We start from the raw sequence: 51,757 nt of genomic DNA, 5'->3' as shown, positions 1-51,757 counted from the left end.
GTGTACAGCGGTTTTGCGACAACGGCATGCGTAAAAACAAAGACTTAGGGCCAAGAGCGAATCTGAAAGATCGCGACGCGCTTTAGGGCAGAAAATAGCCTCGCAGGCGTTCAAATCCTGAAGTCTTTATTTGATGCATGTCCTTGCCCCAAAACCGCTGTACGGTTTTGGGCGAGATGCAGCAGCCTCTATAGCCTTTGCATCTGCTAGCGATGCCACGATGCAACAGCAACGGACGAATTAACCCTACTGGCTTACCTTAATATCAGCATGCGCTTGAATACGTCGGCTCCTATGCCATCGTAGCGTCACGATAAGACTTCTGGTTCGTGAAGCAGCTCGCCGGAACCGTGGCCCGCCTTTCCGGGGAGAGGCCGGCTTTCCTTTACAGGGGCCGAGCTCAATCAAATGGAGGGTGTGCCATGAACAACGTCTTGGAATTTCGTCCAAAATGCCCGCATGCCGAAAACCTGTCCGACTGCCGGGAAGCCCTTGAACCTGCCGTGATGAAGATCGTCAGCGACGCCATCGGCAGGGGATACACGGCAGCGGAAGCCGCCATGGTGGTTGCCGACATCGCCGATGACTACATCCTCATGCTCTCGCGGCAACCACGCTATTGATAGGTGTTTCGGGCGCGCGGCTGTACCTTCTTGAGCCATCGCAGGTGCTGGGCTCGGCACGGATCGCTGCGTCTTTGCAGGTTTGGATCTTTCAACAGGCCGGGTGACGGCCGACAAAAATGCCTTCGCCCGCTGCCGAGAGCCGGGAGCAAAGCCCTTCCGTGAGACGCTTGCATCAAGTGGACCGCGCAGCAACTGCAGGGGTAGCAGTGGTACAGGAGACGAGACCTGCCGCGCGATCCGCCGGCAAAACCCCTGATGTTGCCGGAAGTTCCCCGGCAGAAATGTGACGCCACGATCCCGGAAATTCCGCCTGGGGATCATCGACAACCTGCCCGGGCACGTTGCGACCGTCACACCGATAAGCTCCCGCCGGGCGAAAACCGACAGGCACATCACAACGCCAACGAAAAACCCCGCCGGAGCGGGGCTTTCAGCAGGTCCAAGTGGAGCAAGCCGAACATTCGGCCGACGTTTTAAACAAAATCGATCATTTCAAAATCCGGCAAAAGCACCTCTTTCGCGAGCGTTCACGGCGCTGCTCTGTTCCGCTCAATCTTTGAATCATTGTCGTAATGTGGCGTGTAATGGCCACTTGCGACGTGCCCCCTCCCCGCCTAACGCCACCTTGGCTGGCGCGGCGGAGCATTGGCCTGGATTTCATGGAGCGGCGCCCGCGACCCGAGAAGTTTCTTCAGCTTCTTCTCCTCGGCAGAGCCGATGCCAAACTTGCGGCAATGCTCCGCAACATCGTGCTCTCGCGGGCCGGGAATGCGAACTTGGCGGTTGTCCATACTCTTCATGTCTGTTTCCTCCTGAGAGGAAAACCAGCAAGGTGCGGATTTGTTCGTTAGCGAAGTCTAAAATTTAGGGTTTTGTTTTGCGTCGGTTTGCAGCGAGTGAGAAACGCCGGTCTGCTGGCGCCAGGCGCTCGCAACGAGATCAATGGGTTTCTGCCTTCCTAAACGTAGCCCTGAAGAGCGCCTGTCTTCCTCTCCAAGGATTACAGATCGAGCCGATCAATTGATCTTCAACCAATGCCGAAGTGCCGCCACCGCGCCATCGCTCGCATAGGCAATGGTGCCGCCGATCGTCAGTCCGGCAAAGGCAATCAACCCGGATATCCCGTAGCCGATCGTCTTCATCCGTTTCCACTCTTCAAGCGCCGGCCCCACCGCCTCCTGGTTCTTCTCGACGGTCTCCTTGAGGGTTCTGATTTCCTCGCGGATCAGCGCATCCGCGCCGCCGCTGATTGCCACCCGGGTATCGAGATGGGCGATCTGCCTGGCCTGCTCGTCGAGCCGCTTGTGGATCACGGCGCGGCTATCATGGGCGTTGGTCTTTTCGTCGCTGACCTCATTGCGTAGAAGTGCCACGTTTTCCTCGATGCCGGTCAGCCTGCCCTCGACGCGCCCGAGGGCGCGCAGGATATCGTCATTGGATGTCATCTCTTTCGGTGCTCTGTCGTGGGATGGAACGTTTTCAGCCTGGGGATGTTGAGTCTTCGGGTTCGCGAAGAGGCGTATGCATGCAGCAAAACAGCTCTATAGATCTGACGCGAGGCGCCCATGAGAATGCTATTGATGATCATCATCGGGGTAATGGTCGCCTCGATCCTGAGCATCCTGGTGATCAAGCCGTTCGATCAAGGCGGCAAGAGCGAAACGCCGCCGCCGGTCATCCAGCAGCCGGAGCCGAAGTGACGATGTCGAAGGGCTCTTCGTTGGCTCCGCCTATGGATTGAATTTCACCTTCTCGGATTGGGGAATGCCGGTGGCGACGCGGTCGATCACGGCGCCGTAGGGATGAACGCCATCCGGCGTGACGCTCGGGCGGACGATGGAGCCGACCGGCAGCACCGTGGAGCGCGGGATCGAAATGGTGATCGTATTGCCGGAGATGCTGCCGATCGACGTGATCGACAGGCGGGCAAGGCCATCCGGCCCGGCATAGGTGCTGATCTCCTGCTCCGGCCCGAAAATGCTGGCATCCGCCACTTCGATCGTCGTGTAGGTCGCAACCCCGTCCGTGCCCGACTGCACGGTCACCACCGTGCTCGACAGCTCCAGCATACCGGGCCAGACGCCATCCCTTTCACCGGAGACCCAGGCCGCATAGGTATCGATAGCATCGTCGCAGCAGGCGGAGGTCTTCGCCAGGATCGGCGCGCAGCCGCCATTTGCCCGAAGCATCCGTACCGTCCGCCGGCCAGGTGTTGTTGGCGGAAAAGCTCTGATACGAGGCCCTGAGATAGAGGTCGTTGGCGGTGATCGTGCCGGTCGCGGGCGATGTCGCCGATCCGGCGAAATTATAGGTGAAGCTGTTCGGCCCGGTGACCGTGATCACCACATTGCCGTTATACTCCGTCTGCGTAGCGCCGGAGATCGACACCGTCTGGCCGGTCGTAAGCCCATTGATGCCCGAGGCGATCGTTGCCGTGACGACGGTGCCGACCGATGTCAGGGTGACCGTGCGGGTGGATACGGTGCGGCCGAGCGGCGGCAAGGCGACGATTTTAACGCCGGGGTAGCGCGCCCGAAGCCTGGTGATCAAGCTTCTGTAGTTGGTGTTGAAGAACTGCGTGTAGGTGGCGGCCGTATCGTTCTGCCCCATCTGGTTGGCGATGACGGTGAACGGCTTCTTGTTGTTGTTGAAGGCGGTGATTTCGTCGAGAACGGCCCAGCGCCGGGTCGCGATCGCAGCCCCGGTGCCGGTGAGCTCGCGCACCGAACCGTTTCCCGGCATGCCAATCATCAGATGCGGAATGCGGCCGATGCCGCCATCCCTGTCGAGCCAGCGGCGAAACCAGCCGAGATTGCCGCGCGCATCGGCAGCCGGGGAAAACTGCTGGCGCGCTTCACCCAGGCTGTCGACGACAGCAAGTGCGACCGGCCTTCCATCCCAATCGCCCTTGGCGACCATGAAGTCAGGCCCATAATATTGTGGCTGGGTGACGGTCGCGTAGTTGGAGTCGAGTGCGGCCGTGCTGTCGGCAAGCGGGGTGTCCTTGAAGGCGAGCAGCGTGGCGAGATCGCCGGCACCCCAGACGCGCTCGCCGCGGTGCTTCTGGATGCGATAGACCGGCCAGATCTTCTCGCCGACGGTGGTATGATAAAACAGCCAGATTTCGATTTCGCTTTCCGAGGCGACATCGGGAATGGTCAGTTCGTCCGTCCAGGCGCCATTCGTCTGATCCGCGACCGTCACCGTGTTCAAGCCGGCGAAGGTGCATTGGTAGAAGACGCCGGCCGCCCTGATGAACATCGCATCGGCAACGACGGAATTGCCCGGCGTGCCGATCGTGCCGGTAACGACCGTTTCCTGCGGCGCGTTTCCACCTTCCGTCGAGGCAAAGCCCGAGAGGTGAAAGCGGAAGGTCCTGGTCCTGTACTGCGGCGTGTTGACGACGACCTTGGTGCAGACATAATTCGTGCCGGATGCAGCGGTGACGATACTGCCTGATGGCATGCGGTTGCGGGTCGCGAAGAATATGTAGCGGTCAGGGTCTCCGCCGGCTCCGCCTCCACCGCTCAGCATCGGGCTCGTCAGGGCAAGCGAAATGGCGTTCATCATTGGCGTGTTCCATATCTGCTGGTGAGGTCGTCGTAGAATTGAATGGTGCGCCCCTGGCGGGCGTTGGCGCGGTTGAGCGCCTGGCGCTCGCGGGCGAGGATGGCGATGACAGGCTCGCCTTCGACAACAGGCGCATGCGCTTCCTGGCGGCGGAGATCGTCCGGCAACGGCGGCAGAGCGATGCCGGCCGCCGCCTGCCCCTTCGTCACCGCCGCCTTGTTCAGCCGCTCAGTGGCGGAGCAGCCACTGACGATCAGCAGCAGTGACAGCGCAAGCGCGGTTCTTTTCCGAAAGCTGAAGCTCATAGGATTGGATCTCGATTTCGAGTGTGTCTTTGGCGGCCTGCTCGGCGGCCTCGGCGGCCGCAAGGCGCTTGCGGTGCTCTTCGCCGGCCTTATTCAAAGCGCCGGTGCGGACTTCCCTCGCCTTGTCAGGATATTTCGCGCAAAGCTTTCCATATTCGGAGATGTGGAGATATTGCAGCGTTCCCGAGCGCAGCGAGGTGCCGACACGAATGCTCGAATTATTGCCAAGCAGCAGTTCGGTCTGGTTGGCTCTGACGACAGGCACGGCGTTGCGGATACCATCCGGCAGATTGTCATAAGGGTATTTAATCTTGTCCCGGAAGATCGCCTGCACGTCGCCCAGCGTATGGGCGATGGTGCCGGCGCGGATATCCCGGTTGAAGACGCAGGCATCGAGCATGAAGATCTGAATGAAGGTCGTGAGACCCAGCTGGCGGGCTTTCAGCAGCACATTCAGATAATGCATCTGCTCGAAAAAGGTCATCTGCGTCCAGTTCATCTCGAACCTGACGCGTTTGCCTGCCTTGTCGGTGATCCAATAAAGATTATTCAGACGCCAGCGCCAGTCGGAAAACTGGTCAATTGCCGTTTGGAAGTCCGCGCGTCTTGCCATTGATATCTTCCAGCAACTGCGAAACCTCGCCGGTCACGGCGCCACGGTCGGGCTCGACCTTGGAACCGTATTTCTTCGGCTTCAGCTTCGCGGCGACCCATTGACGAGTGGCGATGCGGAGCTGCGAACGCCTTATGGCCTCGCCATTCTCCTGCCAGCCGGTGGTCTCGCCGCTCGCGTTCTTCTTTTCGATCCAGTCGTCTGCGCGGTCATCGGCAATCTCGACCATCTCGTCGACAAAACCATCCGCCTGAATCTCGCGCGCTAGGGCGTATTTGGCCCGAAAACCGGCCTTGTCGTCATCGGCGAGCCAGGAGAGCACGCTCGACATCGCCGGCATCCCCTCATCCCGGCAGATCGACCGGAGGCTTTCCCTGTCGGCGATACGCTCGCAAATCCTGTCGGCAAGCGCCTGGGTGAACTTGATGGGTCTGCCCATGAGGCGCTGCTTCTGGAGGGTTCTAGAACAGCGCGACGATGTTGGATGCCGTAGTCCCGGTCAGCGCCACGATGGCGGCATGAACCGGCAGGATCGTCCCGGCCGGCACGCTCTTGAAGATGACAGGATCCATGTCCCGGCGCGGCGCAATGGCAACGTCACCCGTCGTGCCGATATAGAGAGCGCGGGCACCGACAATGGCGGTATCGTTCGGCGTCACCACTGCGGCCCGCGAGGCCGGAGCAATCGAAGGGTCCATTGCAGTTCTCCTTGGAAGAGGCGAGCGATACCCGGCCCGATCCCGATGTGATCGAAGATGAGCGGTCAGGCGGCAGAGGATGGGGGATCAACGACGATCCGAGGAAGCTGTCCGGACGTCTGAGATGACCGGTTCTCAAGCCTTGGCGAGTGACGCAAACGATTGAAGGGCGACGTCGATTTGGTCGACATCACCTCTGGACTCAAATCTCGCAGCTTGGATTTGCGGTAGTCATAAATGATCCGCCGGGGGGTGATCAAGGGCTTCTAACCGCAGCATGCGATTAATTGAAATCTGCCCAACCCGGTCCAACCGGCGGCAGAACGCCTCACCGCTTTGCGAGCCTTCAGGTCCGGCGTACAATGAGTGGGCTGTTGATCAAACGGTGGAGAAGTTCAGTGAAAACCACGAGACTTTTTCTTTGCCTCATCGCTTTTCTCAGCGTCACGCTCGCTGGAAACCCGGCTGATGCCGACGAGCTGGTTCACTTCGAAAGCGCGCCCGTCAAGCTCAGCCCATTTCGGATAAGCAAGGCGAGAGAACAGGGAGAAATTCTTTCTCAACCGCAAGGTACGCCCCTGCTGGGATATCTATCCCGCCCCCAGGGTGATGGCCCTTTCCCGGCAGTCGTCGTTCTGCATGGATGCGAGGGCATGCGTTTGAGCGTCAAGGAGCTTTGGCCGAAACGGCTGGCCGCATGGGGCTACGTCGTGCTGGTCGTCGATAGCTTCACCTCCCGCAACATCAAGGACACCTGTCAAAACCGTCTCCCCGATCGGGTCTTCGACGCCTATGGCGCTTTGAATTTTTTATCGAAGCAAAGCTTCGTCGATGCCAGGCGCGTTGCCCTGATGGGCTTTTCAACCGGCGGCACGGCGACGCTGGAGGGAACAAAAATCGAAGGCAACGAACAGCTGATGGACAGCAAGTTCAGGGCGGCGGTTGCCTACTATCCCCTCTGCGCGGCAACTCAGGGCGATGCGACGGTGCCGATCTTGATTTTAACTGGCGAACGAGACAATTGGAGCCCGGCTGACCGATGCCGGAAGAGGCTTGCCAAGCTGAGTGACGATAGCCCGCCCATCGAGCTCAATATCTACAAGGGCACTTACCACGATTTTGACGCCCCGGAATTTAAGGTGGGACGGAGGGTGTTGGGCCACATCGAAAAATACAATCCGGACGCCGCACGAAAGTCCATCCGCAGCGTTCGCACATTCCTTCGAAACTACATCTTGAACTAAAACCTCGGCTCGAAGTTCGCAGGAAACGCCCCACTCTCCGTCATTCCAGGCCTTGGCCCTGGAATCCATGCCAGCCGCGGAGGCACACTACCGCGAGAGCATCGCCTTCAGTCGCTTTTGCGAGACAAGAGGTTCGCTGGACATTCGAACCAGACCGAGCGCATGGCGCATGGCCGGTGTGAAGGGCAGCCAATGTTGCAGACGATCCAGCAACTTCTCCGACATCATGTCCTCGAGCGGGCCGGCGCCCAATTGGCCGAGCGCTTTTTCGTGGCCAGGCAATTGGGCTTGATCGATAATGGCGAGCACTCGTTTCAAGACGACCTCGCTCGGATCGTGCAGTAAAATCGTCGTCCAATACCATTCGCCGGGATCTGCGAGATAGGCCTCTACATAGGCATCAGCGGTAAGCGGTGGCTTTCCAACAGCCGTCAAATCCGGCATCCACGTCAGATCCGATGCGAGCGCGCTCCGGGTGAACGCGTCGACCGCTGGGGCGTCGGCGGTGTGTTTTCCCGAGCGCGGTTTGCTACGGTTTTTGCCGGTCACTTTTGCGCCTTCCATGTCCACGGCGTATTCTAGGGTTTTTTGAGGACTGACGTCTCGACCCAGACATTCAACAGGTCTTTACCAACGACGACGACTGTCATCCACGTATTCTCACCCTCGATCAAATAGGCCACGCCGCTTTGCTTGCGGTCTTTCGTGACTGAACCCAACGAGGCTGCCGCGAGCCCAGCTTCGAAGGCTTCGAGCTCAGCGTTCGAACAACGCAGATCCTCCGAACGATCCGTCGCCAGAACGCCAAAATAATCGAGCGTACAGGTAGCAGAAAAGAGCTTTCGGTATTCCTGATAATACGTGGCGAACCGCAATCCGCTCGGCATCGTGTACTGCTCGCTGCCGGTTCGAGGCTCAGAGGTAGTGTTGGCGGGAGAAGAAGGCGCTTCAACGGTCCAATCGCCTCGATCAACGCCGTTGTGCAGGGCAGCCAGGCTTCGACCATTCAACACGCACAGCTTCAACGTATCATTGAGAGGGCACGCAACCGCCCCCTCCCCACTCAACAGGATCGCAATCACCAAAGCTGCAAAGAAACGCACGCGACCGTCCCCAAATCATCGCCATCAAACCCATCGTCACCGTAGTTCGGATGCCGGAGAAAACAAGGCGGTGGCGCCATAGCATGACACCGAAAAGCAGGCGCGGTGTTCGGGCGACGGCAGGCTCTAACCGTGCGCTTCGTCCAATGCGCCACATCGCAGGCTATGCCCGGAGAGGTCAATTTCCCGCAAGACGCTCGATCGGCTCGGCGAGGTCGAGCCAATGCGGGCGATTGTCCCACCAATGAACATGATCCGGAACAGGAAAGGACGGATCGGCGAATGTGCCGCCGGCGATGACGACAGTGCCGGGAAAGTATGTTCCGGATTTCGAAAACCCGCCCCCGCCACAGACCCGGCAAAAGGCTTTCATCACCTCAGGTGTGGTCTCGCCTTGCGGAAACCAGACGGAATATTCCCCGGAGATAATCCGGACATTTTCCTCACGGAACCACACATTGTGTGAAAGCGCACTGCCGGATGCACGCTGACAGCGCGTGCACGTACAGACGTGGTTGTGCACAGGATCGCCATCGACCTCCAGGGCAAGGGCGCCACAGGTACACTGCGCATGAAAGATGGGCATGGGGGCTCATTCCGTATTTTTCTCACGGTTGTCGATTTTACGACGCCGGAATCGACACGGTCTATCGAAATTTACCATGGCCCTCGCATGCGGCAAAGCATGGCCGGATGGAACTCCACCTTCTTTGCTGCGACGATGCATCGGCGTTTTCGAGAGGTCCGGCTGGAAGCGTTGCATGACGGCGATCAAGGGAAGATGCCCGCCATTTTGAGTTTGCTGCAGAATGCCGATATGGCGTTCGCGACGCCCTCGCCGCAAGGAAACTTGAACGGTCGCGTGGCTTCCTCGGTCAGAACTGGCTCGCCTGTTGCGGCGTCGCGGCCGGTGACATGCTTCGTCAGCAGGATGCCGCAGGCCTCGCCGGCAGCCTCGTCGATCGCCATCTGGACATCGCCAAGATAGGTATCGCTGGGGATGTCGATGATGAAGGCCGTGAAAAATCTCACGCCGCGGCTCCCCGCCACGGCCTTGACCAGGCTTGCATGCGCCTCGGAGACCTCAATCTCCTTCTCCGGCGGCCACATCACATCACTTGCAGGCCACGCATCATCTTCCACGGCTTCGCCGATCGGCTGCTCACGCATATCCGCTCTCCACATCTTCGGTTTTCAGATGGCGGCCGCCGCGCCGATGTTCTTATTATGTTCTGATAGCGAAGAGAGTCAAGACGGATGTTTTGATGTGAGCTGCCTTCAGTGAACCGCCAGAGAACTGGTGCAGCCGCTCGGGACGGACGCCGGCCACCGGCCTCCTCGAGCGCTCCAAGGGCTGTGGCACTCACGCCGAGATGTCCGCGTTCCAGCGGCGTTGCATCTCCTCAGGCGTGACCTGCTCGATGGTTTGCGACAACATCCAGCGGTGACCGAAGGGATCAAGCACCTGCGCCACCCGCTCGCCAAAACTCTGGTCGGTCGCCGGACGCAACATCGTCGCCCCGGCCGACAGCGCCTGCGCCAGTGCTGCGTCGGTCGACATCGTGTCCATATGGAAGGTCACCGGCGAGCCTCCGATGGTATCGGGAGACAGGGCGCCGAAGTCCGGATATTCGTCTGCCAACATCATCATCGTCTCTCCGAAACGCAGCTCGGCATGGCCGATCCGCCCGTCCGAAGGATCGGTCATGCGGAAGACTTCCGTGGCGCCGAAAGCCTCCTTGTAGAAGTCGATGGCCCGCGCCGCATCCTTGACGATGAAGTAGGCGCTCACTTTTCGGGCAAAACTCGGCATGGATGATCCTCCTTGACTGGGTTCTTCATTAACGTTACGTATCGTAAAGATATGAGTCAAGAGAGTAATGCAACACCGAAGAAACGAGGGCGGCCGCCAAGCGCTGCCGCGCAGAGGCGTGCCTTGGAGGCCGCCCATGAAATCCTGATGGCCGAAGGTTTTGGCCGCATGACGATCGAAGCCGTGGCGGCGCGGTCCGGTGTCGGCAAGCCGACGATCTACCGTTCCTGGGCCAACGCGCAGGAACTGGCGATGGCCGCTCTTCTGGTCAACCGGCTACCGGAAGCGGAATTTGGAGGGGGCACGGCGCAGGCGGCTCTCGGGGCGCAGATGAGCGGACTGGTGACTGCCTTTGCGAGCACGCGCGGACGGCAGATCACCATGGCACTTGCGGCCGCCGACCCGGAAAGCGAATTCACCAAGGCCTTCCGCAACCAGGTGATCCTGTCGAGCCGCAACGCGGGTCGTGTCATCCTGGAGGAGGCTCTGGCTCGGGGAGAGATCGTTCCGCCGCCTGATATGGAGGCGCTGCTCGACATGATCTACGGACCGGTCTTCTTCCGGCTGCTGGTCGGCCATCGCCCGGTCTCGCCGGAGTTCGGCGATGCGATCGTTAGGACCGCGCTGCGGGCCGTTGCACCGTCGGGCGTGTGAGACATGCTTTAGCCGTGATCGTCACCCAGTTCGCCAAGATGGCGCTGGACCCACTTGATCTCCTCCGATGCCGTGCGCCCGAAATGCCGTTTGAAGTCGCGGCTGAACTGCGCCGGGCTGGCGTAGCCGACCGAAGCCGCGACATCAGCGATCGTTCTCGTCTGGCGCGCGATCATCAATCTCGCTTCGTGAAGCCGCATGGCCTTGACGTATTGCATCGGACTGTTGCCGGTCAGACCCTTGAAATGGACATGGTAGGAGGGAACGCTCATGCCCACCTCCCTTGCCAGATCGGTGACCGCGATCTCCAGGCCATAGTTTTCCCGCAGCCAGGCCAGACTCTGAATGATTTTCCCGGATCTGCCCTTCTGCTGGAGGGCGGCGATCATCGCACCGCCTTGCGGACCGACCAGGACGCGGTAGTGCAGTTCGCGCAGAATGCCGGCGCCAAGCACATCCGTCTCGACGCTGCTGCCAAGTGCCGTCAGCAGGCGCAGCAGGACATCCTCGATATCACCGGACATCCTGCTCGACACGAGACTTCTCGGCTCGTCGCCTGGCAGTTCGGCATGCTTTTCCACCTGCAATGCGATCTCGGCCGCCATCTGCATATCGAACTCGACATAGACCGCAAGCAATGGCCGCTCGGGACTTGCCGTCGACGTCATCCGGAATGGAACGGGCAGCGACACCGCCAGATAGTGCTCCTCGTCATAGAGGAAGACCTCGCCTTCGAGGATGCCCTGCTTGCTGCCCTGCAGGACGAAAACCGCGCCCGGTCTATAGAGCACCGGGATGTCGTGGAGCACGGCTTCCGTGCGCAATATGCGGACGGGAGCGAGCGCGGTCGGATTATATCCGTGACGGGGGGCGAGACGTCCGGCCAAGGCGACCATCTCCCCTCGCCTGGATAGGCGGCGATCACCCTTCATAGGATTTGGCAACATTTTGAGAGAACCCGCAATCGATGCGCCGGCTTCTCCACACTATTTGTCAAATCGCATCCTCAATCAAGGAATATCGCTGATGTCACGAAAGACCTTCTTCATCACCGGATCGAATTCCGGCTTCGGGCTCGCCATTGCATCTGCGGCCCTTCAGGCGGGCCACATGGTGATCGGCACTGTGCGCTCGCAGGCGTCGCGCACGGCGCTCGCCAAAACCCTGCCTGGCCTGCGGCCGGTCGTCTGCGACGTCACCGAGTTCGACCGCATCGATGATGTCGTCGCCGACGCGGAAGACGAGCATGGGCCGGTCGACGTGCTGATCAACAATGCGGGTTACGGCCACGAGGGCGTGCTCGAGGAGTCGCCGATCGAAGAGATGCGGCGGCAGTTCGACGTCAACGTCTTCGGCGCCGTCGCCGTCGCCAAGGCATTTCTGCCGCGGTTTCGCGCGCGACGCCGCGGCTTCATCGTCAACGTCACCTCGATGGGCGGCATGATCACCATGCCCGGCATCGCCTATTACTGCGGCAGCAAATTTGCGCTCCAGGGCATATCGGAAGTGATGCGTTCGGAAATGGCTCCGTTCGGGGTGCATGTGACGACCCTTTGCCCCGGCTCCTTCCGGACGGACTGGGCCGGTCGATCGATGGTCCGCACCGAGCGGTCGATCGCCGATTATGATGCCCTCTTCAATCCGATCCGCGAGGCGCGGCAGGCCGTCAGCGGCAAGCAGCGCGGAGAACCCGCCAAACTGGCCGCGGCGGTTTTAGAGCTCATCGAATCCGACAATCCGCCGCCGCAGCTTCTGCTCGGCAGCGACGCGTTCAAGCACGTGTCAGACAGGATCGTTCGCCTCCAGCAGGAGATCGAGGCGTGGAAGCCTGTCACCCTCTCGACCGACGGCTGACGCGGAACATCAATCAGCCAGCCCTCATTGGATGATTTTCCCACCCTCGACCGCCTCCAGCTTCCGCCTGAGCGCCTGTTCCTGTTCGTATGATTTATGCGGGAAATGCTCAAAGCACCACCAGCGCGTTGGCACGGCCGGGGATGGGCTGTGGCCCCAGCCTCCCCATTCCTTGCAGCGTGTGCCGTCGGCAAGCCGGTGCTCGCAATAATGTTCAACGATCACATTGGCGCCCGGCGCGTTCGAATGGCCTTCGATGCTCATGGGTGCGCCGTCCTTGGTTTCCCGCCTTTGATGCTCTCGTAGATCATTTCCAGCCGCCTTGAGGCGACATAGGCACTGTCCTCGTATCCGGCTGACGGCCAATCCAATCGATTGCTGCCGTCAGCCGCCACGATCCAGAACCATCGATTATCGATCCCTTCTCCTGCCTGTGACCGGAATATCCTTCCGATCTGGGTATCGCCGTCGAAAGCGACGTAGTCATCACCGGGTTTCTCCTTCCAGGCGTGCCGCCATTTGTATTTGATTTCCCGGCCGCTGACATGTTCCCACGATTTCCATGTGATTTGTTCTGGCATGCGTCGTCCTGTCCTCTCGCGAGGTTCTCTTTGACCGCATGGTTGATGGATGGCTCCCGCCCGAGCCGGTGAATTCAGATCAGCGTCGGTTCCGGATCGGGGTCGATCGGATCGATAATGTCAGCCGTGTCATTCTTGGGCGAACCCACATTGCGGCCGATCGGCCACATGGTCATCAGTTCCGCCGGGAATGGCTTCATCAGGTCGTTCGGATCGGGTTCCGGCGATAGCCAGCGTTCATAATCCTCACGATGCAGGATGACCGGCATCCGATCATGGATCTGCGCCATCATCTCATTCGGCTCACAGGTGACAATTGCGAAGCTCCGAGTCTCTATGTCATTGTCGCGCCGCGTCTCCCAGATGCCGGCGAGCGCAAAGGGTGAGCCGTCAGCCATGGCGATCGCATAGGGCTGCTTGTTCTTGCCGGTGCCGAAGATATCCTTCCACTCGAAGAAGCCGTTGATCGGCACCAGGCAGCGGCGCGACCTGTAGGCGGAACGGAACAGACCGTTAGTACTGATGCCCTCGCAGCGGGCATTGATCGGCGGCGGCCGGCCACCCGGCTTCATCCATGCCGGCATCAGACCCCAGCGCGCCGAGGCGAACACCGGCCCCATGACATCAGGCTCGCGGACCATGTCGCGAATGATGATCGGATAATCCAGCGTCGGCGCGCCGTTATAGCGCGGAAATCGGTTCCCGAGCGCATCGATCGCGCCTCGCTCTGCAAAGGCGAAATTGCGCACCAGCTCTTCAAGCGATGTCTTGATATAGACGCGGCCGCACATCCAGAACTCCATTCCGCATATTAGATGTTCTGATTATGTTCTGGGTATTCGAGGCGAGTCAAGGCCGGTCGCTACAACCGATGCGGCCATCACTTTCGCCAGAATCAAGGTGAAGCCTGTCACCGTCTCCACCACCGCTGACGGTAGAAAATCTGCTTTGCGCTTGACAGCCTTCCTACTGGAAGGTAGATAGAGCCCATGAGCAATCTTTTGACGACCTCCGACGAAATTCTGGCCTCCGCGCGAGCGCTGATCATGACCGGAGGCTATAACGGCTTCAGCTATGCCGATATCGCTGCCGTCGTCGGCATCCGCAAGGCCAGCATCCATCACCACTTTCCGAGCAAGACCGATCTGGTGCGCACGCTTGTGGTGCGATATCGCGAAGATGCCGAGGCGGGTATCGCAGGCCTGGAGCAGCAGGTGCGGGATCCCCTGGCGCTCCTCCAAACCTATGCGGGCCACTGGGCCCAGTGCATCGAGGATGCAAGCAGGCCGTTTTGCGTCTGCGCCCTGCTTGCGAGCGAACTGCCGGCGCTGCCGCCGGAGGTCGCGGGCGAGGTCAAGGCCTTCTTCCGCTTTGCTTCGGCATGGCTGACCTCGGTGATGGAACGGGGCGCTCAGGGCGGGAGTTTGAAACTGTCGAGCGCACCGCGCGTCGAGGCTGAAGCCTTCATGGCCTCCGTCCATGGCGCTATGCTGTCGGCCCGGGCTTACGGAACCCCGGAGGTCTTCGCCACCATTCTGGCCCCCACCTTGCAGCGGCTCACTCCGACCGCCGCTCGATAAAGTTCCGGGCGGAATATAGCCCGGAGCGATAACCACGTTCAGCGAAACTACCAACTAGTAGGAAGAACGGCATGATCAATAACATTCTCCCCGCCCTCGTGCTGGGGCTCACCACTATCGCGTCGACGGCCCTTCCAGCGGCGCCGGTCCATGCCGAAGACCAGAAACCCGAGCAGGTCCATGTCAGGGGCAGCATCGTTACCTACAGCGGCTCCGCTCTCAAGGTGAAGACCCGCGAAGGACAGACCGTCGATGTCACCCTCGCCGACGGCTGGAAACTGGCGAGCGTTGCAAATGCTGCGGTCACCGACATCAAGCCGGGCGACTTCGTCGGCATCGCATCGCTGCCCAACGCAGGCGGCGGCGACGGCGCGCTTGAAGTGCTGATCTTCCCGCCAGCGATGAAAGGTGCCGGTGAAGGCAGCTATGGTTGGGACCTCAAGCCCAACAGCAGCATGACCAATGCGACAGTGGCCGACGCCGTCAAGGGCGTCGACGGCCGCACCGTCACCGTCTCCTATCACGGCAAGGAAAAGAAGATCGCGATTCCGGACGGCACGCCCGTCGTGACCATCGCTCCGGCCACCAACGACGATCTCGTTCCCGGCGCCGCCGTCTTCATCCCCGCCGAGAAAGCCGCCTCAGGCCCCCTCGCCCATCAGGTGCTTGTCGGGAAAAATGGCGTGGTCCCGCCCATGTGACCACGTCGTCGCCGGTCGGCCGGGCCGCCCCCGGTTCGACCGGCGATTTACCAGGGAATGCCGCCTGACCGGCAGCCGATGGACCCGAACGACGGAGAACACCGTCTCGACAGCCGCCCGGCAATGCTCGGGCAGTTCCGGCAAGCCCAGGAAACCAGTCTCGATGACGGACGCCGCCGCTCATGACGGTGAGCCGCCCCCATCAGACCAACACCATCACATTCAGGAAAGAGATCATGATGACCGATTATTCAACCACCGTCGCGTCTGGCGACAGGGAACAGTGGCTGACCCGCTATTACTTCACCCGCGCAGCCTTTTCCGCAATCTGGGTCGCAGCCGCCTTGACGGCCGGCCAGCAGTCGCTTGCCGTCGCGGCCGCCTTGCTGATCCTCTACCCGGCCTGGGATGCCGCCGCCAACCTGGTCGACGCATCGCGGAATGGCGGCCTGGCAAACAACCGCAGCCAGGCAATCAACGTCGCCGTCAGCGCGGTGACGACCGCTGCCGTGATCGTCGCCCTGACGATGAGCATGAACTGGGTTCTCGGCGTCTTTGGCCTCTGGGCGATCTTTTCCGGCCTGCTGCAGCTTGGAACCGCTGTCCGGCGCTGGAAGACCAATGGCGGCCAGTGGGCGATGATCCTCAGCGGCGGCCAATCCGCGGTGGCAGGCGCGTTCTTCATCGCCCAGGCGCAAATGCCGGAACCACCCTCCATTGCCAACATCGCCGGATATGCCGGCCTCGGCGCCTTCTATTTCCTGGTTTCGGCCGTCTGGCGGAGCGTCACGCAGATGCGGCGGAAGCGGGCCTGAGCCGACATGCGCCAATCGCGATGTGACACCGTCGATCAGCGGGGAGCAACTGCCCCGTCGGGGAATTTGTGATAGTTGCAGGCGTTCATTGAAAACAACGCCACATCATCACCGATTTCGCGGCGCGAAAGCTCCCATTCGAAGGTGTCATGGCCATCGAAACCGTAAGATAACGCCATCGTGGTCAGTTCCCCGAAAGGCCCTGGGGGATACACGGCACCGTACACCGTCGCCTCCTTTCCCGGGAATTTGCCTTTGATAACTCTCTTGATCTCCAGATCTGCCCTTATCCACCGCGTCGGAGAGTCTTTTGTCCCTATGAAACCGGATTCGCCGATCGACAGCGATTTCACGCGCGCCTCAACCACGATCTCCGCTTTCGCCAGCAATTCATCCTGAGCAGGACATTTCGGCGTTCCGGCGGCTGGCCTTAGACCAATAGCCAATAGAGCAAGAACTGCTGTGAAGCACCGTCGCATATGCGGGTTCAGGATCACTCTCGGCATCCTTATCGGCCTCGTCCTCCGTCTTCCCGGCGGCATCGGGCCTGTGGTTGTCATTGGCGGCGGCGAGCGCCGCAAAGTCCTCTCGCGCCATGCGGCGACCGATGATCCGGGCCAGCGTCAGCGCCGCGCGGTCGATGCGTTGCCATGTCTCCGCCTCCGGCTCGCCGTCCGCACCGTCATTGCCGTTGGCCGGGACGGTCTCGTCCGGCTTCTCGTCGTCATCGCCTTCCATGTCGCCGCCTGTTTCTCGGTTCGAGTCAAACAGACATCAAGCGGCGGCAAGAGTAGAACCGAAAGCCAAATCGCAGGCCGTGCGGTCATGGCGAAGAAACGGCGGCAAATCGGTGGGATCGCTCCGCGCTATGCCGCCTTCGCCAAGGGCTTGGCACGATCGACCCGCGCCCGCTCCTCGGGCGAATTCATGACGCTCCACAGATCGCTGCGACGCTGCGTGTTCAGCCAGAAGTCCGGGCTGTTGCCGAACACGCGCGCCAGAATGAGCGCGGTCGCCGCCGTCACGTTGCGCCGGTCGTTGCAGAGTTCGTTCACATGCTTGCGCTGCACGCCCATCGCCTCGGCAAGCACCGCCTGCGTCAGGCCGAGCGGCTGCATGAACTCTTCCGTCAGGATTTCGCCGACCGTGGCCGGTTTGCGTGTGGTCATCAACATGGCGTCACCTCATCGATAGCTGTGGTCGTCGAGATAAACATCCGACGCTTCGCCGCGACCGCCGTCCCATCGGAAGATCAGCCGCCACTGCTTGTTGACGCGGATCGAATGCAGGCCGTCGAGCGTGCCGCGCAGCTTCTCGAAATGATTGCTGGGTGGCACACGCAAATCCTGATCGGTCATCGCGTCGTCGATCATCTGGAGCTTGCGGAACAACCGGCTTTCGAGATCGGACGGAATGTTGCGGGAGTGGATATCCTCCACGAAAAAGGCCCGCAGCCATTCGTCCTGAAACCCGACGATCATTCCACGCCTCCAATGCTTAGTTGATGTACCACTCTATGGGTCATTCGGCAACCGCTTTTTTCTTCGGAACTGGAGGCGCCCGCAAATGCTTAAAGCCATCTATCGACGATGGCGCGCAAAGCGGATGGGCCACAACATGAAAGATCAATACCAACCGATCTACACATGGCGCGAGACCTGGCCTGGAGAAGGACATCAGGATTTTAGCGGCTTCGACGGCGACCAGTCTTTCGGCCGCGTCGAGCTTGAGAACGCGGCTGACCTGAAACCCGGCCTGTGGAAGTGGAACGCTACCCACCTTCCATGGGTGCGAAAGGAGATCATGCCTCGCAGCGGCTCGGAGCAAACCTCGCGAGAGGCATGCCGCCGGGTCGAGGAGCATTATGAGAAGCTGAAGGCGCTTCACCGGCGGTAGGCCGCATCAATTGATAGGGCCTCAGTCTCGCGTCGCTGGCTCTCTGCCATTGAACCTACCCTCCGTCATCCCAGGCCTTGAGCCTGGGATCCATGCCCGTTGCCAATGGAGGCCGGTGTGGATCCTCGGGTCAAGCCCGAGGAAGACGGAGCGCGGAGTGGCGGCTGGAGCAAGGACAGGACGCATGCGGGCATGATCGGCGACAGTTCATACGGTCGGCGACTTTGTTCTACCGAAACGCGCAGCGGCGGTGTGACCGCACTCACCGCCTTGTGTAAGTTTTCAAAAAGCGGTTAGCTGCCATCGTTGACTATGCCTCGTGCGCTGAGACGTGTCCGCATTTCGGGGGAAATCTCGTGCACTGGTCCAAACCCCTAAGACTGCATCTCGGCGTCCTGGTCGTCGCATCGCTGCTTTGCACGTCGACGCCGATCATCTGGCTGGCGTTCAGGCAAGGAAGCGATGCTGCGGTCAGTGCGGGCGTGCAGCAGATGCGCGAGATGAGCCTGCGGCTGATCGAGGGGTACCGCAATACGCTGCAGGGCGGCACCGAGGCGGTGGCACTGGCATCGACCCTGCCGCTGCTCGCCTCCCCGCCGCCCCAGGATATCACGGCCAAACAGCAATTCTTTCTGGAGGTTCTCAGAAACGTCCCCAACGCGACGAGCGTCTACACCGGCTATCCTGACGGCTCGTATCTGCAGGTCATCAACACGCAAAGGCAGGATGTCCGCCGGATCCTTGCAGCACCCGATGGCACGGCTTTTGCGATCCGCACGATTGCACGCAGACAGGGCCCCGACGTCATATCGACGTTTCGCTTCCTAGACCTCCAGGCAAGGCCGATCGCCGAGCGTGACGTCGACTATGCATCGTTCGATCCGCGGCAACGCCCCTGGTACCAATCCGTCATCCAGCACGGCGAGGAAGTATCCGTCGGACCCTATGTCGCGGGAACGCTGCAGCTTCCAACGCTGACGATCGCAGCACCGATGAGAGACGACGATCAGGTTGTCGTCGGCATCAACATCCACCTGATGACTGTCAGCCGGCTGCTGGATGCGCAGGAAATTTCGCCGCGGGCGCGCGCTTATATCATCGATGATGCCGATGATCTGATCGCCCATTCCGACCCGGCAATCATGAACAGGCTTCTCGGCATATGGTCGAAAAATGCCGATGGCGCCGTTGCCGTCGACACGACGACAGACAGTTACGACACGAGCCTCGAAACGGTGGCGAGGCTCAGGCGGGATCCGGCCTTTGCAAGCGGCGGCGTGGTGCGGATCGATCTCGATGGCGAACGCCAGATCCTGCAGATCGCCCCCGTCGGTGTGTCCGGTCTGTTCAAGGGAAGCGTCGCCGCAATCGTCGTGCCCCTGGAAGATCTGGTGGCTGAGGCCAATCGGCTGCTCATGCACAATCTCCTGATTGCCGCCGCCTTCGTGATCGCGGGCGTCGCTGCCTCGGTGATGCTCTCGCGCATGGTCAGCCGCTCCCTCTATCGCCTCGCCGACGAGGCGCGCAGGATCGGCGATCTCGACGTCGGCGAGAAAGGCGTCTCCCACTCGTGGATATCGGAGATCAACACGCTGGCGAGCGCGCTGGCGGCCAGCCGCCATGCCATCAGCCAGTTTGCCCTCTACGTTCCGCGCGAAGTCGTCAGACGGATCGTCAATCCCGAAGGGCGAGCGGCCGCCAAGGCGCAGCGGCAGGATGTGACCGTGCTCTTCACCGACATCCGCGACTTCACCACCATATCCGAGCAGCATTCGCCCGAGGACGTCGTCGATACGCTGTCGGCCTATTTCGAACTGTTGAACACCATTGCCGAGCGCAATGGCGGGACTGTCGTGCAATATCTCGGCGATTCCATTTTCGTCATGTGGAACGCCCCTGTTCCAGATGCCAGACATGCCGAAAACGGCTGTCGATGTGCGCTTGCCATGAAAGCGGCGGTCGACGACTTGAACGAAGCCAACCGTCAGAATGGCCGCCCCGCGCTCATCACCCGATTTGGATTGCACACCGGCCCGGCGGTGGTCGGCAGTTTTGGCGCGATTTCGCGGCAGCAGTACACGGCCATGGGCGATACGATCAATGTCGCCTCACGGCTGGAAGGATTGAACAAGGAATTCAACACCTCGATCCTGGTGAGCGCCGCCATCCACGAGGCTGTCGGCACCCACTTCGCCCTTCGCCCGCTGGGCCTGGTGCAGCTCAAGGGGCGGGCCGAGAAGGTCGATTTATGGGAACTTGTCGGGGAAAGCCTGAGGACGCAGGAATGAACGAGGCGTTCGGGTTGCTACCAACGGCAGCTTTGCGCCCGCCGCCAGCGGCCTTGTGGCGTCGTAAACTTTCTCTATTTCTTTCGTCATTAATCATGACCTCCAAGGGTATCGCCAATGGGATGGGAAGCACTCGGGCAATGGGGTGAAGACGCGGTTCGCATCGAACGGCTCACCGGTGGCGTTGCCAACGACGTGTGGAGCGTTCGCGTCCACGGGCAGATCGCGGTCGCTCGTCTCGGCTGCAGGAGCGACGCTGATCTTGCATGGGAAGCCGAGCTGCTCCAACACCTCGACCGCGAAGGCATGACCGTTCCGGTGCCGATTCCGACGACTGACGGCCGACTATTCGCCAACGGTGTGGTGGTGATGAAATACATGGAGGGCGGACCGCCCGAGACGGGGTCCGACTGGCGTCGCGTCGCCGACACGCTCCGCGAGCTGCATCGGCTGACGCAGGGCTGGCCACAGCGCCCGGGCTGGCGATCGTCGAGCGACCTCCTGCATACTGAGACCGGAACGAGGATCAACCTTGCCGCGATGCCGCCTGAGGGCGTTATTCGATGTCGAGCAGCGTGGGCGCGGCTCATCGGGCGTCAGACATGCGTTGTCCACGGCAATCCCAACAGCCCTGGCAACGTCCGCATCACCGCGGATCGGGTCGCGTTGATCGACTGGGATGAGTCACATGTCGATGTCCCCGACCTTGACCTGGTGCTCCCCGACAACGCTGCCGGCCTCGACGACGGCGCCCATGACATCGCCGCGCAAGCCTCGGCCGCATGGGAAGCCGCCGTCTGCTGGCAGGACGAATACGCAATCAAGCGGCTTGCCGAGGTTCGGGCGGTCTGAGCAGTTTCGCCGGATCGACTGGCCGCATCCACCAGTCAAGAGGCATGGCCGATTGAGTCGAGCTATCACACGCTCGCGCTGAGCGTGATGAGAAGTTCATCCAACTGCGCGAACTGCTCCGGCAACACGTCTTCCATGCCGACGAAAGACTGGTCGAGCGCTTCCTTCGAGGGATAGAGTTCCCGCAGTACCAGCAGCGTCCTGCCGTCCTCTTCCTCGAAGGTCACCGTGGTGACGGCGCCCTCCTCCCCGCCTTCGTCATTGGTCCAGACGAGGCGCGATGGCGGCGACACGTCGAGATACTTGCCGAAGAAGGCCATGGCGTCCGAAGCGTCGTGTCCGAACGTGATGCGATAGCTGCCCCCGGTGCGAACATCCATCTCGCAGGAAAGAATGGGCACGCCCATCGACTTCGGCGCCCACCACAGCTTGAACAATTCGGGCTTGGTCCACGCGTCGAATACGAGGCGAACCGGGCCGTTGAAGGTGCGCGTCACCACGAGTTCAAGCTCGGATCTCCGTTCGACCGCCGTGCGGCCGTTACTCGCTCTGTCCCCCATCGACTTTCTCCTTCCGTTTCAGGGCCTCAATGACGTCATCAAGCGCGTCGAAGCGTGCGTTCCAGATCTGGCTGCGCGCTTCGATCCAGGCCGCCTCTTCCTCGAGCCCGCGTGAGCCCAGCCTGCAGGTCCGCACACGCCCGACCTTCTCCGTCGTCACCAGCCCCGCCTGCTCCAACACGCCGATGTGCTTCTTCATGCCCGTGAGGGTCATGTGGAACGTCCCAGCAAGCTCCGTGATCGAAGCATCAGCACTGCCGAGCTGCTCCAGAACGCCGCGTCGCGTGGCGTCTGAGAGCGCGGCAAAAGAGGCGTCAAGGCGATCTGTCGAATACTGAACCATATAGTTCAGTGTTTAGCACGCAGATCGGCGTCATGCAAGCGGCCGAGATCGGCCCCAGGCGATCGGCGCAGATATCTCGGCGTGGAAGTCGACGCCCCACCCTCCCTCATTCCTGTGCCTGTCACAAGAATCCAGTGCGCCCAAGTCCTTGGGCGCGATAGACTTTCTTGTTTGGGAGAGTCATTCACGGCACGGACGCGCCGTGGCTGGATTCCTGTGACAAGCACAGGAATGAAGGAGGAGAAATAGGCGCCAGCCAGTTCTCGCAGTGCGGCGGCCACCGGCCAAGCCTTCAGACCTGATCTGACGACCCGGTTTGATGAACCCCTGCATCGATGATCGCCTGGACAACAAGCGCGATGCGTCTGTCACGCATGCCGGGCCTGATGCGGCCTGCACGTTCGAGCTCGGCAAGTCCATGAAGGGCTGCCCAGAAGGTCTCGGTCACGATCTCCGCATCGGCACAGAAGGGAGACACGGCAGCAGCGATGGCAGCGAAACCGGCCCGAAGTTCCGGTCTCGTTTCAGCCTCGGCGAACTGCAACTGGGTCGGCAGGATAAACATCGCCTCGTAGAGTGCCGGGCGGCTGAAGGCGAAGGCAAAATAGGCCATGGCGACATCCATGAGGGGCTCTCGTCGTCCCTTCGCCTCGCCCGCCGCATCCTGGAGAACGGTTGCAAGCTCCTTGAAGCCCTCGACTGCGACCGCTGCAACGATGGCGTCCCTGTTGGCGAAATGCGAATAGAGGACTGGCTGGCTGTATTCGATTTCCGTGGCCAGGCGGCGGATCGTCACCGCATCCCATCCTTCGCTCTCGGCGACGGCACGGGCCGCCGCGACAATGCGATCTTCGCGCTCGGCCCTTTCCCGAGTTTTTCGCTCTACGGTACCCATTTCCAAAATCTCCACGGCCGGCAGATCAGTAGCGAGGATTATATCCACGCTTGACAAACTAGCAATGCTAGCGCATTTATCTAGCAACGCTATTTTATATAGCATAGACAGAAGGAGTGCATAATGCAGTGGCTGTTAAATGGCACAGGGTTGCTGCTTGCCCTCGCGATTATCGCGATCGGCACCAGCTATATTGCCAGCCCGACGACGACGATGCGCGGCTTCGGCCTGCCGCTGCCTGAAGATGGCCCAAACGTCGCCTGGTGGCTTCGCCTCAAAGGGGTGCGCGATATCGTCGCCGGATTGCTCGTGCTGGCGTTCATGGTGTGGGGCGTTGAGCGCGAGGTCGGCATCGTGCTTTTGATCGAAGCGATGATCCCCGCAGGCGACATGCTGCTCATTCTCGCAGCGAAAGGCTCCACCAAAAGCGCCTTCGGCATTCACGGCCTGACGGCAATGATCATGGTCCTGGTTGCAGTCCCCATGATGATCGGGGCCGACTAAGATGGTTCACGTTCTTTCAATCTGGTTCCTGGTCGCCGCCTTCTCCGGCGCAGGCCTCGTCAACGCCATCGGCACGTCCGGGACGCGAAGCGATTTCGCCCGGTTGGGCTATCCGCGCTGGTGGGGTATTGTGACCGGTGCACTGGAAATTTTGAGCGCCGTCCTGATTGCGCTTCCCGTCAGCCGCATTGTCGGAGTGGCGCTCGGCGCAGTCATCATCGCGGCTGCGGTTTTCACTTTTCTCCGCCACCGCGACCATGCACACTTGGCGCCGCTCAGCGTGTTTGTCACCTTGATTGCTGTTGCCGCGATCTCATCTTGAGCACGACCGCTTTCACCGACAGGCGTGTGCAACCCGCCCCCTACCCTCCGTCATCCCAGGCCCTGAGCCTGGGATCCATGCCCGCTGCTGATCGAGGAGGCCAGAGTGGATCCTCGGGTCAAGCCCGAGGAGGACGGAGCGCGGGGTGGCGTCTGCAGCAGGAACAGCGACGTATCCCGACATGATCGGGAGCCATCTACACCGATTTTTGTCCCGTGATTTCGCCCATGCAAAACCGTTGACATTACGCTGCGTAGAATATATCCATACGGTTATATAGCTAGATGGTGATATATGGACGACAAGCTCGATGCGATTTTCTCCGCACTCGCCGATCCAACAAGGCGAGCAATTCTTGGGCGGCTTGCGAACGGCAAGGCGACGGTGGCTGAACTCGCCGATCCCTTCGAGTTGTCTCAGCCTGCCATATCCAAGCATCTCAAGGTCCTGGAACAGGCCGGATTGATCCGCTCCGGCCGTGAAGCGAATTCGCGTCCCCGCGTCCTCGAGCCGGCCGCGTTGAAGACGGTTGCTGATTGGGTCGCCGATTACAGACGCTTCTGGGATCAAAGCTTTGATCGTCTCGATGACTATCTGTCCAAGGTACAAGGATACGACAATGACTAATCCAGAGACCGATACCGACAATACCCGCGACCTGGTTCTTGTCCGAAGGTTTGATGCTCCATGCGATCTGGTTTTCAGGGCATGGACCGACCCGAAAGCGTTGGTGCAATGGTGCGGTCCTCACGGTTTCAAGGCGGTGGGCGACCGACTTGAAGCCTGGCCAGGCGGCAGACACCGCGCCTGTCTGATCGCGCCAGATGGAGAAGAGCATTGGGTCGGCGGAAAATATCTGGAGGTCGAGCCGCCGCACAGGCTTGTCTTCACACATGCCTGGGAGCTCGCAAGCGGCGAAAACAGCCCGGAAACGGTCGTCACCATCACGTTCAGGGACAGCGACGGAGGCACGGAAATGACGTTTCGGCAGAGTGGATTTGATAGCGCATCGTCACTAAAGGGTCACGAAGACGGCTGGTCGCAAAGTCTCGAGCGGTTGAGCTTCTTTCTCGGGACTAGACCCGAAGGGCCGGATCATGCCTAAGGCGGCGATGAAGCTCTATTACTGCGAGACGCTCAATCCCCGGAAGGCCTGCGCCGCCGCTCGTTTTCTCAAAGCCGACGTCGAGTTCGTCAGGGTTGACCTGGCAAGCGGAGAACAGCGCACCGCAGAATTCCTGGCGCTTAACCCGAACGGGAAAGTCCCGGTGCTGCAGGATGATGCCGGAACTTTATGGGAGGCGAACGCCATCATGTGCAGGCTGTCTGACAGCATCGAATCGGATTTTTGGCCGCATGACCACCGGCAGATCGACGTGCTGCGCTGGTTGAGTTGGGATGCCAGTCACTTCACCCAGCACGGGGCAACGCTGTGGTTTGAAGCCTTGATCAAGCCGTTGTTCGGCGGGGAGCCTGACGTCGCCGTGATCGAAGATGCGAAGACCAGTTTTCGGCTCCATGCTCGCGTGCTCGACGATCACTTGGCCAAGAACAGCGTCGCGGTCGGGGAAACACTGACTGTGGCAGATTTCGCATTGGCCGCTGCACTTCCTTTTGCAACCGCCGCCGGGATTCCACTCGCCGAGTTTCGGCATATCCAAGCGTGGTACGGGCGGCTTGAAGAACTGGATGCGTGGCGAAACCCTTTCCCGGCCTAAGAGGGCACGGCCGAAGGACCCTTTGCCAGGGTGAAAGGCGTTGGCAAAGGCACGTGAATTTATCGAGATCGGCTACTGATCTATTGGCTACCTTACTGGAGATGAAGCATGTTCACCCACGTGATGATTGGAAGCAACGACTTGGAGCGGGCCAGAAACTTCTACGACGCCACGTTCGCTGCCTTGGGAGGCAAGCCCGGCGAGATGGATGCAAGAGGTAGACTGATCTATGCCCACGAGGGAGGTAGGCTGATGATCACGAAACCAATTGATGGCAAGCCGGCGACCGTAGCCAACGGCGGGACTATCGGTATCGCCGCCGCGAGCCCCGACCATGCTCTAGCGTGGCATGCCGCCGGTACTGCGCATGGTGGCACAGCGATCGAGAGCCCGCCAAGGGAACGTCCGAACGGGTCATTCGTCGCCTATCTTCGCGATCCTGACGGAAATAAACTGACCGTACGATCGCAGCCGACGAAATGAGATAGCCTTCAGCAGCGCCTACTGGACAGCGTGGTCGAGAGCGACCCATGTGCCATCAGGAGGCCAGAGTGGATCCTCGGATCAAGCCCGAGGAGGACGGAGCGCGGGGTGGCGTCCGCAGCCGGAACAGCGACGTATGCCGACATGATAGGGTGCCATCAACACCAGTTTGGCCCGCAATTTCGCCCATGAAGGCATCGCCGAGGCCCCAAACACCCGTTTCAATTTCCAGCCATCGCTTCTGCCACCGCGGCGTCGGAGACTTCCTTTGCCACCTCTGATATCAATGATCTGAGCCACCGATGGGCGGGGTCGTTTCGGTAGCGGACATGCCATGCCAGCTCGACCGGGAAGCGGCCGAGATCGACCGGTGCGGGCAGGACTTTGAGACGTGGGTCGCGGGCAAGGCGATGGCAGATCAGCCGGGGCAGTGTGGCGCAGTAGTCGGTGACGGCCACCATTTCCGGGACGGCCAGGAAATGGGTGACGGAGACCGAAACGTCGCGCCTGAGACCGGCCTGCTGCAGCATCTGGAACAGGCCGACGCGCATCCGGCCGGGCGGAAGCACGTTGACATGCCGCATCCGCTGATACTGTTCCTCGGAGATGCTTTCGGCGATCTCGGGATGATCTTTGCGCACGACACAGGCCAGCCCATCATCCATGAGATGCTGCACGACCATGTTATCAGGCGGCTCGACGATCCTGCCGAGCACCATTTCCGTCGCCCCTGACATCGCGCCGGTCTCGGCCAGATCATTGCCGAAGGGCGTCAGGCGCAGCCTGATCCCGGGCGCGCATTCGCGCAGCCGCGCCACGATCACCGGCATCAGCACAAACTCGACGTAACTATTGGGGGCGATGGTGAACTGCCGTGTCGCCCGCGCCGGATCGAACGCCTGCTGACCGAGAATGACGTCATCGAGGCTCGCCAATGCCCCGCGGATCACCGGAGCAAGTGCCTCTGCCATCTCAGTCGGCTTCATGCCATAGCGCTCGCGGATGAACAGCGGATCGCGCAACGTCTCGCGAAGGCGGTTCAAGGCGTTGGAGACGGCCGGTTGCGTCATGCCCAGTTGTTCGGCTGCGCGCGTGACATTGCGCTCTTCCATGAGCGCCACGAAGACAGGCAGGAGGTTGAGGTCATACTTCATCCAGATATATTGCCGAACGCATAACTGAAATCAAAGAAATAAATTTCAGGAATGAGAGCGGCCGAGGCATGATCCCCTCATCGACAGCAACCGATCACATCTGTCTCGAAAGGATCTCCAGATGAAAATCCTCATGGTTCTCACCTCGCACGACCAACTGGGCAATACCGGCCGGAAGACCGGCTTCTGGCTCGAAGAATTTGCCGCTCCCTATTATGCCTTCCTCGAAGCCGGCGCCGATATCACCGTCGCATCGCCGAAGGGCGGACAGCCGCCTCTCGACCCGAAGAGCGACGAACCCGGCTTCCAGACCGACCAGACCCTTCGCTTCCATGGCGACCCGGATGCCCAGGCCGTGCTCGCCTCGACCGTAAAGCTCGCTTCGGTCTCCCATGACGATTGCGACGCGGTGTTTTATCCGGGCGGCCATGGCCCGCTTTGGGATCTGGCGGAAGACAGGAATTCGATCGCCCTCATCCAATCGCTCTATCAGGCCGGCAAGCCCGTCGCCTTTGTCTGCCACGCCCCGGGTGTGCTGCGCCACGTCAAGGCTGCCGACGGCACGCCGCTGGTTCAGGGCAGACACGTCACCGGCTTCAAGAACTCCGAAGAAGACGGCGTCGGCCTCACCCAGGTGGTGCCGTTCCTGGTCGAGGACATGTTGAAGGAGAACGGCGGCATCTATTCCAGCGGCGACGACTGGTCGTCCTATGCTGTGAAGGACGGCCTGCTCATCACCGGGCAGAACCCCGGCTCATCGGTGGAGACCGCCGGCATTCTGCTCGCCGCCGTGACGGCGGCAAAGGCCGCCTGACACAGAGCGGCTGGTCGCGGATAAACCCAGGACCAGCCGCCCTGTTGCTTGTGTTGCGGCGATGATCAGAGCTTTCCCTCTGCCAGCAGTTCGCGGGTCCGCTTCAGCGTCGACAGCAGTGCGGCCTTGTAGCCCGTTTCGCCATCGAATTGCGCCTGCTCGGCCTGCTCTTCCGGGCCGTTCGGCTGTTTGCCGCGCAGGCCGAGATAGCAGTAGAAGCGCAGCTGCAGCTGACCTTCTTCATCCTCGAAAAGCTCGTTGATGATCGCTCCCTCGCGTGGCCCCGTTGCCTGAAAGAAGGTGACCTTGCTTTGCCGGTCGAGGGTGATGATCTCGCGCAGATCCTGCCCGGCAATCGTCGCCTCGCGCACGAAATGGGTCGGGCTTTCCTCGACGACATCGCAACGGGTGCAGAGACCGGCGGGAAGAAAGAGCCGGGCGTCGCGTGCCTTGCGTTCGAGACCTTGCCAGGCCTCGGCGCGCGTCAAAGGGGTTTCGCCTTCCGGGTTCACCGGAACTGTGGCGGTCGAATAGATCATGGTGATCGTCCTTTTGAGATCGCTGTTGCTGCCTCAGGCGGAGGCAGTGGTTTCCGCGGCGAAGGCGCGATAGGAGCGCAGCGGGCGTCCGAGCAACTTTGTCAGGCGCTCGACGTCGCCCGCCTCAGGCAGCATCCCGTCGGTCAGGAAGCGTTCGCCCATCAGGCGCATGTCGTAGGCCATCCAGGCGGGCATGAACTGCTTGAGATTCTGCTCGAAGCCCTCGGTATTGTCGCCGCCATAATGGATCGGACGGGCAAGTACGTCGGACCAGATAGCGGCGATATCGGCTCCGGTGAGTGTCTGCGGACCGACGAGGTTGATCCGGTCGAGCGCCAGCGGCGCTGCAGCCTGTTCGCGGCGCAGCAGTTCAAGGGCGGCGATCTCGGCGATATCACGCACGTCGATCATGGCGAGACCCTTTGGCCCGATCGGCATCGGGTAGGCGCCGTAGCCGGTGATGACGTCTTTGACCGTCAGATCGTTCTGGATGAAGTAGGCCGGGCGCAGGATCGTCGCCTTGAAACCCATCTCTTCGATCATCCGCTCGACGCCGAACTTGCCGGCGAAATGCGGCACGTTGACGTAGACGTCGGCGTGGATCACCGACAGATAGACGATCCGCTCGATGCCGGCCGACCGGGCGACGTTCAGCGCGATCAAAGCCTGGGTGAATTCGTCCGGCACCACGGCGTTGAGCAGGAACAGGGTCGACACGCCTGATATGGCGTTGCGCAGCGAGTCGACGTCCAGGAAGTCGCCCTGCACGACGCTGACGCCAGCCGGGAATTCGGCTTTCGATGGGTCGCGGACAAGAGCGCGGACATCGGCGCCGCGCTTGACGAGGTGTTCGACGACTTGGCGGCCAACATTGCCTGTGGCGCCGGTGACGAGAATGGTCATGGTCTTTCTCCGTGTTGGGTTGCTTGACACCTCGAATATGTGTGGTTCACTGGTAGTCCGATAGACAGAAATTTTAGACGCACAGTCTCGCTGGTGGAACACTCATGGATCTTCTTGCGCTTGCCGATTTCAATCTCGTTGCCCGCCATGGTGGCTTCGGCAAAGCGGCAAGGGCCACCGGCCGGCCGAAGGCAACCCTGTCGCGGCGTGTCGCCGAGCTGGAAAGCGGACTTGATCTACGGCTGTTTGAACGGGGTGCGCGGAACCTGAAGCTCACCGAAGAAGGACGGGCGCTGTTCGAGCGGACGGGGGCACTGCTTGCCGAGCTGGACGAGACGGCGTCAGCGATTGCCTCAGGCGGTCAAAAACCCAAGGGCAGATTGCGGATCAGCGCACCTTTGCATTTTTCCCAGACCGCTATGGGCAGGATCGCCGCCGGCTTTACCCTCCAATATCCGGAGGTCAGGCTCGAGGTAACGAGTGAGGATCGGTCTGTCGATATGATCGAGGAAGGCTATGATCTGGTCATCCGGGTCAATCCGGATCCCGACGAAAGCCTGGTCGGACGGGTGTTTCTGCGCGACCGGCTGGTGGTGGTGGCAAGCCCCGATCTTCCCCGCCCGACCGGCGGACGTGCCGCTCCCGGCGTTGCGCGCGGCGCCGGCGAAGCCCAAACATGGCAGGTGAAGACACCAGGCGGCCGGTCGGCGATCAGGATCGAGACTGTGCTGAGCTTGGCGACGCTGATCATGGTCCGCGATGCGGTGCGCGCCGGCGTCGGTGCAGGACGTCTTCCCATTTCGCTGGTGAGCCATGACCTAGCGGACGGCACATTGGTCAATTGGGGGGATATGGACGCCCCCGAGATCGCCCTCTGGACGCTCTACCCCTCACGGCGGCTGCTCAGCGCGCGCGTATCGGCGTTCCTGGACTTTCTCAAACAGGCCTTCCCCAATGGGACGGCTGACGAACTGGCCGCCTATATTGGCAGGTGATGACTGAACCCGCTTTCGGGCGTAGAGAGTCTGGCCCATAACCGACGAGATCGACATCCGAAGGAGAGCAGTGTGTTTCGTTATCTCTTTGGCGCAATATTAGCGTCCGTGCCGCTCGCTGCCGCCAATGCACAACCGCCAAATTTTTGCAGAACCAGTTTCAAGCCTAACGAACCGTTCGAGTCGCGTTTCGTAGGAATTGACTACGCGCTGACCATGCATGTGCTTGCGGAGAGATATTGCGAGGCGGAGCCGAAGCCGATGGGCCCGCGATTTTTACAATACGTCGAGAAACAAGGTTGTGGTCCTGGAACAGAGATCTATTCCGATGTCGAGGCGGCGATTGCAAAGCTTGAGGGGGCGAGCCTGAAGCTTCTCGCTCAGAATGGAGACCCCGGTCTGGCGATCTCCGAACCGCAGGTGCAGGAGTGGGCGTTGGCCACGACGAAAGAGCTTGGAGGATGCGACGCATTGAAAGCTGCGCATGATGCCGAGCTTCAGCAGTAGGTGGCAAATAAGAGAACTTATTCCTGCAAAGATCCCAATTCATGTCAAAGGCCAGCGGCGTTGGTATCTATGGCAACGGTGCGCCATGAGCGGGCGTTGCAGCTGCCGTAAAAGCCACTAGTCTCTGTGCAGAGGGATGGGCAAAGGGAGTGCCGGTTTTGGATGAAGAAGTTTCAGATCGCATCGTTGAACAACGGTGGCGAAATCGGATCATCGACGCCATCGAAGTTCTCGCTCAGGGAAACGAAGGTCTCATTGAAGTGAATTACAATGAGTTCTTCGAAGGTTTTTACGACTATTGGCGTGACGGGCAATTGGTTGTGAGGCCAAATAGCGCGATCACGACCGATGAAGAGCGGACCGTCGATGCGCTGGGGCGAATGCTGGAGGATATCAGCATGGAAACCCGGCACTTCCAAAGCGAGGCAGAATACATTCAGTCGGGGTGCGCTGAACGGATCAAGCCGGTGGCGCAGGAGGCTCTGAAGTTGTTTCTGTCGCGCGGTCGATTTCGTGAGGATTGCGAAGAACTATCTCCAACTCTGGACACATACCAAACGTAGACCGAAACGTCCGGCGTGGCGCAAATCGGCCAGCGCATAAGGAACAGGCGCATTGGTCAGCACCGCAGTAGAGTTGGGCAGCAGCGGATCAACGAGCGCTCCTAGCTATGATCTCAATCACGCTTTCTCTGTACCCGTCCGTCCGGTAGATTCCCTGCACCCGGCAGCCACGCATGACTTCATAGCCTTCGCCATTATCCGGATCCGATCGCTTGAGAGCAACAATCACGTCGTTCAGCCCCGTCCACTGGTCCGCAAGCCCGCTTCGTGTCCAACTGAATGACAATGGGCCTTGTTGAACGCTCCCCTTCAGGGCCTCCAGTACTTCGAGGGTCACCCTCGCCTCACCAGGCTTTAAAACTTCGTAGTCCCGGAAAGTCCCCCGGACAATGACGTCAGCGTCGAACAAATCCGACAAAAATCCTCGAGGTGCTGCGCATGCGTGGGCGCTCGCCGCAGCGGTGAGAACGAATATCAGCGCGTAGATTGTCCGAAGCAATAAATTCATCCCAAACCATTCGGGCTAGCTGGTCAGTGACACTAGCATGATAAAGCTGAGCGAAATTCAGTCGCGCGCACCTTTTCTCAAACAGGCCTTCCCCGATGGTACGGCTGACGAATTAGCCGCCTATATCGGCAGGTGATGACCGCGCTTTGCCGGCCTCATGGATGAGCCCTGCGTTGCATGATTCATGGAGCGCGCAGCGGCTCATATGAGATGATGGAAGGCGGTCGCGTGCTTTCGCGGGAACCCGCCGTCGACGAAAAGCTTTCCTGCATAATTCCTCGAATCAAAGTCGATTTTAGGATAAAATTAACCAGCGCATTTAAAGGGCCGAAACGTCCTTGCGCGCCGCATGCGTCGCGCAGCGCTTACGAAGGAAAGATGAGCCAATGAAAAGGTTAGCAATCGTTATCCTGTCGCTGGTGACGGCGCTGACGAGCGTCCCGCCGGCCATGGCGTTTCCCACCGTTGCCGTGCCCAAGATCGAAGCCGCGGAGGCGCAGCCGGTCCAGTACAGAAACTATCGCGGCGGCTACCGCGGTGGATACCGAGGCGGCTATCGAGGCTACCGCGGGGGTGGCTACCGCAACGACAATTGGGCTTGGGGTCTCGGCGGGCTCGCGACCGGCGCAATCATCGGCGGAATGCTGGCGCAGCCGTATTATGGCCGAAGCTATTACGGTCGGGGCTACTACGATCAGGGCTACTACGACCGGGGCTACTACGGATCGCCCTATTACGGTCCGCCGCGCTACTACGGCTCGACCATTTACCGTCCGCGCTACTACGCGCCGCGCTCGTACCGCCAAGTCTATAGTGGCGGCAACGGACATACGAGCTGGTGCTACTCGCGCTACCGGTCTTACAGGGCTTACGACAACACGTTCCAGCCCTATTACGGTCCGCGACGGGCGTGCGTCTCGCCCTACTAAAGCATGCCGCGCAAAAGTGTGCAGCGGTTTTGCGATAACGACATTGCGTAAAAACAAAGACCTAAAGCGCGACAAGCGAATCTGAAAGTTCGCGATGCGCTTCGCCGCCGGTGGAGGCGAGAGTGTGGATCCTCGGGTCAAGCCCGAGGAGGACGGAGCGTGGGGTGAGTTTGGAGCAAGGACAGCGACGCATCCGGACATGATCGGCGACCAGGCAACCGTGGAAAACATAACAACGACCCGGGCTACGAGCGCATGCCACATTGAACAGCCTCCATGTCTCAATGCAGAAGATTTGACATCAGCGGAGACGACCAGCGTAGCGGGAGTTTCGTCGATCTTTGGAACAATGAGCCATCTCCGCGGGCAGGATTACGGCCTGTCGTCGAGAGTTTAATTGGGCGCTTTGTGCTGATCACGGAGACAATAATCTCCGCGTCCAGCCCCATTGTTCGCAAGCCGGCGTCTCAGCCGGCAGCGAACTTCTGGACGGCTGTAACGTCGAAATAGTCCCGCCACTCGACAATCTTGTCACCGTCGATCTCGAAAATGCCCATGATCATCACGCGTCCGATTTCGCTGCCGTCGGCACGCTCGAACCGGTCGAGCCTTTCGGTGAGAACGCGAGATCCGTCGGCGGCAATCGCGAGCATGTCGATATGGACCGTCGAGATGCCCATCGACGTTTCCAGCCCGTCGATCATGGCGATAGCCTCTTCGGCGCCCGTCGTAACTGAAACACCTTCGTTGACCCAGCGCGTGTTGGGTGTGAACCAGCGACGGACGGCTGGCCTTCCGCCGTCTTCAACGAACGTGGCGCAAAAAGCCGATACAGTTTCGATTGGGTTGGGCATGGCAGTTCCTCATAGGTGATTTAGAAGCCTCATGGCCTCGGTGTTGAGCCTGAAGATAGGCTTTGAACCGCGACGTCACGATGCCAGATCTTCCGCTATCATTGCCTGATTTTCCGGAAAGTTTGATAATTCTGGGCAATCGAATTAAGATGCCATGATGAGCGAACTCGACAAAATCCGCGCCATGGCGATGCGCCACGCTGGCCGTCAGAGTCCTCAACTGCCGAGACTGTTCGCTTACACCCTCGACCATACAACCGAGATCGACCCGCTGATCTACGATCCTGCGGCGTCCCTGGTGATCCAGGGAACTCAGCGCATGTTTATCGGCGACAAGATGTTTGAGTACGGTCCTGGCCAAAGCATGATTGTCGCGGCTGAGATCGCTGCATTGGGTCAGATCTGTGAGGCGTCAGAGGATCAACCGTTTCTCGCAGTCGGTCTATTTTTGGACCCCGCCCTGCTGTCGGATCTCGTACTTGAAATGGCAGCGATACCAGAGTTGCCGATTGAATCGGGATACGGCGTTAGCACCGCGAGCGCGTCGCTTCTGGGCGCTTGGGGAAGACTACTGGAACTACTCGATCGCCCAACCGAAATCCCGGTCATGGCTCAGTCTCTGGAGCACGAGCTCATGTTTCGGCTGCTGATGGGACCGCACGGCGGCCTGCTCCGTCAGATTGTCGGATCTGACTCGCGCCTGATGCACATCCGAAAGGCCATGGCTTGGATCCGCGACCACTACACCGAGCGCCTCAATTTCAAGGCGGTCGCTGCGCTCGCGGGCATGAGCGTATCCGTGTTTTACGACCGCTTTAAAGCCGTTGCCGCCGTCAGCCCGCTTCAGTATCAGAAATATATCCGGCTCCACGAGGCCCGCCGTCGCATGATCGCGAACCAGGTGAGTGCAGCCGAGGTGGGGTTTGCGGTCGGCTATGAAAGCGCCTCGCAGTTCAGCCGTGAGTACAAGCGTCTCTTCGGAGCGCCGCCGGGTCAAGACACCGAGAGAGCGAAAGCGGGCTTGGGGGGAATCAATCGGCCAAGATCGCTTGTTGCTCGGCCAGATGTTGCTTGAAGCGGCGACCGTAGTTCCGCCCCACGGCCGCGACGACGCTCTCTCGTAATGCCAAAGCCTCACGCCATATGGATACGCGTGGGAGCCCCTGAAATATCATCTGCGTCACGGTCGGGTTGATGAGGTCGAAATACCGGAACAGAGGCGCGAACACCGCATCGACCATGCTGAACGTCGATCCAGAGAAGTAGGGCCCCCGGTCACGCACATCTTCGAGCCTCTCTAGCCGGTTTCGGAACGCTGCCCGCTTGGCGTCTGCGGTCGCACGATCCTTGGCGTTAAGGAATTGCCAGGCTTCGGCGAGGGTCGCCGTGCCATATTCGATCCACGCGCGCTGTTGAGCGCGCGACAGCGCGTCCTCAGAGTAGAGCCTTGCGCCGCCCTGCGTCTCTTCGAGATATTCGCAGATCACCATGCTTTCGAACAGAGTTGCGTCCCTGTCATCCGCCCGCTCCACCTTCAGCAAGGGCACCTTGCCTGTCGGAGAAAGCGCCAGGAACCAGTCCGGTTTGTCAGCGAGATCGACGTCGATCCTGTCGAACGACACGCCCTTCTCCAAAAGGACGATCGCCGCACGCTGAACGAACGGGCATAGCGGATGGCTGATGAGCGTGAGCTTGCTGGTTGTCATGATGGCCTCTCGATAACCGACAATCTGGGGAGCACTTGCCTGGTCTAAAGCAATTGTCCTCCCGAGATGTCGAACGTGGTGCCATTGGCCCAAGCCATGTCGTTGGACAGGATCGCGGCGACGGCGCCGCCCACATCGTCCGGCAGGCCGACGCGGCCCAGCGCGATGCCCTGCGCCACGTATGCGTTCACGCCCTCATTGTCGCGCACTGCGCCGCCACCAAAATCGGTTGCGATGGCGCCCGGCGCGATGGCGTTGACGCGAATCCTGCGTTCACCCAACTCCACAGCCAGATAACGTGAAAGCACCTCGACCGCCGCCTTCATGGCTGCGTAGAGGCTGTACCCCGGCAAGGTGAAGCGCACGAAGCCGGACGAGACGTTCAGTATGCGCCCGCCGTCCGCGATCAGCGGCAGAAGCTTCTGGGTCAGGAAAATCGGCCCCTGGAGATGGGTAGAAACCAGGGAAGCAAACTGCTCCTCGGTCGCATCGACAAAATTCGAGAACAGGCCGTTGCCGGCGTTATTGACGAGATAGTCGAAACGATCTCGGTGGAAGTCCGACCTGAGCGTCTCGGTGACGGCGCCAACGAATGCCGGGAAGCTCGCCGTGTCGGTTACATCAAGCGCCAGCATCGACGCCTTGCCGCCCAGCGCTTCTATTTCCTGACGCAAGGCGTTGGCCTCGGTCATGCCATTACGGTAGGTGCCGATGATATGGACCCCCCGCTTGGCCAGGTGAAGCGCCATGTTGCGGCCAAGGCCGCGGCTTGCGCCGGTGATAAGTGCGATAGGGTGGGTCATGGCTGCCTTTCTCGGATGTCGCGCCCTCAGGCGCTTTTGTTGGATCCAAGATAGGCAAACGCCGGGTTGGGAACACGCCCGATCGGCTCAACCTCTTGCCTGATTGTCTCAAAACCTTTGCTTTTTCGCGGGGCCGTGGCACACTGGAGAAATGACAGACGATCTCGCGCCGCATCTGGACATTGTGTTGCGTCATGCCGCGACGGGCTCGACGGACACACTGATCCCCCGCCTCGACATGTTCGTAGGACAAGACACCATGGGCAAGGTGCCTTGCCTTTATCGCTCGATGATCTGCTTCATTCTGCAAGGGTCTAAGCGCGTTGCAATCGGCGACACCCTTCTGAGTTACGACAGCGCGCAGTATTTCATCAGTGCTCTCGACCTACCGCTGACTGGGCAAATTCTGGATGCCGGCAAGGGTCGCCCCTATGTCGCGGTCTCACTCGTCCTGGAGCCGGGGCTGTTGGCAGAGCTGGCAGCGACCATGCCCTCCGTACGAGAGAGCGATCAGAAAGGCATGGGCGTCGCGGTCAATCCAATGATCGCTCCGCTTCGCGATACATTGCTCCGGTTGCTGTCGTTGCTCGATAACCCGGCGGATATTCCCATTCTCAGCCCGATGATCGAGCGCGAGCTACTCTACCGGTTGCTGCAGGGCCCACAGAGGCGATTGCTGCGTCAGATCGCACGGCCTGAAGGTGCCTTGGCCCGCGTCCGGCGCGCCATCGCGTGGATCAGGGACCACCCCGACGCGCAGCTTCGCATCGAGGCCCTTTGCGATGCCAGCGGGATGAGCCGCGCAAGCTTGCATCGCCATTTCCTGGCGATCACTGGCTTCAGTCCTCTTCAGTATCAAAAGCAGCTGAGATTGCAGGAAGCCCGCCAACTGTTGCTAGCGGGCGGCCATAGCGCGTCGGATGCGGCGTTCGCGGTCGGATACGAGAGCGCCTCGCAATTCAGCCGCGAGTATCTTCGGCAATTTGGCGCGCCGCCGGCGCGGCATGTCCAGGAGATGCGTCAAGCGATTGAACACCCGACGGTGGCGTAGACGTCTGCGGCGGGCCAATCTCCAAGACGCCGAGCTGCCAGCCCGCATTGCGGCTTGGCGCAGGCACACCATCGCCACAGCTAGAGCATGTCGCGCAAAAGTGTGCAGCGGTTTTGCGCGACATGCGCAAAACCAAAGACCTGAAGCGCGGGCCAAGCGAATCTGAAAGATCGCGACGCGCTTTAGCGGAAACCGCCGCTGGCGGCCAATCGTTCGCCGCTCAGCCAGCGCGCATCGTCGGAAGCGAGGAAGACGGCGACACCGGCGATATCGTCCGGCTGGCCGATGCGGCCGAGCGGCGTCTGGGCGACGATGGTCTGTTCAAAATCCGAGCCGATAACGCCGGCCGTGTGCGTGCCCTCGGTTTCGACCATCCCTGGCAGGATGGCGTTGACGCGGATCTTGCGCGGGCCGAGTTCCTTGGCAAGCACGCTGTTGATGCCCTCGACGGCTCCCTTCGTGCCGGTATAGACGGCGGAGTCTGGCGGCGCCAGGCTGGTGACCACCGAGGAGATGTTGATGATGCTGCCGCCCTCGCCGAGATGCTTGACCGCTGCCTGGGTGGTCAGGAGAACACCGAGAACATTCACGTCGAAGATGCGGCGATATTGCTCCTCGGTCACCTCACCGATCGGCGCGAATTCATACACGCCTGAGTTGTTGACCAGCACGTCGAGCTTGCCGAACTCCTTGACCGCAGCATCGACCAGCCCCTGTGCCTCACCGGCCTTCGAAACATCGCCCTGCACCGCGATGGCTTTGCCACCGGCCGCGCTGATCGCCTCAACCACGGCGTCCGCTCCCGCCTTGCTCGAAGCGTAGTTGACCACCACTTTTGCACCTTCAGCTGCGAACGCCTTGGCAATCGCAGCGCCAATGCCTTTGGAGGCGCCCGTTACGACAGCGACCTTTCCTGTGAGCTTAGCCATTTCTCGTTCCTTCAGATCTGGATAGCCGCCGGGATTGGCAGGCTTGTTCCATAGTTCAGAAATTCGGAACTGTTGATCTCGATGTCAAGGGACGCTATATAAAATTCATGAGACCGCTCTTTCACCCAGCCCTGGAGGACATCAAGCCCGAGGCGATCCTCTATGCGCTGTCCGATCCGGAGCGCGTTGCCATTTATGCAAAGCTTGCCGGCGCCGGCGGTGGCGGGACGTGCTCTGCGCTTGCCGATCTCGGCGACCGTGTCATTCCAAAGTCGTCGCTGTCCAACCATTTCAAGGTGCTGCGCGAGTCCGGGCTGATCATGAGCGAGCGCCAGGGTGTGGAGATGCGCAATCAAACGCGCTGCACCGAGTTGGACGAACGTTTCCCAGGCCTGATCAGGGCCATCCTGACGGCTTACGGCCAGCTTCCCGGGCAGCCGAAGGCGGACTGATAGCCACTAGAGCATAATCCCCAATTGTGAATGACGGCGCAGGTCGAAGCTGATTCAAGATCCACTTTGGAGAGGTGGATGATGGCACGAGTCTTGACCGATGATCTTCGATTGCGGGTGTTGAAACATGGGCTTCAGTGGTAGCGATGGCGAAGCTGGACTCAACAAGACTTCAATTTTAGCGGGGAATGCATTGCGATATACGATCATTATTCTGAGCGTTGTAACGGCTCTAGCGTCGTGTGCTACTTCACCCTATGACACCCCAGAGATACGCCGCGTCGGGTCAGCCGGGAGTGCATTGGGCAAGTGCTTGGAGCGGACCACAAAATCGTATCTTGTTTCAAACAAAGATCCGCAAAAAGTCGCTTCAATGCTTGATAACTCATGCATGGCGGAACGAAAGGCAATGTCGGATGCTAAGCTCGCGGCTGGTCTGCCGGTGGATTATTTCGACTACGGAAAAGGTCGACACGAAGTTTCATTATGGTGGGTGCACTTTTTACAGTAGACCCAGAATAAGCGCTCCCCACCGGCCTCGAAGGCGAAGCGCGCGTGCCGACACCGGTTGAATGCAAGGAGCACCGCTGCGGCGGTTGCGCTTGTTCGGTTTACGGGCTCAGACTTTCCGCAAAGAGGCCCAGGCTGGTGCCTCGGCCGGTGACGACAGCAGGCTTACCCGGCAACAGGCTCATCCTGACATCGTCTCGGACACGGCAATTGTGTCGAAGAGAAAGGGTAGGCCTTCGAGCTCAACTGGTGTTGGGCATTTGGAGTCGCCCCATCGATCGGGGTGTGCCACGGTAAAAGGGAGCTCGACCTGATGGCCCGCGACCATGGCGAGCGTCATCGGCAAGGCAACAGCGAAAAGGTTCTTTCCCAATAAGTAAGCAAAGATGGGGGCTGAAAACATGGCAATAGCCGCCTTCCCATCGCCGACCGGAGTAACGTCCATGGCTTTCCAGGCGACCCATGACAGAAACGCCGCCGGGAGCAGACCGGCCGCAATCGAAAGATTATTCGTTTTGGATGTCCATTCGATGGACGGCAGGAAGTTAAAGCCAGCCATCCTCACGAAAACGGCAAGCATTCCCGGCAACAGCCACACCAGCAGCAAAATGATGACTAGTTTCCTGTTGAGACGCTTCACCCTAGTTCTTGATCACATTGATGTTGACGGTGACGTCCTTGATGGTCCCCTCCCCGTAGGACACCCTCACCTTGTACATGTCACCTCCAGAATAGCCGCTGTTGGAAGTATAGTATTCCGACACGCCGAGAGATTTCTTGGAATTGCATTTAATGCGGATGCCATCCTTGTAATTTGAATAAATATTCTCTTTGACGAATTCAACCGAGCCATGCGCCGGGGCTTCTACCAATTTTATATTGGCGATTGTTGCAGCCGTGCAATCTTCATTCAAATTGTAGGACTGGCCCATCTTTGTCCGCTCTCCACTCAGAGCCCGACTGTGATCCGCTGAAATAGCAACACCGTTTTGCGTAGTGATACATCCCGACAGAGCTAAAATGATGGAAAGCACAGAAATCGAAATAGAGTTTTCTTTCAAAAATCGCGAGGCCAGCATTTTGTTTTTCATCTCTTGGTTTTATTAATAGCGCCATTCAGCTTATCCAATCAGCAGCCTATTGCAATCGCACGTGCCTGCGGCCGCCACCGCCTTCTTGGTCTTTTTCACCGCGGAAGCAGCCTGCCAGCAAAGCCCGATGGTACAGCGCCCATGCTCGACTTCAATCCGCTCTATTCGACCCCGCAGGTTGCGGCCATCGAACAGTTCATCGATCAGCATTATCCGCTTGCCGGGCCGGTTTCCTGCCGGTTGCTTCAACGCGGCCTGAATGATGTGTATCTTGCCGTCGCAAGCAACGGCGAGCGGTATGTATTCCGGCTTTCTCATCGCCGCGCCCGTGGCCCGGCCGACGTCAGGACCGAAACAGCGTTCTTGGCGCACCTTGCGCAATCGGACGTCCCCGTCGCTGCAGCCATCCCGACACGCGAGGGCAGCTTGTTCGTTGAGGGACAGGCGCCGGAGGGCGTGCGCCAGGCCGTGCTCTTCCGGGCGATCGAGGGCCGCAAGCCGGATACGACGGATGCCGGCGATGCGCGGGCCAACGGCAAGACCCTTGCTTTGATGCACGACGCTGCCGAGACATTCCAGCCGGACGGAGCGCTCTATCGGCTCGACCTCGAACACCTGCTGCATCGGCCCCTCGCCCGCATATGCGATAGCGGCGTCGTGGAAGACGCCGACGTCCGCGGCGATCTTGAAGCCATCGTTGCGCGGACCGCAAAGGCGATCGAGGCCGTCGGCGATTTGACGTGGACTTATTGCCATGGTGACTGTCACGGCTTCAATGCGCGGATCAACGACGCCGGCGAAGCCGTCTTTTTCGACTTCGATGACGGCGGTCCGGGATACCTGGCCTACGACCTGTCGGTATTCTTGTGGGCGCAAACATCCTTCGGCCGGAGCTCAACCGAAATGTGGGACGCCTTCGTCGATGGCTATCGGGCCATCCGGCCGATCACGCCTGCCGACTTCGAAGCCGCCCATCGGTTTGTGATCGTCCGCCACATCTGGCTGATGGGAGAATATGCAAGCCGGGCCCAGGAATGGGGAAGCGAGACGGTCGGCTGGATTGCCCGGGAAGCGAATTTCCTCAGGCGGTGGGAGACCGAGCGATGTGTCGAGCGTCTGTTTTGAACTCCGCGCCGGCCAGCATCGCGGAGGAAGAAGCACACGGATAAATCTCAGAGCTGCCACTCATCCGAAGTCAAAGAGTGGCAATAGGGGACGCCGCTGTGCAGACTTCTTGAAATGGGTTTCAGCGGCCATCTGCTTCTTGCGAAGTGAGAGAGACTCTAACAATTCTGGCAACACTCTTTTGGGATGTTTCTGTTTGAATCTGACGAAACCATAAATTGTAGCTATGGGTGTGGATTTGAAAGCAATTCATTCGAGGCTCTCGCGATGAGCGGCAAATCGTTTGGGCAACGCCAAGCTAGTCCGGTGCTCGGCTGGTGGTCTGTTCGCGAAGCAGAGGAACGTCTCGTTCGCAGCGATGGAGCATTCGTCCGCTTTCTCGGTTTCGTCAGTCGGGATGATGAACGCGGCAGAGAGAGTTCTAACGACAGGCGCTGGATGCGGTTCGAAGCGTCAGGTGCCAATCGTTCAATAGAACTGTTCGTGCAGCAGCGTGATGTTTTTAACCCTTCCGGTTCCCGCCTCTTAATCTGGCGTCTTGATTACGCCTTTTCCTTGCAGCAATTCGGCATTGGCGCATTGGACTATGAAGAATGGATCGAGATTGATCGATTGATTTGCGATGCCTTGGTGTGCTGGCCAAAATGGGAGGCCACGGGTCTCCGGCCCGCCTTGATCGCAGTCAACGGTGGTTGGCACAAAGGACAATGGCGCAAGGAATGCTACCGAACTTTTAGCATGGCCTATCTCGATGCTTTGGGCCGCAACGCTGTTCTACGACCGCCGGTCTTTTCGGAAGAGCCGACCCGCCAGTGGTGTTTTCTCCCGCCAGCTCGGCAGGCGACGGTTGATGAGGAGATAACGACGCGCGAAAGGTTCGCTGCGGCAAAGCCAGAAGAGGTTGAAAATCTGGTTTTCGGTCTCCTGCCGCATCGCCCGCATCTACAGTCCGGTGATCGCGTTTTGGTTCCTCTGTCGCAGATCCGCGGACGGACAGTTTGGCTTTACATGGATGACGACATCATCACCGACCGAATTTCTGTCTATGCTCAAGAAGACGGTTGGACGTTCCGGATCGACAACGAAGTGCTTGTCGGAACTATCGATCGAAGAAGTGGAACAGCATTGAAATTCGAACGTCCTTGGGAAGGCGTAAAAGGCAGTCTGAAGAGGGAATTCGGAAACTTTCCACTGGTCTTTCTGGACCGATTCCGCGACCTCTGCGACAACGCCGTCTGGCAATGGAAGGAAGCTCGATTTTACCTTTGTGATCGCAGTTCCATAAAGGACCCCGCCAAAGAAATCTGCATTCAACCTCCGAAGCGGGTTCGGGCTGACAAGATGGTTTCCGCTGCCGGGACTGCTGTCAGAGTCGATCTCGTTACCGCAGAAGAAGCGCAGAAAGGGAGGAGCTACTTTCGTGATGAGATATCGTATATTTTCAACGACGATCCGCCTTTTCTAAACCGGTCGATTTGGGAGCAATTCGAATATCAGACCGAGGCGTCTTCTCTGACGGATCGAACCACCGGCCAGAAAATTGAGTTGCGCGAGATCGTTTCAGGAAGCGGAAAAGTTACCGACGAGTGCCAGGGTGTTTTTTGCTATCGCGATGGCGATGGCGAATATCTTCTTGTGGTCACGAGGGAAAGCCGGAAAACAAGCTCTGCAGCTGGCCAGTGGGTGCTGGATCACGAGGCCTCGCGATCCAAAAACCGACAATCTAGTCGTCAGTCGATACCGGACGTCCGCTGGCATGAGATAGCGAATTTTTCGAGGGACGCTTTGCTCGCATGGCCGGAGACGGAGATTTTCGGTGCGTCCCCGTCAACGCTCTTAGAAACTGGAGGTTGCTTTCAGGGACGATGGGAGCCCCAATTGCGCCGGCGGCAATACGCCCACTTGAGAACTGTGCAGAGCGACCCGTCCGCCGGCAGAGATCGTGTCGAGGCTATCGCGCTTCAGCCATGGCATGCAATCGACCCTGACGTGGATACCGAATCTAGCAGTAGCAGGGTTCAGGCTGCACTTAGGAAACTGTCGGCCCGACGCGCCGAGACCGCGAAGATCAATCAAACCAGACGGGCTGGTTGGGTAAGGGCTGATGGAAGAGCAATCTTCTATCTTCAGGATTGGCAGACCTTGCGTGCGCCGCCAGACGGTGATCCCTATCAGGCCCCGATTTTCGAATATCTTGACGACGATATAACGCTACGGCTCTATCCCAAGCGATTTGATGAGTACGAAATGGAATCTCTCGCGCTGATGGAGGTGAATCCAGCGTCAGTCTTCTATGGTGAGGTCGAACCCCTTCCGGCGTTTTCACCTATTTGGCACTCACAACCACGATGGCGGCCAACCCGGGAAATATGGTGCCGCCTTGTCACTGCCATGGAGGCGCAGATCGAACGAACTTCTGAACAGGTGCGAATCAAAGGGCTCTACACAGCTCACGGTTACGACAGCGCCGCAGCAAGAACTGTCTGGCTTGAGCGATCCTAAAGCGCGTCGCGATCTTTCAGAGCGCGCTTCGGCGGCGGAATTTTCCGACAGTCGAATGACCGGTTTGGGCTGGTCTAAAAGTCAAATGGTTCCGCTTCATGAAGGGGTATCTTAGGAGCAGGCCGTCAGCTCTGCACCTGTAACCGCAGCCAGTCCTGAAGCTTTTCGACCGCTTCGGACTTCCGATATCGCGGCTTCACCAGATAGAAGTGCGACCGTGCTCTGAGGGCGCCGTCGAAGACTTGTCTCAGCCTGCCCGCCTCGATGTCGGTCGAGACGAAAGCGCGGGTTGCCGTGGCGATGCCCTGCCCGGCGATGGCAGCTTCGATCGCGTGCGATGTCTGTGAGAAGCTGATGCCCCGAAACAGCGTGGGATCGCCGCCGCCGAGGAAGCGATCGATATATTCGGGCCAGGAGTTGTGGGCATCGTGAAGCAGCGTGTAGCGCGAGAGTTCTTCTGCGTTGTGGGGCTCGGCTCCCTCGGCGACGAGATTTGGATTGCAGATGGCGATGATCTCCTGCTCGAACAGCAGTTCGGCGGCGAGGCCGGGACCGAAGGGAGGGCTGCCATATCGGACGGCGAGATCGACGCCGTCGAGCTGGAAGCTGGAAATGCGGTCCGTCGCCAGGATGTGGAGATCGAGATCGGGATGTCTCGAGGTGAAATCCGGAAGACGCGGGATCAGCCATCTCGAGGCGAAGGTCGGTGTGGTGCTGACCACCAGTTTGACCGGCTGAGGCTTCAGGTTCGCCGTCGCGTTTGCGAGCAGTTCGAAGGCGCGCCTGACGTCGGCGATATAGCTTCGCCCCTCGCCCGTCAGCGCCAATGATTTCGGCAGACGCTCGAACAAGGTCACCCCGAGTTCCGCCTCCAGCCCCCGCACATGCTGGGCGACGGCTCCCTGGGTGACGCCGAGCTCTTCGGCCGCGAGCCGGAAGTTCAGATGACGCGCCGCCACGTCGAAGGCCTTGAGGCCGTTGAGGGAGGGAAGATTGCCGATGGACATGGACATTCGATAGTTTTTCTACTGGGACATTTCACGAAAACTGGTTCGATCTCGCTTGGAGCCCATGATATTCCAAGGATCAACGCCCGGCAACGGGTGCAAATCGAGTAGGGAGAGCGACGATGGCAGTAGAAAAGGTAGCGATCATTACGGCTGGCGGCAGCGGCATGGGTGCGGAAGCCGCGAAGCGGCTGGCGGCCGATGGTTTCAAGATCGCCATCCTGTCCTCGTCAGGCAAGGGCGAGGCGCTTGCCACCGAACTCGGCGGCATTGGCGTCACCGGTTCGAACCAGTCGAACGACGACCTCAAGCGCCTGGTCGATGCCACGATGGAGAAATGGGGCCGTGTCGACGTGCTCGTCAACAGCGCCGGCCACGGCCCCCGTGCGCCGATCACCGAGATCACCGACGAACAGTGGCACGCGGGCATGGACATTTATTTCATGAATGTGGTCCGTCCCGTGCGGCTCGTCACCCCGATCATGCAGGCTCAGAAGTCCGGCTCGATCGTCAACATCTCCACCGCCTGGGTGTCCGAACCGTCGGCGATGTTCCCGACCTCGGCCGTCTTCCGCGCCGGGCTCGCCGCCTACACCAAGATTTATGCCGATACCTATGCGGGCGACGGCATCCGCATCAACAACGTGCTGCCGGGCTGGATCGACAGCCTGCCGCCGACGGAGGAGCGCCGCGACAGCGTGCCGATGAAGCGCTACGGCACCAGCGCCGAAGTGGCCGCAACGATTTCCTTCCTGGTTTCCGAAGGGGCGGGTTATATCACCGGCCAGAGCCTCAAGATCGACGGCGGCCTTACCCGGTCCGTCTGACAGGATCGCTTTCAACGCCAAGGAGAACAGCGATGGGCTTCAACTGGAACGTCAAGGCCGGCGAGATGAAGAAGGCTGAGGCGGAGGCGACACGGTGAACCTCGCCGAGGTCGATGCATCGGCCTGGGCCGAGCTGGAAGGTGCTGCCGCCGATCCGCAGTCGGCCTTCCGTTACCTGAACCTCTGTTCGGTCGACGCCGGCGGCCGGCCGCAAGCCCGCATGGTGGTGCTGCGGCGCGTGGATGTGGGGCGGCGCCTCCTGGAAATCCATACGGATGTCAGAAGCCCGAAATGGCAGGAAATATCGGCCAATCCTTTGGTCACCATCCTCGGCTATGGCCCGCAGCCGAAAGTGCAGCTTCGCCTGCAGGGATCGGCCGAACTCAATGGACCGGCAAGCGAGCGCGCGACTGAAGCCTGGAGCCTGCTGCCGCGATCGACGCGCAGCACCTATATGGGCGGGCCGCCGGGCGACGACATCGGCGAGCGGCCGGCAAGCGAGGGTAGCATCGCAGACGCCGATGGACAGGCCTTCTTCGGGGTGCTGATATTCCGGGCCGAGACGCTGGACTGGTTCCAACTGCGCCACGCCGACAACCGACGCGCAGTCTTTGCCTACGACCATCTGGGCGCGCTGACCTCCTGCCGCTGGGTCAATCCCTGAACACCAGACGACGTCGAAGCCGCCCATCACTTTGTGATCGTCCGCCAGATCCGGTTGACGGCGAATACGCATGTCGGACGAAAGAGGCTAAACCTTGCCCAGATGCTTCGGCCAGAAGTCCTGATGGACTTCGGCGGCTTCGTCTTCGAGCTTCGGGTCGGGGCCGACCACCGTGACGATGCGTGCGCCGGTTTGCAGCACCGCCCGGCTCGGCACGTTCAATCCGATCCCGGCGATCTCGCCAAGCCGCGTTTCGGAGCATGCAAACACCATGCGCCCGATGCCCGACCAGTAAATCGCCCCGGAGCACATCGCGCAGGGTTCCGTGCTGGTGTAGAGCGTGCAGCCGGCGAGAAAAGCAGTGTCGTAATGCTGCGCCGCCAGTTTAACCAGGTTCATCTCGGCGTGGTTGGTCATATCGTGGCCGGTGAAGACGCTGTTTTCGGCGCGCAGGATGACTTCGCCGTCCTTCACCAGCACCGAGCCAAACGGTTCGTCGCCTTTTGCCATTGCGGATTTCGAGAGCGCAATCGCCTCGCGCAAAAACGGCTCGTGGTTTTCCATCAGGATTTCCCCTAGACACCAAAGCGCGTCGCGATCTTTCAGATTCGCTCCTCGCGCTTTAGGTCCTTGTTTTTACGCATGTCGTTCTCGCAAAACCGCTGCACAGTTTTGCGCGACATGCTTTAGGTCGGGATGATCTTGCCTTGAATCGAAGGGCTTTCCAAGGGCTGCAGATCGGATTCAAGATGCTGGCTGGGAAGGAGCCCCATGAGAGCGATATACAGAGGAGGAACTGTGACGAAGACAATATTCCGATACAGTCCCGAGGGTGAGCATCATGGCAAACTTACCGCCGTCGCCCGCAGCGATGAACTGCCTTAGGAGTACCGCAACGTGTCATCATCTGACAGGGACAACGACGAAAATCTCTTTGCCTCTCTCGCTGGCGGACAAGCCGTCATAGACTGGTTCGGCTTCTGCCCGCGATTCCATGATGCATCCCTGGAGCGCCTGGAAATTGTAAATGGCAATGTCTTCCTGGCCATCCGGGCGTTCAGGATGACGGACAAACTTGATGCGCAACGCCGATTCATTTGCGACCGCCATGCCCTTGTCACACTACGGATGAGCGCAGTATCCGGCATGAGGCTGCATGGAAGTGCCGTCTCAATCATCTTCGATCTTAGAATCCGCCGACTTACTGCCGACGAGGCAGCATCAGATTGGGAAACCTGTGACGCGCCTGTTAAAGGCGACATCGAGGTTACATTTGATACGTCGATTGGACTCTATGGTTCGATATACTCGAAGGACTTGGCGTTTGAACTCCAGCCAATGCCTATATAGAGCCCCACCGAAATGTTGGCGTGTCTTCCATTGATCGAGCGCACACAAGGTGTGAGCGGAAATCGGGCGACTTCAGACGGTCCACTGTTTGCGGCATTCGACTTCAAGTAATGGATGATTCTGGCAAGGTGGGAGCGGAACACCGGTACCCTTAGCAGATCACAAACGCTCCACAAGCAGACCTGCCGCCAAGGCCTGAAAAGCCTAGACCGCCTTCAGCCCGCGCCGGGCAGCTAGTAAAGTGTCTTTCGGTAGGCTTGTTCCAGGTCTTCGTCCATCTTCCGCATTTCATCCCCGTCCTTCGGCGCCCCTGTCGTCTCATCCAGAATTATCTTTATCAGCGAGGGCATCTCGGTGCGGTCCTGGAAATGTTCCGGGCTCCACAGGTGGGACCGTCTGAACGCCTTGGCGCAATGCATGAAAACTTCGCTGACGTTGACGATGATCGCGAGTTTCGGCAGACGATCGGCAACGCTCATGCTCGTCAACAGGTGAGGATCATTGGTCAGACTTGCCCGCCCGTTGACGCGCAATGTGTCGTCGAAACCGGGGACAAGAAACAAGAGTCCGACATTCGGATTGGCGATGATGTTGCTTAGGGTATCAAGACGATTGTTGCCGGGTCGATCCGGGATCGCCAGGGTGCGCTCGTCAAGAACCTTGACGAACCCGGGCGGGTCGCCGCGCGGACTGACATCGGCCTTTCCCTCCGAACTCTGCGTGCCGATGCAGAAGAATGGCGAGCGCCTGATGAATTCCTGCGCGTGCTCGCCAAGGGAATTCTGACACTTCACGATTGCCAGAGCGTGGGTCGGCTCGAACAGCGCCCGAAGCGACTGTTCATCCGCGATGGCAAAATCTGGATTGAGTTGCAAACCCGTCATGATCCCCTCCCGAAATCCCATTCACTCCCTGGCCGAACTGTAGGTCCGGAAACCCTGGCCTCGCAACGCTCGTCTCCGCCCGTCAGGCATGGGAATGATGCACGTACCTCAAGAGCTATACGTCGGTTGATATCCGAAATCAATCAGGGATCGAACCATGCGCGGCAGGCGTGATCGGGCTGGAGACCGAGCTGCGGTCCGAGACGAAGACGCCGGCGATAAATCGTGACAAGAAGCCGAAGCTGAGGCTGGTCCATTTCGGTGCCAGTCGCCGACCCCATCCGATCCGCCGTGAAGCAGAGCTGCCACGCGCTTCTGACTCACGATTCCTGTCTCTGATTCCGGATCGCGATCCGCCCCTCCAAAGCTTTGCGGTGGCGCCGCTCGAGCGAGTGTACGGTTGACCGAAACTTCTGAAGCAGATCCGCGTTAATCAGCACCTGTGAAGGAGGTGTACCTTGCTGACGCTGTATTTTCATATCACGCACATGGATGGCTCAGTATTGGAAACCGAGGGCCAGGAGTACCCGGATCTTTATGTCGCAACTGCAGAAGCCATGGAGAGCCTTCAAGAACTGGTCGCAACGGCTCTTTTGTCCAGAAGGCAAAAAATTCCGCTCGGCATCGCAATCTGCAGCGAGGAGGGAACGATCCTCCGCGAGGTTTCCCTCCTTGCTGCAGATCACGATGCTGCCACCCCCGAGATGGCCCAAAGCCACCAAGCGAGTGTTTCCACTTTGCTGGGTATATGCGTCGGCTCGGGAACCAATGCGGTCGGCGAGAGTAACGGGCCGGGCCGGCCGGGGGCAAGTTTGACACCGCGACCCTTCGATGCCGTCGTGCGGCCCACTCCTTCTGTCGAAAATTAACTGCCCCGTCACTCGTGACGGGGCTTTCTTTTTGGAGGTTGATTGGACGCATGTTAGAACACCCGAAGAAAAGGGGCGGTCGCGGTGGCAAGTTCATCCGGAACGCCCACTGCGGCCACCATATCTTCCCTTCCTTCCGCGCGAGGGCAGTTGCATTGGACGAAAGTTCATTTCGGGTCGCCCGAAGTTGGAATAGTGCCTGGCTGAATCGCCAATCATCAGAACGAAGAGAATTATTGCTGGCCGAATGAGGGATCTGGAATGCTTTTCTCTTCAGACACGGATCGGAGGGACGTTCGTCATTTCAACGGGCCGCTGGTTTCGGTGGTCATCCCGGCCTTCAATGCTTCCCGTTATATCGAACGCACACTTCGATCCGCCGGGCGCCAAACCTACCGGAACCTGGAGATCATCGTCGTCAATGACGGCTCTACCGATGATACGGCAAGGGTGGTCGAGCAAGTGGCGCTGGCAGATTCGCGGATCCGCCTGCTGTCCACGCCAAACCGCGGCGTTGCCGCAGCAAGGAACACCGGCATCCGGGAAGCAGCAGGTCGGTTTGTGGCATTTCTTGACGCGGACGATCTCTGGCATCACACGAAAATCGAAAAGCAGGTGAATGCGCTCAATCGCTTAACCCCACAGTGGGCTGCGGTTTATGTGCTGCATTACATCATCAATAGTGACGACGAGATCCTTCGCTCCTGCCGGCCCGATGTCGCCAGAGGATATATCTTCGCCCGGCATCTGACTTTCAAATATGTCGGCAACGGAAGCGCGCTTCTTGTCCGTCGGGATGTCGCGCTCGAGATTGGCGGATTTGACAGCTCATATGCAGCTGCAGGAATTGGCGGCTGCGAAGATCTCGACTTCGAACTCAAGCTGGCCGCGCGCTATCAAATCGAAGTCATCCCCGAACGGCTGGTTGGATACCGGCAGTATCCCGGCAACATGTCGTCCAATCACCTGCCAATGGGCCGAGGCGCACTGGAAGTTATCAGGCGTTCGCTGGCGGCAAACCCTCAACTCCCCCAATACGCAACGCGGAGCGCAATCAACGCCACCCAGAAATACGCATTTTGGGAGTTCCGCCAAGCCAGGAACACGTATCTGTCACTTGCGACGATCTGGTCGATCTTAAAAAGCGAACCATCTTTCGTGGTTCGGCTTGCACTCGAGAAGTGCCTGCGCCTGAGACAACATTGTCTTCGCCTCGTGACCGCAACAGCAACCGGTCGTGATCCACCGCGAGTGAACAGGTCGAAATTCGACCAGCAAATCGTCCCTTCGTCTGTCGAACGCCCGGACGAGACCGCGCAATCTCGACGTCACCTGATGCAACTGACGGAGGTGGATGCCGAGCTGCATTCAACCCTTGAGCCCGTGGCGGACCGGCTCGGCCAGATGGCAAAATCACAAACCCGGTCTTCGTAGCGGAGGCGAAATCAGACATTTGGGTCGACATCAGGATGGCGCCAGAGCGCCCAGCCTTTGCCGCTTGTCACAAGCATCAGAGGAGCAAAGTCCTCGCTTTCGCGCGCTTCCCTATGACCGACCGCCTGCATTCCTATTCATCGCCTCCTTGCCGAGCTCGGACGCTCGACACTGGTCGATAAATTCAAGCGTCATCAGGGAGGTTCTGACTGGAGTCGGCAACATTGCTAGAACCTCCCTGACGTCCTTTCAGCAAGGATCAGGAGAATTTAATGCGGATCGTGCCGAGGGAAAGCCGGACTTAAGTCCGGCTGGTGATGTCAGGGCACGCCGCTCATATCCAGTGCGAGGTAATGTGTACGTCCGTGGAGGGGCGGAACAGGAGGAGAAAATGAAGTTCGGCCCCGATAACTACAATCACGAAGAGCGCTGCTCGCAAGGCCACAGTTCGGCGTCGACAATCGCCACAATCGAAGCAGCCCTCTCCGCTGATCCTGAGATCGACAGCAGTGCCATCGAGATCAGGATGCTCGGTCCTGTCGTCCTGCTTGAAGGCTTTATAACCAAGGCAGTGGACCGCGACAAAGCCATCTCGCTTGCCGCGATGATCGTCGGCTGGGAGAACGTCCACGACCGAATGCTCAGCCGTTTTCCCACGCAGTAGGCGGGCGAATCCTACGCTAGGACCAAGGTCGGACCGGCCCCGGCATGAAGTCCGACGTCTGGAACACTTCCTCGATCTTTCGGTTTGTCTCCGCAGCGGAACCAT

General features: G+C 59.7%; 67 protein-coding genes and 1 pseudogene. 33 read left to right on the top strand and 35 right to left on the bottom strand.

Translation table 11 applies throughout. From position 1 onward, the window contains the following. The first annotated feature begins 422 nt into the window (after positions 1-422). On the top strand, positions 423-623 hold the full coding sequence (locus AC2444_RS04260) for a hypothetical protein (RefSeq protein WP_012756519.1): 201 nt from the start codon (positions 423-425) through the stop codon (positions 621-623). A gap of 617 nt (positions 624-1,240) precedes the next feature. Here AC2444_RS04260 and AC2444_RS04255 read toward each other — a convergent pair. Together AC2444_RS04255 and AC2444_RS04250 are read right to left on the bottom strand one after the other, a co-directional pair. After that, positions 1,241-1,426 carry a hypothetical protein gene (locus AC2444_RS04255; RefSeq protein ID WP_012756518.1) on the bottom strand — a complete coding sequence of 62 codons (186 nt, stop codon included), beginning with the start codon at positions 1,424-1,426 and terminating at the stop codon, positions 1,241-1,243. Between the two features lie 216 nt (positions 1,427-1,642). Further along, complete coding sequence (locus AC2444_RS04250; protein WP_012756517.1) at positions 1,643-2,071, bottom strand: hypothetical protein; 429 nt, start codon at positions 2,069-2,071, stop codon at positions 1,643-1,645. A gap of 120 nt (positions 2,072-2,191) precedes the next feature. Here AC2444_RS04250 and AC2444_RS04245 point away from each other — a divergent pair, with 120 nt between their 5' ends. Next, a complete protein-coding gene (locus tag AC2444_RS04245; RefSeq protein WP_012756516.1) occupies positions 2,192-2,326 on the top strand; it encodes a hypothetical protein in 135 nt (44 codons plus the stop codon). 30 nt (positions 2,327-2,356) lie between these two features. Here AC2444_RS04245 and AC2444_RS04240 read toward each other — a convergent pair. From AC2444_RS04240 to AC2444_RS04220, 5 genes and pseudogenes are all read right to left on the bottom strand, one after another. After that, a pseudogene (locus tag AC2444_RS04240) lies at positions 2,357-4,196 on the bottom strand (SGNH/GDSL hydrolase family protein). After that, positions 4,193-4,405: a hypothetical protein gene (locus AC2444_RS04235; RefSeq protein ID WP_012756515.1), complete on the bottom strand. Its 213-nt coding sequence runs from the start codon at positions 4,403-4,405 to the stop codon at positions 4,193-4,195. The pseudogene AC2444_RS04240 and the gene AC2444_RS04235 overlap by 4 nt, the downstream one beginning before the upstream one ends. 19 nt (positions 4,406-4,424) lie before the next feature. Next, positions 4,425-4,733, bottom strand: coding sequence for a hypothetical protein (locus AC2444_RS04230; RefSeq protein WP_171815712.1), 309 nt, complete (start codon positions 4,731-4,733; stop codon positions 4,425-4,427). Between the two features lie 346 nt (positions 4,734-5,079). Continuing rightward, positions 5,080-5,553, bottom strand: a complete 474-nt coding sequence (locus AC2444_RS04225) for a terminase small subunit-like protein (protein WP_012756513.1) — start codon at positions 5,551-5,553, stop codon at positions 5,080-5,082. Between the two features lie 22 nt (positions 5,554-5,575). Further along, entirely contained in the window at positions 5,576-5,812 is a 237-nt protein-coding gene (locus tag AC2444_RS04220; protein WP_012756512.1) for a spike base protein, RCAP_Rcc01079 family, read from the bottom strand. Between the two features lie 362 nt (positions 5,813-6,174). On the opposite strand from AC2444_RS04220, the gene AC2444_RS04215 reads away from it, so the two are divergent. Further along, on the top strand, positions 6,175-7,056 hold the full coding sequence (locus AC2444_RS04215) for a dienelactone hydrolase family protein (RefSeq protein ID WP_050786615.1): 882 nt from the start codon (positions 6,175-6,177) through the stop codon (positions 7,054-7,056). Positions 7,057-7,143: 87 nt separating this feature from the next. Here the strand turns inward: AC2444_RS04215 and AC2444_RS04210 are convergent, their stop codons facing one another. From AC2444_RS04210 to AC2444_RS04190, 5 genes are all read right to left on the bottom strand, one after another. After that, a complete protein-coding gene (locus AC2444_RS04210) occupies positions 7,144-7,620 on the bottom strand; it encodes a hypothetical protein (RefSeq protein ID WP_017993322.1) in 477 nt (158 codons plus the stop codon). Between the two features lie 14 nt (positions 7,621-7,634). After that, positions 7,635-8,159, bottom strand: a complete 525-nt coding sequence (locus tag AC2444_RS04205; RefSeq protein WP_244432245.1) for a hypothetical protein — start codon at positions 8,157-8,159, stop codon at positions 7,635-7,637. A gap of 178 nt (positions 8,160-8,337) precedes the next feature. After that, positions 8,338-8,745 (bottom strand): GFA family protein, encoded by a 408-nt coding sequence (locus AC2444_RS04200; protein ID WP_012756508.1) that lies wholly within the window; start codon positions 8,743-8,745, stop codon positions 8,338-8,340. 185 nt (positions 8,746-8,930) lie between these two features. Next, the gene (locus AC2444_RS04195) at positions 8,931-9,329 is read right to left on the bottom strand and encodes a hypothetical protein (RefSeq protein ID WP_012756507.1); all 399 of its coding nucleotides are present in this window, start codon (positions 9,327-9,329) and stop codon (positions 8,931-8,933) included. A gap of 193 nt (positions 9,330-9,522) precedes the next feature. After that, positions 9,523-9,972, bottom strand: a complete 450-nt coding sequence (locus AC2444_RS04190; RefSeq protein WP_012756506.1) for a VOC family protein — start codon at positions 9,970-9,972, stop codon at positions 9,523-9,525. Between the two features lie 51 nt (positions 9,973-10,023). Between AC2444_RS04190 and AC2444_RS04185 the strand changes: the two genes are divergently transcribed. Continuing rightward, a complete protein-coding gene (locus AC2444_RS04185) occupies positions 10,024-10,626 on the top strand; it encodes a TetR/AcrR family transcriptional regulator (RefSeq protein WP_012756505.1) in 603 nt (200 codons plus the stop codon). 8 nt (positions 10,627-10,634) lie between these two features. Here the strand turns inward: AC2444_RS04185 and AC2444_RS04180 are convergent, their stop codons facing one another. Further along, positions 10,635-11,573 carry an AraC family transcriptional regulator gene (locus tag AC2444_RS04180; protein ID WP_012756504.1) on the bottom strand — a complete coding sequence of 313 codons (939 nt, stop codon included), beginning with the start codon at positions 11,571-11,573 and terminating at the stop codon, positions 10,635-10,637. 79 nt (positions 11,574-11,652) lie between these two features. Between AC2444_RS04180 and AC2444_RS04175 the strand changes: the two genes are divergently transcribed. Then, positions 11,653-12,480 carry an oxidoreductase gene (locus AC2444_RS04175; RefSeq protein WP_012756503.1) on the top strand — a complete coding sequence of 276 codons (828 nt, stop codon included), beginning with the start codon at positions 11,653-11,655 and terminating at the stop codon, positions 12,478-12,480. Positions 12,481-12,504: 24 nt separating this feature from the next. On the opposite strand, the gene AC2444_RS04170 is transcribed toward AC2444_RS04175, so the two are convergent. The 3 genes from AC2444_RS04170 to AC2444_RS04160 all read right to left on the bottom strand — a co-directional run bounded on the left by AC2444_RS04170 (position 12,505) and on the right by AC2444_RS04160 (position 13,852). Next, positions 12,505-12,744, bottom strand: coding sequence for a hypothetical protein (locus tag AC2444_RS04170; RefSeq protein WP_012756502.1), 240 nt, complete (start codon positions 12,742-12,744; stop codon positions 12,505-12,507). Then, positions 12,741-13,061, bottom strand: a complete 321-nt coding sequence (locus tag AC2444_RS04165; protein ID WP_012756501.1) for a hypothetical protein — start codon at positions 13,059-13,061, stop codon at positions 12,741-12,743. Before AC2444_RS04165 ends, AC2444_RS04170 begins: the two co-directional genes overlap by 4 nt. A 74-nt stretch (positions 13,062-13,135) precedes the next feature. Then, positions 13,136-13,852, bottom strand: a complete 717-nt coding sequence (locus AC2444_RS04160; RefSeq protein WP_012756500.1) for an SOS response-associated peptidase — start codon at positions 13,850-13,852, stop codon at positions 13,136-13,138. A 198-nt stretch (positions 13,853-14,050) separates the two neighbouring features. Here AC2444_RS04160 and AC2444_RS04155 point away from each other — a divergent pair, with 198 nt between their 5' ends. The 3 genes from AC2444_RS04155 to AC2444_RS04145 all read left to right on the top strand — a co-directional run bounded on the left by AC2444_RS04155 (position 14,051) and on the right by AC2444_RS04145 (position 16,157). Further along, on the top strand, positions 14,051-14,641 hold the full coding sequence (locus tag AC2444_RS04155) for a TetR/AcrR family transcriptional regulator (protein ID WP_012756499.1): 591 nt from the start codon (positions 14,051-14,053) through the stop codon (positions 14,639-14,641). A gap of 71 nt (positions 14,642-14,712) precedes the next feature. Continuing rightward, positions 14,713-15,342 (top strand): hypothetical protein, encoded by a 630-nt coding sequence (locus AC2444_RS04150; protein ID WP_012756498.1) that lies wholly within the window; start codon positions 14,713-14,715, stop codon positions 15,340-15,342. A 236-nt stretch (positions 15,343-15,578) separates the two neighbouring features. Next, complete coding sequence (locus AC2444_RS04145) at positions 15,579-16,157, top strand: DUF308 domain-containing protein (protein WP_164902758.1); 579 nt, start codon at positions 15,579-15,581, stop codon at positions 16,155-16,157. Positions 16,158-16,192: 35 nt separating this feature from the next. On the opposite strand, the gene AC2444_RS04140 is transcribed toward AC2444_RS04145, so the two are convergent. From AC2444_RS04140 to AC2444_RS04125, 4 genes are all read right to left on the bottom strand, one after another. Next, a complete protein-coding gene (locus AC2444_RS04140) occupies positions 16,193-16,546 on the bottom strand; it encodes a hypothetical protein (protein ID WP_012756496.1) in 354 nt (117 codons plus the stop codon). A gap of 1 nt (position 16,547) precedes the next feature. Then, positions 16,548-16,895 carry a hypothetical protein gene (locus AC2444_RS04135; protein WP_012756495.1) on the bottom strand — a complete coding sequence of 116 codons (348 nt, stop codon included), beginning with the start codon at positions 16,893-16,895 and terminating at the stop codon, positions 16,548-16,550. Positions 16,896-17,023: 128 nt separating this feature from the next. After that, positions 17,024-17,332: a HigA family addiction module antitoxin gene (locus tag AC2444_RS04130; RefSeq protein WP_012756494.1), complete on the bottom strand. Its 309-nt coding sequence runs from the start codon at positions 17,330-17,332 to the stop codon at positions 17,024-17,026. Between the two features lie 9 nt (positions 17,333-17,341). Then, on the bottom strand, positions 17,342-17,638 hold the full coding sequence (locus AC2444_RS04125; RefSeq protein ID WP_012756493.1) for a type II toxin-antitoxin system RelE/ParE family toxin: 297 nt from the start codon (positions 17,636-17,638) through the stop codon (positions 17,342-17,344). Positions 17,639-17,774: 136 nt separating this feature from the next. Here AC2444_RS04125 and AC2444_RS04120 point away from each other — a divergent pair, with 136 nt between their 5' ends. From AC2444_RS04120 to AC2444_RS04110, 3 genes are all read left to right on the top strand, one after another. Beyond that, complete coding sequence (locus AC2444_RS04120; protein ID WP_026157280.1) at positions 17,775-18,053, top strand: hypothetical protein; 279 nt, start codon at positions 17,775-17,777, stop codon at positions 18,051-18,053. A gap of 356 nt (positions 18,054-18,409) precedes the next feature. Continuing rightward, entirely contained in the window at positions 18,410-20,341 is a 1,932-nt protein-coding gene (locus AC2444_RS04115; protein ID WP_012756491.1) for an adenylate/guanylate cyclase domain-containing protein, read from the top strand. A 117-nt stretch (positions 20,342-20,458) separates the two neighbouring features. Then, positions 20,459-21,193 carry a phosphotransferase enzyme family protein gene (locus AC2444_RS04110; protein WP_012756490.1) on the top strand — a complete coding sequence of 245 codons (735 nt, stop codon included), beginning with the start codon at positions 20,459-20,461 and terminating at the stop codon, positions 21,191-21,193. A 65-nt stretch (positions 21,194-21,258) separates the two neighbouring features. Here AC2444_RS04110 and AC2444_RS04105 read toward each other — a convergent pair whose 3' ends face one another. The 3 genes from AC2444_RS04105 to AC2444_RS04095 form a co-directional block, all read right to left on the bottom strand. Beyond that, entirely contained in the window at positions 21,259-21,753 is a 495-nt protein-coding gene (locus AC2444_RS04105; RefSeq protein ID WP_012756489.1) for an SRPBCC family protein, read from the bottom strand. Then, positions 21,734-22,096 (bottom strand): ArsR/SmtB family transcription factor, encoded by a 363-nt coding sequence (locus AC2444_RS04100; RefSeq protein ID WP_012756488.1) that lies wholly within the window; start codon positions 22,094-22,096, stop codon positions 21,734-21,736. The genes AC2444_RS04105 and AC2444_RS04100 overlap by 20 nt, the downstream gene beginning before the upstream one ends. Before the next feature lie 292 nt (positions 22,097-22,388). Beyond that, positions 22,389-22,991, bottom strand: coding sequence for a TetR/AcrR family transcriptional regulator (locus AC2444_RS04095; protein ID WP_012756487.1), 603 nt, complete (start codon positions 22,989-22,991; stop codon positions 22,389-22,391). A 123-nt stretch (positions 22,992-23,114) separates the two neighbouring features. Between AC2444_RS04095 and AC2444_RS04090 the strand changes: the two genes are divergently transcribed. From AC2444_RS04090 to AC2444_RS04065, 6 genes are all read left to right on the top strand, one after another. After that, positions 23,115-23,495, top strand: a complete 381-nt coding sequence (locus AC2444_RS04090) for a DUF4267 domain-containing protein (protein WP_012756486.1) — start codon at positions 23,115-23,117, stop codon at positions 23,493-23,495. 1 nt (position 23,496) lies between these two features. Then, positions 23,497-23,817 (top strand): DoxX family protein, encoded by a 321-nt coding sequence (locus AC2444_RS04085; RefSeq protein WP_012756485.1) that lies wholly within the window; start codon positions 23,497-23,499, stop codon positions 23,815-23,817. A gap of 294 nt (positions 23,818-24,111) precedes the next feature. Further along, complete coding sequence (locus tag AC2444_RS04080; RefSeq protein WP_003557417.1) at positions 24,112-24,444, top strand: ArsR/SmtB family transcription factor; 333 nt, start codon at positions 24,112-24,114, stop codon at positions 24,442-24,444. After that, positions 24,437-24,922, top strand: a complete 486-nt coding sequence (locus tag AC2444_RS04075; protein ID WP_012756484.1) for an SRPBCC family protein — start codon at positions 24,437-24,439, stop codon at positions 24,920-24,922. The genes AC2444_RS04080 and AC2444_RS04075 overlap by 8 nt, the downstream gene beginning before the upstream one ends. Beyond that, positions 24,915-25,535: a glutathione S-transferase family protein gene (locus AC2444_RS04070; RefSeq protein ID WP_012756483.1), complete on the top strand. Its 621-nt coding sequence runs from the start codon at positions 24,915-24,917 to the stop codon at positions 25,533-25,535. The genes AC2444_RS04075 and AC2444_RS04070 overlap by 8 nt, the downstream gene beginning before the upstream one ends. 108 nt (positions 25,536-25,643) lie before the next feature. Further along, a complete protein-coding gene (locus AC2444_RS04065; protein WP_012756482.1) occupies positions 25,644-26,018 on the top strand; it encodes a VOC family protein in 375 nt (124 codons plus the stop codon). Between the two features lie 221 nt (positions 26,019-26,239). Here the strand turns inward: AC2444_RS04065 and AC2444_RS04060 are convergent, their stop codons facing one another. Then, positions 26,240-27,172 (bottom strand): LysR family transcriptional regulator, encoded by a 933-nt coding sequence (locus AC2444_RS04060; protein ID WP_012756481.1) that lies wholly within the window; start codon positions 27,170-27,172, stop codon positions 26,240-26,242. Between the two features lie 121 nt (positions 27,173-27,293). On the opposite strand from AC2444_RS04060, the gene AC2444_RS04055 reads away from it, so the two are divergent. Further along, positions 27,294-27,986, top strand: coding sequence for a type 1 glutamine amidotransferase domain-containing protein (locus AC2444_RS04055; protein ID WP_012756480.1), 693 nt, complete (start codon positions 27,294-27,296; stop codon positions 27,984-27,986). Between the two features lie 65 nt (positions 27,987-28,051). Here the strand turns inward: AC2444_RS04055 and AC2444_RS04050 are convergent, their stop codons facing one another. Both AC2444_RS04050 and AC2444_RS04045 read right to left on the bottom strand, forming a co-directional pair. Beyond that, positions 28,052-28,525 (bottom strand): AtaL-like protein, encoded by a 474-nt coding sequence (locus tag AC2444_RS04050; RefSeq protein WP_012756479.1) that lies wholly within the window; start codon positions 28,523-28,525, stop codon positions 28,052-28,054. A gap of 33 nt (positions 28,526-28,558) precedes the next feature. After that, a complete protein-coding gene (locus tag AC2444_RS04045) occupies positions 28,559-29,428 on the bottom strand; it encodes an SDR family oxidoreductase (protein ID WP_012756478.1) in 870 nt (289 codons plus the stop codon). 104 nt (positions 29,429-29,532) lie between these two features. On the opposite strand from AC2444_RS04045, the gene AC2444_RS04040 reads away from it, so the two are divergent. The 4 genes from AC2444_RS04040 to AC2444_RS04025 all read left to right on the top strand — a co-directional run bounded on the left by AC2444_RS04040 (position 29,533) and on the right by AC2444_RS04025 (position 32,930). Then, positions 29,533-30,423 carry a LysR family transcriptional regulator gene (locus AC2444_RS04040; protein WP_012756477.1) on the top strand — a complete coding sequence of 297 codons (891 nt, stop codon included), beginning with the start codon at positions 29,533-29,535 and terminating at the stop codon, positions 30,421-30,423. 72 nt (positions 30,424-30,495) lie between these two features. Continuing rightward, positions 30,496-30,930, top strand: coding sequence for a hypothetical protein (locus AC2444_RS04035; RefSeq protein ID WP_012756476.1), 435 nt, complete (start codon positions 30,496-30,498; stop codon positions 30,928-30,930). 158 nt (positions 30,931-31,088) lie between these two features. Further along, positions 31,089-31,493: a hypothetical protein gene (locus AC2444_RS04030; protein WP_012756475.1), complete on the top strand. Its 405-nt coding sequence runs from the start codon at positions 31,089-31,091 to the stop codon at positions 31,491-31,493. An 894-nt stretch (positions 31,494-32,387) separates the two neighbouring features. Next, on the top strand, positions 32,388-32,930 hold the full coding sequence (locus AC2444_RS04025; protein WP_012756473.1) for a BA14K family protein: 543 nt from the start codon (positions 32,388-32,390) through the stop codon (positions 32,928-32,930). 467 nt (positions 32,931-33,397) lie between these two features. Here the strand turns inward: AC2444_RS04025 and AC2444_RS04020 are convergent, their stop codons facing one another. Further along, the gene (locus AC2444_RS04020; protein WP_012756472.1) at positions 33,398-33,784 is read right to left on the bottom strand and encodes a limonene-1,2-epoxide hydrolase; all 387 of its coding nucleotides are present in this window, start codon (positions 33,782-33,784) and stop codon (positions 33,398-33,400) included. A gap of 157 nt (positions 33,785-33,941) precedes the next feature. On the opposite strand from AC2444_RS04020, the gene AC2444_RS04015 reads away from it, so the two are divergent. Further along, positions 33,942-34,859: an AraC family transcriptional regulator gene (locus AC2444_RS04015; RefSeq protein ID WP_041935636.1), complete on the top strand. Its 918-nt coding sequence runs from the start codon at positions 33,942-33,944 to the stop codon at positions 34,857-34,859. Here AC2444_RS04015 and AC2444_RS04010 read toward each other — a convergent pair. Together AC2444_RS04010 and AC2444_RS04005 are read right to left on the bottom strand one after the other, a co-directional pair. After that, on the bottom strand, positions 34,816-35,490 hold the full coding sequence (locus AC2444_RS04010) for a glutathione S-transferase family protein (protein WP_128440311.1): 675 nt from the start codon (positions 35,488-35,490) through the stop codon (positions 34,816-34,818). The two genes, AC2444_RS04015 and AC2444_RS04010, sit on opposite strands and share 44 nt — an antisense overlap. A gap of 44 nt (positions 35,491-35,534) precedes the next feature. Then, entirely contained in the window at positions 35,535-36,293 is a 759-nt protein-coding gene (locus tag AC2444_RS04005; protein ID WP_012756469.1) for an SDR family NAD(P)-dependent oxidoreductase, read from the bottom strand. A gap of 151 nt (positions 36,294-36,444) precedes the next feature. Here AC2444_RS04005 and AC2444_RS04000 point away from each other — a divergent pair, with 151 nt between their 5' ends. Beyond that, complete coding sequence (locus AC2444_RS04000; RefSeq protein WP_128449127.1) at positions 36,445-37,344, top strand: AraC family transcriptional regulator; 900 nt, start codon at positions 36,445-36,447, stop codon at positions 37,342-37,344. A gap of 182 nt (positions 37,345-37,526) precedes the next feature. Here AC2444_RS04000 and AC2444_RS03995 read toward each other — a convergent pair whose 3' ends face one another. Next, positions 37,527-38,273, bottom strand: a complete 747-nt coding sequence (locus AC2444_RS03995; protein ID WP_012756467.1) for a glucose 1-dehydrogenase — start codon at positions 38,271-38,273, stop codon at positions 37,527-37,529. A 107-nt stretch (positions 38,274-38,380) separates the two neighbouring features. On the opposite strand from AC2444_RS03995, the gene AC2444_RS03990 reads away from it, so the two are divergent. Continuing rightward, positions 38,381-38,725, top strand: a complete 345-nt coding sequence (locus AC2444_RS03990; RefSeq protein ID WP_012756466.1) for an ArsR/SmtB family transcription factor — start codon at positions 38,381-38,383, stop codon at positions 38,723-38,725. 691 nt (positions 38,726-39,416) lie between these two features. On the opposite strand, the gene AC2444_RS03985 is transcribed toward AC2444_RS03990, so the two are convergent. Further along, a complete protein-coding gene (locus AC2444_RS03985; RefSeq protein WP_012756465.1) occupies positions 39,417-39,875 on the bottom strand; it encodes a hypothetical protein in 459 nt (152 codons plus the stop codon). Position 39,876: 1 nt separating this feature from the next. Continuing rightward, positions 39,877-40,314: a hypothetical protein gene (locus AC2444_RS03980; RefSeq protein WP_244432262.1), complete on the bottom strand. Its 438-nt coding sequence runs from the start codon at positions 40,312-40,314 to the stop codon at positions 39,877-39,879. A gap of 153 nt (positions 40,315-40,467) precedes the next feature. On the opposite strand from AC2444_RS03980, the gene AC2444_RS03975 reads away from it, so the two are divergent. Beyond that, positions 40,468-41,451 (top strand): phosphotransferase enzyme family protein, encoded by a 984-nt coding sequence (locus AC2444_RS03975; RefSeq protein ID WP_012756463.1) that lies wholly within the window; start codon positions 40,468-40,470, stop codon positions 41,449-41,451. A 267-nt stretch (positions 41,452-41,718) separates the two neighbouring features. Next, positions 41,719-43,953 (top strand): hypothetical protein, encoded by a 2,235-nt coding sequence (locus AC2444_RS03970; protein ID WP_128449129.1) that lies wholly within the window; start codon positions 41,719-41,721, stop codon positions 43,951-43,953. A gap of 125 nt (positions 43,954-44,078) precedes the next feature. Here the strand turns inward: AC2444_RS03970 and AC2444_RS03965 are convergent, their stop codons facing one another. Continuing rightward, the gene (locus AC2444_RS03965; protein ID WP_128449131.1) at positions 44,079-44,966 is read right to left on the bottom strand and encodes a LysR substrate-binding domain-containing protein; all 888 of its coding nucleotides are present in this window, start codon (positions 44,964-44,966) and stop codon (positions 44,079-44,081) included. A 116-nt stretch (positions 44,967-45,082) separates the two neighbouring features. On the opposite strand from AC2444_RS03965, the gene AC2444_RS03960 reads away from it, so the two are divergent. Together AC2444_RS03960 and AC2444_RS03955 are read left to right on the top strand one after the other, a co-directional pair. Next, positions 45,083-45,787: an SDR family oxidoreductase gene (locus AC2444_RS03960; protein WP_012756460.1), complete on the top strand. Its 705-nt coding sequence runs from the start codon at positions 45,083-45,085 to the stop codon at positions 45,785-45,787. Between the two features lie 94 nt (positions 45,788-45,881). Then, on the top strand, positions 45,882-46,451 hold the full coding sequence (locus tag AC2444_RS03955) for a pyridoxamine 5'-phosphate oxidase family protein (protein WP_012756459.1): 570 nt from the start codon (positions 45,882-45,884) through the stop codon (positions 46,449-46,451). A gap of 87 nt (positions 46,452-46,538) precedes the next feature. Here AC2444_RS03955 and AC2444_RS03950 read toward each other — a convergent pair whose 3' ends face one another. Then, positions 46,539-47,015 (bottom strand): nucleoside deaminase, encoded by a 477-nt coding sequence (locus tag AC2444_RS03950; protein ID WP_128449134.1) that lies wholly within the window; start codon positions 47,013-47,015, stop codon positions 46,539-46,541. Positions 47,016-47,348: 333 nt separating this feature from the next. On the opposite strand from AC2444_RS03950, the gene AC2444_RS03945 reads away from it, so the two are divergent. Further along, positions 47,349-47,801, top strand: coding sequence for a hypothetical protein (locus tag AC2444_RS03945; protein ID WP_012756457.1), 453 nt, complete (start codon positions 47,349-47,351; stop codon positions 47,799-47,801). 233 nt (positions 47,802-48,034) lie between these two features. Here AC2444_RS03945 and AC2444_RS03940 read toward each other — a convergent pair whose 3' ends face one another. Then, a complete protein-coding gene (locus AC2444_RS03940) occupies positions 48,035-48,685 on the bottom strand; it encodes a pyridoxamine 5'-phosphate oxidase family protein (RefSeq protein WP_012756456.1) in 651 nt (216 codons plus the stop codon). A gap of 458 nt (positions 48,686-49,143) precedes the next feature. Between AC2444_RS03940 and AC2444_RS03935 the strand changes: the two genes are divergently transcribed. The 3 genes from AC2444_RS03935 to AC2444_RS03925 all read left to right on the top strand — a co-directional run bounded on the left by AC2444_RS03935 (position 49,144) and on the right by AC2444_RS03925 (position 51,652). Continuing rightward, entirely contained in the window at positions 49,144-49,554 is a 411-nt protein-coding gene (locus tag AC2444_RS03935) for a DUF6894 family protein (protein ID WP_012756455.1), read from the top strand. Positions 49,555-49,815: 261 nt separating this feature from the next. After that, on the top strand, positions 49,816-50,988 hold the full coding sequence (locus AC2444_RS03930) for a glycosyltransferase family 2 protein (protein ID WP_012756454.1): 1,173 nt from the start codon (positions 49,816-49,818) through the stop codon (positions 50,986-50,988). Between the two features lie 391 nt (positions 50,989-51,379). Then, entirely contained in the window at positions 51,380-51,652 is a 273-nt protein-coding gene (locus AC2444_RS03925) for a BON domain-containing protein (protein WP_012756453.1), read from the top strand. Positions 51,653-51,757: the final 105 nt, after the last annotated feature.

The organism is Rhizobium sp. WSM1328 (assembly GCF_057653715.1).
This window is presented reverse-complemented; position numbering and strand designations above follow the sequence as displayed.

Coding starts and splice junctions, on each gene's coding strand:
- AC2444_RS04150 (WP_012756498.1), top strand. CDS start 14,713: ATGATCAATAACATTCTCCCCGCCCTCGTGCTGGGGCTCACCACTATC.
- AC2444_RS04075 (WP_012756484.1), top strand. CDS start 24,437: ATGACTAATCCAGAGACCGATACCGACAATACCCGCGACCTGGTTCTT.
- AC2444_RS04005 (WP_012756469.1), bottom strand. CDS start 36,293: ATGACCCACCCTATCGCACTTATCACCGGCGCAAGCCGCGGCCTTGGC.
- AC2444_RS04225 (WP_012756513.1), bottom strand. CDS start 5,553: ATGGGCAGACCCATCAAGTTCACCCAGGCGCTTGCCGACAGGATTTGC.
- AC2444_RS04145 (WP_164902758.1), top strand. CDS start 15,579: ATGATGACCGATTATTCAACCACCGTCGCGTCTGGCGACAGGGAACAG.
- AC2444_RS04055 (WP_012756480.1), top strand. CDS start 27,294: ATGAAAATCCTCATGGTTCTCACCTCGCACGACCAACTGGGCAATACC.
- AC2444_RS03940 (WP_012756456.1), bottom strand. CDS start 48,685: ATGACGGGTTTGCAACTCAATCCAGATTTTGCCATCGCGGATGAACAG.
- AC2444_RS04100 (WP_012756488.1), bottom strand. CDS start 22,096: ATGGTTCAGTATTCGACAGATCGCCTTGACGCCTCTTTTGCCGCGCTC.
- AC2444_RS04010 (WP_128440311.1), bottom strand. CDS start 35,490: ATGACAACCAGCAAGCTCACGCTCATCAGCCATCCGCTATGCCCGTTC.
- AC2444_RS04200 (WP_012756508.1), bottom strand. CDS start 8,745: ATGCCCATCTTTCATGCGCAGTGTACCTGTGGCGCCCTTGCCCTGGAG.
- AC2444_RS03990 (WP_012756466.1), top strand. CDS start 38,381: ATGAGACCGCTCTTTCACCCAGCCCTGGAGGACATCAAGCCCGAGGCG.
- AC2444_RS04210 (WP_017993322.1), bottom strand. CDS start 7,620: ATGGAAGGCGCAAAAGTGACCGGCAAAAACCGTAGCAAACCGCGCTCG.
- AC2444_RS04045 (WP_012756478.1), bottom strand. CDS start 29,428: ATGACCATTCTCGTCACCGGCGCCACAGGCAATGTTGGCCGCCAAGTC.
- AC2444_RS04015 (WP_041935636.1), top strand. CDS start 33,942: ATGAGCGAACTCGACAAAATCCGCGCCATGGCGATGCGCCACGCTGGC.
- AC2444_RS04025 (WP_012756473.1), top strand. CDS start 32,388: ATGAAAAGGTTAGCAATCGTTATCCTGTCGCTGGTGACGGCGCTGACG.
- AC2444_RS04220 (WP_012756512.1), bottom strand. CDS start 5,812: ATGGACCCTTCGATTGCTCCGGCCTCGCGGGCCGCAGTGGTGACGCCG.
- AC2444_RS04020 (WP_012756472.1), bottom strand. CDS start 33,784: ATGCCCAACCCAATCGAAACTGTATCGGCTTTTTGCGCCACGTTCGTT.
- AC2444_RS04065 (WP_012756482.1), top strand. CDS start 25,644: ATGTTCACCCACGTGATGATTGGAAGCAACGACTTGGAGCGGGCCAGA.
- AC2444_RS04160 (WP_012756500.1), bottom strand. CDS start 13,852: ATGTGCGGCCGCGTCTATATCAAGACATCGCTTGAAGAGCTGGTGCGC.
- AC2444_RS03970 (WP_128449129.1), top strand. CDS start 41,719: ATGAGCGGCAAATCGTTTGGGCAACGCCAAGCTAGTCCGGTGCTCGGC.
- AC2444_RS04040 (WP_012756477.1), top strand. CDS start 29,533: ATGGATCTTCTTGCGCTTGCCGATTTCAATCTCGTTGCCCGCCATGGT.
- AC2444_RS04125 (WP_012756493.1), bottom strand. CDS start 17,638: ATGATCGTCGGGTTTCAGGACGAATGGCTGCGGGCCTTTTTCGTGGAG.
- AC2444_RS04155 (WP_012756499.1), top strand. CDS start 14,051: ATGAGCAATCTTTTGACGACCTCCGACGAAATTCTGGCCTCCGCGCGA.
- AC2444_RS04110 (WP_012756490.1), top strand. CDS start 20,459: ATGGGATGGGAAGCACTCGGGCAATGGGGTGAAGACGCGGTTCGCATC.
- AC2444_RS04255 (WP_012756518.1), bottom strand. CDS start 1,426: ATGAAGAGTATGGACAACCGCCAAGTTCGCATTCCCGGCCCGCGAGAG.
- AC2444_RS03995 (WP_012756467.1), bottom strand. CDS start 38,273: ATGGCTAAGCTCACAGGAAAGGTCGCTGTCGTAACGGGCGCCTCCAAA.
- AC2444_RS04130 (WP_012756494.1), bottom strand. CDS start 17,332: ATGTTGATGACCACACGCAAACCGGCCACGGTCGGCGAAATCCTGACG.
- AC2444_RS03980 (WP_244432262.1), bottom strand. CDS start 40,314: ATGCTGGCCTCGCGATTTTTGAAAGAAAACTCTATTTCGATTTCTGTG.
- AC2444_RS04175 (WP_012756503.1), top strand. CDS start 11,653: ATGTCACGAAAGACCTTCTTCATCACCGGATCGAATTCCGGCTTCGGG.
- AC2444_RS04165 (WP_012756501.1), bottom strand. CDS start 13,061: ATGCCAGAACAAATCACATGGAAATCGTGGGAACATGTCAGCGGCCGG.
- AC2444_RS03960 (WP_012756460.1), top strand. CDS start 45,083: ATGGCAGTAGAAAAGGTAGCGATCATTACGGCTGGCGGCAGCGGCATG.
- AC2444_RS04090 (WP_012756486.1), top strand. CDS start 23,115: ATGCAGTGGCTGTTAAATGGCACAGGGTTGCTGCTTGCCCTCGCGATT.
- AC2444_RS04050 (WP_012756479.1), bottom strand. CDS start 28,525: ATGATCTATTCGACCGCCACAGTTCCGGTGAACCCGGAAGGCGAAACC.
- AC2444_RS04120 (WP_026157280.1), top strand. CDS start 17,775: ATGAAAGATCAATACCAACCGATCTACACATGGCGCGAGACCTGGCCT.
- AC2444_RS04250 (WP_012756517.1), bottom strand. CDS start 2,071: ATGACATCCAATGACGATATCCTGCGCGCCCTCGGGCGCGTCGAGGGC.
- AC2444_RS04170 (WP_012756502.1), bottom strand. CDS start 12,744: ATGAGCATCGAAGGCCATTCGAACGCGCCGGGCGCCAATGTGATCGTT.
- AC2444_RS04260 (WP_012756519.1), top strand. CDS start 423: ATGAACAACGTCTTGGAATTTCGTCCAAAATGCCCGCATGCCGAAAAC.
- AC2444_RS04245 (WP_012756516.1), top strand. CDS start 2,192: ATGAGAATGCTATTGATGATCATCATCGGGGTAATGGTCGCCTCGATC.
- AC2444_RS04190 (WP_012756506.1), bottom strand. CDS start 9,972: ATGCCGAGTTTTGCCCGAAAAGTGAGCGCCTACTTCATCGTCAAGGAT.
- AC2444_RS04215 (WP_050786615.1), top strand. CDS start 6,175: ATGAGTGGGCTGTTGATCAAACGGTGGAGAAGTTCAGTGAAAACCACG.
- AC2444_RS03975 (WP_012756463.1), top strand. CDS start 40,468: ATGCTCGACTTCAATCCGCTCTATTCGACCCCGCAGGTTGCGGCCATC.
- AC2444_RS03950 (WP_128449134.1), bottom strand. CDS start 47,015: ATGGAAAACCACGAGCCGTTTTTGCGCGAGGCGATTGCGCTCTCGAAA.
- AC2444_RS03930 (WP_012756454.1), top strand. CDS start 49,816: ATGCTTTTCTCTTCAGACACGGATCGGAGGGACGTTCGTCATTTCAAC.
- AC2444_RS04095 (WP_012756487.1), bottom strand. CDS start 22,991: ATGGGTACCGTAGAGCGAAAAACTCGGGAAAGGGCCGAGCGCGAAGAT.
- AC2444_RS04085 (WP_012756485.1), top strand. CDS start 23,497: ATGGTTCACGTTCTTTCAATCTGGTTCCTGGTCGCCGCCTTCTCCGGC.
- AC2444_RS04080 (WP_003557417.1), top strand. CDS start 24,112: ATGGACGACAAGCTCGATGCGATTTTCTCCGCACTCGCCGATCCAACA.
- AC2444_RS04195 (WP_012756507.1), bottom strand. CDS start 9,329: ATGCGTGAGCAGCCGATCGGCGAAGCCGTGGAAGATGATGCGTGGCCT.
- AC2444_RS04135 (WP_012756495.1), bottom strand. CDS start 16,895: ATGGAAGGCGATGACGACGAGAAGCCGGACGAGACCGTCCCGGCCAAC.
- AC2444_RS03965 (WP_128449131.1), bottom strand. CDS start 44,966: ATGTCCATGTCCATCGGCAATCTTCCCTCCCTCAACGGCCTCAAGGCC.
- AC2444_RS04180 (WP_012756504.1), bottom strand. CDS start 11,573: ATGTTGCCAAATCCTATGAAGGGTGATCGCCGCCTATCCAGGCGAGGG.
- AC2444_RS04105 (WP_012756489.1), bottom strand. CDS start 21,753: ATGGGGGACAGAGCGAGTAACGGCCGCACGGCGGTCGAACGGAGATCC.
- AC2444_RS04070 (WP_012756483.1), top strand. CDS start 24,915: ATGCCTAAGGCGGCGATGAAGCTCTATTACTGCGAGACGCTCAATCCC.
- AC2444_RS03925 (WP_012756453.1), top strand. CDS start 51,380: ATGAAGTTCGGCCCCGATAACTACAATCACGAAGAGCGCTGCTCGCAA.
- AC2444_RS04060 (WP_012756481.1), bottom strand. CDS start 27,172: ATGAAGTATGACCTCAACCTCCTGCCTGTCTTCGTGGCGCTCATGGAA.
- AC2444_RS04000 (WP_128449127.1), top strand. CDS start 36,445: ATGACAGACGATCTCGCGCCGCATCTGGACATTGTGTTGCGTCATGCC.
- AC2444_RS04185 (WP_012756505.1), top strand. CDS start 10,024: ATGAGTCAAGAGAGTAATGCAACACCGAAGAAACGAGGGCGGCCGCCA.